General features: G+C 66.7%; 53 protein-coding genes and 1 tRNA gene (1 of these 54 running past the window's edge). 40 read left to right on the forward strand and 14 right to left on the reverse strand.

Going from position 1 to position 56,786, the window contains the following annotated elements; genetic code table 11:
• Nucleotides 1-177: 177 nt before the first annotated feature.
• From kdpF to H0X95_RS29615, 13 genes are all read left to right on the forward strand, one after another.
• Nucleotides 178-270, forward strand: coding sequence for a K(+)-transporting ATPase subunit F (gene kdpF / locus H0X95_RS29555; protein ID WP_006752209.1), 93 nt, complete (start codon nt 178-180; stop codon nt 268-270).
• Nucleotides 267-2,072 (forward strand): potassium-transporting ATPase subunit KdpA, encoded by a 1,806-nt coding sequence (gene kdpA, locus H0X95_RS29560; protein WP_059721345.1) that lies wholly within the window; start codon nt 267-269, stop codon nt 2,070-2,072. The genes kdpF and kdpA overlap by 4 nt, the downstream gene beginning before the upstream one ends.
• A 54-nt stretch (nt 2,073-2,126) precedes the next feature.
• Entirely contained in the window at nt 2,127-4,211 is a 2,085-nt protein-coding gene (gene kdpB, locus H0X95_RS29565; protein ID WP_059721344.1) for a potassium-transporting ATPase subunit KdpB, read from the forward strand.
• A gap of 25 nt (nt 4,212-4,236) precedes the next feature.
• Entirely contained in the window at nt 4,237-4,818 is a 582-nt protein-coding gene (gene kdpC / locus H0X95_RS29570) for a potassium-transporting ATPase subunit KdpC (protein ID WP_006497028.1), read from the forward strand.
• Nucleotides 4,819-4,970: 152 nt separating this feature from the next.
• A complete protein-coding gene (locus H0X95_RS29575; RefSeq protein WP_059721343.1) occupies nt 4,971-7,814 on the forward strand; it encodes a DUF4118 domain-containing protein in 2,844 nt (947 codons plus the stop codon).
• Entirely contained in the window at nt 7,807-8,505 is a 699-nt protein-coding gene (kdpE, locus tag H0X95_RS29580; protein WP_006483513.1) for a two-component system response regulator KdpE, read from the forward strand. The genes H0X95_RS29575 and kdpE overlap by 8 nt, the downstream gene beginning before the upstream one ends.
• Nucleotides 8,506-8,657: 152 nt before the next feature.
• The gene (locus H0X95_RS29585; RefSeq protein WP_006483516.1) at nt 8,658-8,939 is read left to right on the forward strand and encodes a DUF333 domain-containing protein; all 282 of its coding nucleotides are present in this window, start codon (nt 8,658-8,660) and stop codon (nt 8,937-8,939) included.
• Nucleotides 8,940-9,092: 153 nt separating this feature from the next.
• Complete coding sequence (gene sugE / locus H0X95_RS29590; protein WP_006497024.1) at nt 9,093-9,413, forward strand: quaternary ammonium compound efflux SMR transporter SugE; 321 nt, start codon at nt 9,093-9,095, stop codon at nt 9,411-9,413.
• A 217-nt stretch (nt 9,414-9,630) separates the two neighbouring features.
• On the forward strand, nt 9,631-10,248 hold the full coding sequence (locus tag H0X95_RS29595) for a DUF4126 domain-containing protein (protein WP_006483514.1): 618 nt from the start codon (nt 9,631-9,633) through the stop codon (nt 10,246-10,248).
• Complete coding sequence (locus H0X95_RS29600) at nt 10,245-12,860, forward strand: ABC transporter permease (protein ID WP_059721342.1); 2,616 nt, start codon at nt 10,245-10,247, stop codon at nt 12,858-12,860. The genes H0X95_RS29595 and H0X95_RS29600 overlap by 4 nt, the downstream gene beginning before the upstream one ends.
• Before the next feature lie 43 nt (nt 12,861-12,903).
• A complete protein-coding gene (locus tag H0X95_RS29605; RefSeq protein ID WP_006488211.1) occupies nt 12,904-13,314 on the forward strand; it encodes a group II truncated hemoglobin in 411 nt (136 codons plus the stop codon).
• 109 nt (nt 13,315-13,423) lie between these two features.
• Entirely contained in the window at nt 13,424-14,155 is a 732-nt protein-coding gene (locus H0X95_RS29610; RefSeq protein WP_006488196.1) for an alanyl-tRNA editing protein, read from the forward strand.
• A complete protein-coding gene (locus tag H0X95_RS29615; protein WP_006488213.1) occupies nt 14,152-14,769 on the forward strand; it encodes a DUF924 family protein in 618 nt (205 codons plus the stop codon). Before H0X95_RS29610 ends, H0X95_RS29615 begins: the two co-directional genes overlap by 4 nt.
• A 171-nt stretch (nt 14,770-14,940) precedes the next feature.
• Here the strand turns inward: H0X95_RS29615 and H0X95_RS29620 are convergent, their stop codons facing one another.
• The 11 genes from H0X95_RS29620 to H0X95_RS29670 all read right to left on the reverse strand — a co-directional run bounded on the left by H0X95_RS29620 (nt 14,941) and on the right by H0X95_RS29670 (nt 24,440).
• A complete protein-coding gene (locus H0X95_RS29620; protein WP_058901660.1) occupies nt 14,941-16,833 on the reverse strand; it encodes an ArnT family glycosyltransferase in 1,893 nt (630 codons plus the stop codon).
• Between the two features lie 228 nt (nt 16,834-17,061).
• A complete protein-coding gene (locus tag H0X95_RS29625; protein WP_006488202.1) occupies nt 17,062-17,823 on the reverse strand; it encodes an SDR family oxidoreductase in 762 nt (253 codons plus the stop codon).
• A gap of 22 nt (nt 17,824-17,845) precedes the next feature.
• Complete coding sequence (locus tag H0X95_RS29630) at nt 17,846-18,439, reverse strand: TIGR00730 family Rossman fold protein (protein WP_196446311.1); 594 nt, start codon at nt 18,437-18,439, stop codon at nt 17,846-17,848.
• On the reverse strand, nt 18,436-19,194 hold the full coding sequence (locus H0X95_RS29635; RefSeq protein WP_006488215.1) for a TetR/AcrR family transcriptional regulator: 759 nt from the start codon (nt 19,192-19,194) through the stop codon (nt 18,436-18,438). Before H0X95_RS29635 ends, H0X95_RS29630 begins: the two co-directional genes overlap by 4 nt.
• 201 nt (nt 19,195-19,395) lie before the next feature.
• A complete protein-coding gene (locus tag H0X95_RS29640) occupies nt 19,396-19,929 on the reverse strand; it encodes a diacylglycerol kinase (RefSeq protein WP_006488206.1) in 534 nt (177 codons plus the stop codon).
• Nucleotides 19,926-20,960, reverse strand: a complete 1,035-nt coding sequence (locus tag H0X95_RS29645; RefSeq protein ID WP_006488194.1) for a glycosyltransferase family 4 protein — start codon at nt 20,958-20,960, stop codon at nt 19,926-19,928. The genes H0X95_RS29640 and H0X95_RS29645 overlap by 4 nt, the downstream gene beginning before the upstream one ends.
• A 28-nt stretch (nt 20,961-20,988) precedes the next feature.
• Entirely contained in the window at nt 20,989-21,927 is a 939-nt protein-coding gene (locus H0X95_RS29650) for a UDP-2,3-diacylglucosamine diphosphatase (protein ID WP_006478246.1), read from the reverse strand.
• Between the two features lie 226 nt (nt 21,928-22,153).
• Nucleotides 22,154-22,660 (reverse strand): RDD family protein, encoded by a 507-nt coding sequence (locus tag H0X95_RS29655; protein WP_006488204.1) that lies wholly within the window; start codon nt 22,658-22,660, stop codon nt 22,154-22,156.
• Between the two features lie 6 nt (nt 22,661-22,666).
• A complete protein-coding gene (locus H0X95_RS29660; protein WP_020979871.1) occupies nt 22,667-23,434 on the reverse strand; it encodes a DUF3106 domain-containing protein in 768 nt (255 codons plus the stop codon).
• A 26-nt stretch (nt 23,435-23,460) separates the two neighbouring features.
• Nucleotides 23,461-23,880 carry a DUF3619 family protein gene (locus H0X95_RS29665; RefSeq protein ID WP_006497015.1) on the reverse strand — a complete coding sequence of 140 codons (420 nt, stop codon included), beginning with the start codon at nt 23,878-23,880 and terminating at the stop codon, nt 23,461-23,463.
• The gene (locus H0X95_RS29670; RefSeq protein WP_006491033.1) at nt 23,877-24,440 is read right to left on the reverse strand and encodes an RNA polymerase sigma factor; all 564 of its coding nucleotides are present in this window, start codon (nt 24,438-24,440) and stop codon (nt 23,877-23,879) included. Before H0X95_RS29670 ends, H0X95_RS29665 begins: the two co-directional genes overlap by 4 nt.
• Before the next feature lie 354 nt (nt 24,441-24,794).
• Here H0X95_RS29670 and H0X95_RS29675 point away from each other — a divergent pair, with 354 nt between their 5' ends.
• The 6 genes from H0X95_RS29675 to H0X95_RS29700 all read left to right on the forward strand — a co-directional run bounded on the left by H0X95_RS29675 (nt 24,795) and on the right by H0X95_RS29700 (nt 31,811).
• A complete protein-coding gene (locus tag H0X95_RS29675; protein ID WP_012492736.1) occupies nt 24,795-26,558 on the forward strand; it encodes an acetolactate synthase 3 catalytic subunit in 1,764 nt (587 codons plus the stop codon).
• Nucleotides 26,559-26,669: 111 nt separating this feature from the next.
• A complete protein-coding gene (gene ilvN, locus H0X95_RS29680) occupies nt 26,670-27,161 on the forward strand; it encodes an acetolactate synthase small subunit (RefSeq protein WP_006398781.1) in 492 nt (163 codons plus the stop codon).
• Between the two features lie 105 nt (nt 27,162-27,266).
• Entirely contained in the window at nt 27,267-28,283 is a 1,017-nt protein-coding gene (gene ilvC / locus H0X95_RS29685) for a ketol-acid reductoisomerase (RefSeq protein ID WP_006491032.1), read from the forward strand.
• Nucleotides 28,284-28,410: 127 nt separating this feature from the next.
• The gene (locus H0X95_RS29690; RefSeq protein WP_006497014.1) at nt 28,411-29,055 is read left to right on the forward strand and encodes a phosphatidylserine decarboxylase; all 645 of its coding nucleotides are present in this window, start codon (nt 28,411-28,413) and stop codon (nt 29,053-29,055) included.
• Between the two features lie 15 nt (nt 29,056-29,070).
• A complete protein-coding gene (gene pssA, locus H0X95_RS29695; protein WP_006491034.1) occupies nt 29,071-29,943 on the forward strand; it encodes a CDP-diacylglycerol--serine O-phosphatidyltransferase in 873 nt (290 codons plus the stop codon).
• 323 nt (nt 29,944-30,266) lie between these two features.
• Nucleotides 30,267-31,811, forward strand: a complete 1,545-nt coding sequence (locus H0X95_RS29700) for a 2-isopropylmalate synthase (RefSeq protein ID WP_006491031.1) — start codon at nt 30,267-30,269, stop codon at nt 31,809-31,811.
• A 71-nt stretch (nt 31,812-31,882) separates the two neighbouring features.
• On the opposite strand, the gene H0X95_RS29705 is transcribed toward H0X95_RS29700, so the two are convergent.
• From H0X95_RS29705 to H0X95_RS29715, 3 genes are all read right to left on the reverse strand, one after another.
• Nucleotides 31,883-33,433, reverse strand: a complete 1,551-nt coding sequence (locus H0X95_RS29705) for a SulP family inorganic anion transporter (RefSeq protein WP_059721341.1) — start codon at nt 33,431-33,433, stop codon at nt 31,883-31,885.
• A 40-nt stretch (nt 33,434-33,473) separates the two neighbouring features.
• The gene (locus H0X95_RS29710) at nt 33,474-34,115 is read right to left on the reverse strand and encodes a carbonic anhydrase (protein WP_034201505.1); all 642 of its coding nucleotides are present in this window, start codon (nt 34,113-34,115) and stop codon (nt 33,474-33,476) included.
• A gap of 383 nt (nt 34,116-34,498) precedes the next feature.
• Entirely contained in the window at nt 34,499-35,011 is a 513-nt protein-coding gene (locus H0X95_RS29715) for a hypothetical protein (RefSeq protein WP_006484895.1), read from the reverse strand.
• 165 nt (nt 35,012-35,176) lie between these two features.
• On the opposite strand from H0X95_RS29715, the gene H0X95_RS29720 reads away from it, so the two are divergent.
• The 21 genes from H0X95_RS29720 to nuoN form a co-directional block, all read left to right on the forward strand.
• Nucleotides 35,177-36,436, forward strand: coding sequence for a branched-chain amino acid ABC transporter substrate-binding protein (locus tag H0X95_RS29720; protein WP_059721340.1), 1,260 nt, complete (start codon nt 35,177-35,179; stop codon nt 36,434-36,436).
• A gap of 107 nt (nt 36,437-36,543) precedes the next feature.
• On the forward strand, nt 36,544-36,813 hold the full coding sequence (gene rpsO, locus H0X95_RS29725) for a 30S ribosomal protein S15 (RefSeq protein ID WP_006398792.1): 270 nt from the start codon (nt 36,544-36,546) through the stop codon (nt 36,811-36,813).
• Between the two features lie 290 nt (nt 36,814-37,103).
• Nucleotides 37,104-39,251: a polyribonucleotide nucleotidyltransferase gene (gene pnp / locus H0X95_RS29730; protein WP_034178497.1), complete on the forward strand. Its 2,148-nt coding sequence runs from the start codon at nt 37,104-37,106 to the stop codon at nt 39,249-39,251.
• 148 nt (nt 39,252-39,399) lie between these two features.
• The gene (locus tag H0X95_RS29735) at nt 39,400-40,419 is read left to right on the forward strand and encodes an NAD(P)H-quinone oxidoreductase (RefSeq protein ID WP_059721339.1); all 1,020 of its coding nucleotides are present in this window, start codon (nt 39,400-39,402) and stop codon (nt 40,417-40,419) included.
• A 140-nt stretch (nt 40,420-40,559) separates the two neighbouring features.
• On the forward strand, nt 40,560-41,315 hold the full coding sequence (gene tpiA / locus H0X95_RS29740) for a triose-phosphate isomerase (RefSeq protein ID WP_006484882.1): 756 nt from the start codon (nt 40,560-40,562) through the stop codon (nt 41,313-41,315).
• 72 nt (nt 41,316-41,387) lie between these two features.
• Entirely contained in the window at nt 41,388-41,765 is a 378-nt protein-coding gene (secG, locus tag H0X95_RS29745; RefSeq protein WP_012492733.1) for a preprotein translocase subunit SecG, read from the forward strand.
• A gap of 111 nt (nt 41,766-41,876) precedes the next feature.
• Nucleotides 41,877-41,961, forward strand: a tRNA-Leu gene (locus H0X95_RS29750).
• 153 nt (nt 41,962-42,114) lie between these two features.
• Nucleotides 42,115-42,474, forward strand: coding sequence for an NADH-quinone oxidoreductase subunit A (locus H0X95_RS29755; RefSeq protein WP_006398798.1), 360 nt, complete (start codon nt 42,115-42,117; stop codon nt 42,472-42,474).
• Nucleotides 42,475-42,536: 62 nt separating this feature from the next.
• Entirely contained in the window at nt 42,537-43,016 is a 480-nt protein-coding gene (locus H0X95_RS29760) for a NuoB/complex I 20 kDa subunit family protein (protein ID WP_006398799.1), read from the forward strand.
• A 21-nt stretch (nt 43,017-43,037) separates the two neighbouring features.
• Nucleotides 43,038-43,640 (forward strand): NADH-quinone oxidoreductase subunit C, encoded by a 603-nt coding sequence (locus tag H0X95_RS29765; RefSeq protein ID WP_006478264.1) that lies wholly within the window; start codon nt 43,038-43,040, stop codon nt 43,638-43,640.
• Nucleotides 43,641-43,649: 9 nt separating this feature from the next.
• Nucleotides 43,650-44,903, forward strand: coding sequence for an NADH-quinone oxidoreductase subunit D (locus H0X95_RS29770; RefSeq protein ID WP_006478265.1), 1,254 nt, complete (start codon nt 43,650-43,652; stop codon nt 44,901-44,903).
• A 172-nt stretch (nt 44,904-45,075) separates the two neighbouring features.
• Entirely contained in the window at nt 45,076-45,561 is a 486-nt protein-coding gene (gene nuoE, locus H0X95_RS29775) for an NADH-quinone oxidoreductase subunit NuoE (RefSeq protein ID WP_006478266.1), read from the forward strand.
• Entirely contained in the window at nt 45,558-46,868 is a 1,311-nt protein-coding gene (gene nuoF / locus H0X95_RS29780; RefSeq protein ID WP_006478267.1) for an NADH-quinone oxidoreductase subunit NuoF, read from the forward strand. The genes nuoE and nuoF overlap by 4 nt, the downstream gene beginning before the upstream one ends.
• 82 nt (nt 46,869-46,950) lie before the next feature.
• A complete protein-coding gene (nuoG, locus tag H0X95_RS29785; RefSeq protein WP_059721338.1) occupies nt 46,951-49,281 on the forward strand; it encodes an NADH-quinone oxidoreductase subunit NuoG in 2,331 nt (776 codons plus the stop codon).
• On the forward strand, nt 49,282-50,349 hold the full coding sequence (nuoH, locus tag H0X95_RS29790) for an NADH-quinone oxidoreductase subunit NuoH (protein ID WP_006484885.1): 1,068 nt from the start codon (nt 49,282-49,284) through the stop codon (nt 50,347-50,349).
• 10 nt (nt 50,350-50,359) lie between these two features.
• Nucleotides 50,360-50,848 carry an NADH-quinone oxidoreductase subunit NuoI gene (gene nuoI / locus H0X95_RS29795; RefSeq protein ID WP_006484869.1) on the forward strand — a complete coding sequence of 163 codons (489 nt, stop codon included), beginning with the start codon at nt 50,360-50,362 and terminating at the stop codon, nt 50,846-50,848.
• 105 nt (nt 50,849-50,953) lie between these two features.
• On the forward strand, nt 50,954-51,604 hold the full coding sequence (locus H0X95_RS29800) for an NADH-quinone oxidoreductase subunit J (RefSeq protein WP_006484877.1): 651 nt from the start codon (nt 50,954-50,956) through the stop codon (nt 51,602-51,604).
• Between the two features lie 18 nt (nt 51,605-51,622).
• Nucleotides 51,623-51,928 (forward strand): NADH-quinone oxidoreductase subunit NuoK, encoded by a 306-nt coding sequence (gene nuoK, locus H0X95_RS29805; protein ID WP_006478272.1) that lies wholly within the window; start codon nt 51,623-51,625, stop codon nt 51,926-51,928.
• Between the two features lie 17 nt (nt 51,929-51,945).
• Nucleotides 51,946-54,000: an NADH-quinone oxidoreductase subunit L gene (gene nuoL / locus H0X95_RS29810; RefSeq protein WP_006484887.1), complete on the forward strand. Its 2,055-nt coding sequence runs from the start codon at nt 51,946-51,948 to the stop codon at nt 53,998-54,000.
• Between the two features lie 16 nt (nt 54,001-54,016).
• On the forward strand, nt 54,017-55,507 hold the full coding sequence (locus H0X95_RS29815; RefSeq protein WP_006484881.1) for an NADH-quinone oxidoreductase subunit M: 1,491 nt from the start codon (nt 54,017-54,019) through the stop codon (nt 55,505-55,507).
• 36 nt (nt 55,508-55,543) lie between these two features.
• Nucleotides 55,544-56,786, forward strand: the 5' portion of a protein-coding gene (nuoN, locus tag H0X95_RS29820; RefSeq protein WP_171983970.1) for an NADH-quinone oxidoreductase subunit NuoN. The gene runs 212 nt beyond the window's last position; the window shows 1,243 of its 1,455 coding nt (coding positions 1-1,243); the start codon lies at nt 55,544-55,546; its stop codon lies off the right edge, out of view.

The raw sequence follows: 56,786 nt of genomic DNA on the forward strand, positions 1-56,786 counted from the left end.
ACCTTTGACCCGCCCTTTACGCGCGTTCCCATAAGGTTCTAGTCGTCCGATTTCGACGACGGAGAACATAAAAATGGATGGGGTTTTCATCGGCGCACTGGTGCTCTTCACCGCGCTGACCCTCGGTTTGCTTGCCGGTTGCGACACGCTCGCGCAATACGGTCGCGGGGGGCGGGCATGACCTGGATGCTTTGGCTGGCTGGTGCGTCCACCGCGCTGCTGTTCGCGTATCTCGTCTTTGCGCTGCTGCGCGCGGAGGACATCGAATGAACGCGAACAACCTGTTGCAGACGCTGCTGTTCATCGTCGTGCTGCTGGCGGCGGCCGTGCCGGTCGCGCGCTACCTGAGCGCGGTGATGGACGGCAGTTCGCGCGTCGTGCGCGTGTTCGGGCCGCTCGAACGCGCGCTGTACCGCGTGGCCGGCGTCGACGCCGGCACCGAGATGAACTGGAAGCAGTATGCGGTCGCGACGATCGCGTTCAACGCGCTCGGCGTGCTGTTCCTTTACGGGCTGCTGCGCCTGCAGGGCTTCCTGCCGGGCAACCCGCAGCAGTTCGGCGCGATGACGCCCGACGGCGCGTTCAACACGGCCGTCAGTTTCGTCGCCAACACGAACTGGCAGGACTACGCGCCCGAGCAGACCGTCAGCTATCTGTCGCAGATGCTCGGCCTGACGGTGCAGAACTTCCTGTCGGCGGCGACCGGCATCGTCGTCGTGATCGCGCTGATCCGCGGCTTCGCGCGCCACACCGCGCAGACGATCGGCAACTTCTGGGTCGACCTCACGCGCGTGACGCTGTACGTGCTCGTGCCGATGGCGGCGCTCGTCGCCGCGCTGCTGATGAGCCAGGGCGTGCTGCAGAACATGAAGGCGTACCAGGACGTGCCGGTGTTGCAGGCGAGCACCTACGCGGCGCCGAAGCTCGATACGCAGGGCAACCCGGTGAAGGACGACAAGGGCAACGCGGTCACGGTGCCGACCCCGCTCACGAAGCAGACGCTCGCGATGGGCCCGGTTGCATCGCAGGAAGCGATCAAGATGCTCGGCACCAACGGCGGCGGTTTCTTCAATGCGAACTCCGCGCACCCGTACGAGAACCCGACGCCGTTCGCGAACTTCATCGAGATCTTCGCGATCCTGATCATCCCGGCCGCGCTGTGCCTGGTGTTCGGCCGCATGATCGGCGACCGCCGGCAGGGCGTCGCGGTGCTCGCGGCGATGACGGTCGCGTTCACGATCGCGATCGGCGTCGAGGTGAGTGCCGAGCAGGCCGGCAACCCGACGCTCGCCGCGCTGCACGTCGACCAGTCGGCGGGCGCGCTGCAGTCGGGCGGCAACATGGAAGGCAAGGAAACGCGCTTCGGGATCGCGCAGACCGGCATCTTCACGGTCGCGACCACGGCCGCGTCGTGCGGCGCGGTCGACGCGATGCACGATTCGCTGACGCCGGTCGGCGGTCTCGTGCCAATGCTGCTGATGCAACTCGGCGAAGTGGTCTACGGCGGCGTTGGCTCGGGTCTCTACGGGATGCTCGTGTTCGCGCTGCTCGCGGTGTTCGTCGCCGGCCTGATGATCGGCCGCACGCCGGAATATGTCGGCAAGAAGATCGAGTCGTACGAGATGAAGATGGTGTCGATCGTCGTGCTGCTCACGCCGCTGCTCGTGCTGGTCGGCACGTCGATCGCCGTGCTCGCCGATGCGGGCAAGGCCGGCATTGCGAACCCCGGCCCGCACGGCTTCTCGGAAATCCTCTATGCGTTCAGCTCGGCCGCGAACAACAACGGCAGCGCGTTCGCGGGCCTGACGGTCAGCACGCCGTTCTACAACTGGATGACCGCGATCGCGATGTGGTTCGGCCGCTTCGGCACGATCGTGCCGGTGCTGGCGATCGCCGGTTCCCTCGCCGCGAAGAAGCGCATCGCGGTGACGAGCGGCACGCTGCCGACCCACGGGCCGCTGTTCGTCGTGCTGCTGCTCGGCACCGTGCTGCTGGTGGGCGCGCTGACCTACGTGCCGGCGCTCGCGCTCGGGCCGGGCGTCGAGCACCTGATGATGTGGCTGGGCGCGTGATGCGCGCCCGCATGGCGACACGTTGAAAAGACTGAAGAGCTTGAAGAGATCGCAATGACTCAACATTCCGCAACACGGTCCATGTTCGACCCGGCGCTGCTGCGCCCGGCGATCGTGGACTCGTTCAAGAAACTCACGCTGCGCACGCAGTTCCGCAACCCGGTGATGTTCTGCGTGTACGTCGGCAGCATCCTGACCACGATCCTGTGGATCGCGGCGCTCGCCGGCCAGGCCGAGGCGCCCGCGGGCTTCATCCTCGCGGTCACGCTGTGGCTGTGGTTCACGGTGCTGTTCGCGAACTTCGCCGAAGCGCTCGCCGAAGGACGTTCGAAGGCGCAGGCCGCATCGCTGCGCAGCGCGAAGAAGGACGTGATGGCGAAGAAGCTCAACGAGCCGCATCCGAAGTCGCCGATCCGCATCACGACCGCGTCCGACCTGCGCAAAGGCGACGTCGTGCTCGTCGAGACCGGCGACGTGATCCCGGCCGACGGCGAGGTCGTCGACGGCGTCGCGTCGGTCGACGAATCGGCGATCACCGGCGAATCCGCACCGGTGATCCGCGAATCGGGCGGCGACTTCTCGTCGGTGACGGGCGGCACGCGCGTGCTGTCCGACTGGATCGTCGTCAAGGTCACCGCGAACCCCGGCGAGGCGTTCCTCGACCGGATGATCGCGATGGTCGAAGGCGCGAAGCGCAAGAAAACGCCGAACGAGATCGCGCTGACGATCCTGCTCGTCGCGCTGACGATCGTGATGCTGCTCGCGACCGCGACGCTGCTGCCGTTCTCGATGTTCTCGGTCGACGCGATGAAGGCCGGCCACGTGGTGACGATCACCGCGCTGGTCGCGCTGCTCGTGTGCCTGATCCCGACGACGATCGGCGGGCTGCTGTCCGCGATCGGCGTGGCTGGGATGAGCCGGATGATGCAGGCGAACGTGATCGCGACGTCGGGCCGCGCGGTGGAAGCGGCCGGCGACGTCGACGTGCTGCTGCTCGACAAGACCGGCACGATCACGCTCGGCAACCGTCAGGCGTCGACGTTCGTGCCGGCACCGGGCGTGACCGAGGAAGCGCTGGCCGATGCCGCGCAACTGTCGTCGCTCGCCGACGAAACGCCGGAAGGGCGCAGCATCGTCGTGCTCGCGAAGGAGCGCTTCAACATCCGCCAGCGCGACATGGCGCAACTGCACGCGACGTTCCTCGGCTTTTCCGCGCAGACGCGGATGAGCGGCGTCGACCTGCCCGGTCGCGAGATCCGCAAGGGCGCGGCCGACGCGATCCGCCGCTACGTCGAAACCCACGGCAGCCGCTTCCCCGAGGAAGTGCGCCGCGCGGTGGACGACGTCGCGCGCCGCGGCAGCACGCCGCTCGTCGTCGCCGACCTGCAGGACGGGGCGGCGCGCGTGCTCGGCGTGATCGAGCTGAAGGACATCGTGAAGGGCGGCATCAAGGAGCGCTTCGCGGAACTGCGCAAGATGGGCATCAAGACCGTGATGGTGACGGGTGACAACCGGCTGACGGCCGCGGCGATCGCGGCGGAAGCGGGCGTCGACGATTTCCTCGCGGAAGCGACGCCGGAAACCAAGCTCGCGACGATTCGCGAGCATCAGGCGGCCGGGCGCCTCGTCGCGATGACGGGCGACGGCACCAACGACGCGCCGGCGCTCGCGCAGGCCGACGTCGCGGTGGCGATGAACACTGGCACGCAGGCGGCGAAGGAAGCCGGCAACATGGTCGACCTCGATTCGAACCCGACCAAGCTGATCGAGATCGTCGAGATCGGCAAGCAGATGCTGATGACGCGCGGATCGCTGACGACGTTCTCGATCGCGAACGACATCGCGAAATATTTCGCGATCATCCCGGCCGCGTTCGTGACGACCTACCCGCAACTGCGCGTGCTCGACATCATGCACCTGACGTCGCCGGCGTCCGCGATCCTGTCTGCCGTGATCTTCAATGCGCTGATCATCGTCGCGCTGATTCCGCTCGCGCTGAAGGGCGTGACCTATCGGCCGCTCGGCGCCGCGTCGCTGCTGCGCCGCAACCTGCTGGTCTACGGCCTCGGCGGCGTGCTGCTGCCGTTCCCGTTCATCAAGCTGATCGACATGACGCTCGCCGCGCTCGGCTGGGCCTGAGCCGGCCGCACTGGAAGGAACCATCATGAAATCGTTGATTCGCCCGCTCGTCGTGCTGTTCGTCATCCTGACCGCCGTGACGGGGCTCGCTTACCCGGCCGTGATGACCGTGTTCGGTCAGGCCGTGTTTCCGTCGCAGGCCAACGGCAGCCTGATCGAGCAGGACGGCAAGGTCGTCGGCTCCGCGTTGATCGGCCAGCCGTTCGATGCGCCGAAGTATTTCTGGGGCCGGCTGTCGGCCACCGCGCCGATGCCGTACAACGCGGCCGGCTCGGGCGGCTCGAACTTCGGCCCGCTGAACCCGTCGCTTCCCGACCAGGTGAAGGCGCGCATCGCCGCGTTGCGCGACGCCGGGACCGACCTGTCGAAACCGGTGCCGATCGACCTCGTGACCGCGTCGGCGAGCGGCCTCGATCCGGAAATCACGCCGGCCGCCGCCGCGTACCAGGTCGAGCGCGTCGCGAAGGCGCGCCATCTGGCGCCGGACGCGGTCGCGCAACTCGTCGCCGCGAACACGACGGGCCGCCAGTTCGGCGTGCTCGGCGAGCCGCGCGTGAACGTGCTGAAGCTGAATCTCGCGCTCGACGCCGCGCAGGCCGCGCACTGACCGATCGCGCGTGCCGACCGGCATCCGGCGCGGCCTGAGCCGCGCTGGACGCGCTTTTCCCGACGGCGCTTGCGCCGTCTTTGCCTTTTGCGGCGATTTGGAACCACAATGCTCGTACTCGCGCGCATCCGGGCGCTCCGCTTTCCTCACGCATGAACCGTCCCGATCCAGACCAACTTCTCGACAAGCTGCAGCGAGACGAAGAAAAGCAGCGGCGCGGCCAGCTCAAGATTTTCTTCGGCGCGTCCGCCGGCGTCGGCAAGACCTACGCGATGCTGCAGGCCGCGCGCCAGCGCCGGCAGGATGGCGTCGACGTCGTCGTCGGCATCGTCGAGACCCACGGCCGCAGCGAGACCGCCGCGCTGCTCGACGGCCTCGACGTGCTGCCGCCCGCCCGCATCGACTATCGCGGCCGCACGCTCGCCGAATTCGATCTGGACGGCGCGCTCGCGCGGGCGCCGCAACTGATCCTCGTCGACGAGCTCGCGCATTCGAACGTGCAGGGCGCACGCCACCTGAAGCGCTGGCAGGACGTCTACGAGCTGCTCGACGCGGGCATCGACGTCTATACGACCGTCAACGTCCAGCACCTCGAAAGCCTGAACGACGTGGTCGGCGCGATCACCGGCATCCGCGTGTGGGAGACCGTGCCCGATCGCGTGTTCGACGCGGCCGACGAAGTCACGCTCGTCGACCTGCCGGCCGAGGAACTGCTCGAGCGGATGCGCGACGGCAAGGTCTATCTCGCGCAGCAGGCCGAGCGCGCGGTGCGCAACTTCTTCCGCAAGGGCAACCTGATCGCGCTGCGCGAACTCGCGCTGCGGCGCACGGCCGATCGCGTCGACGCGCAGATGCGCGAGTACCGCGCCGACCGTTCGATCCAGCGCATCTGGCAGGCGCGCGAGCGGTTGCTGGTGTGCGTCGGGCCCGGCCCCGAAGCGCCGACGCTCGTGCGCGCGGCCGCGCGGCTCGCGGCGAGCCTGAAGGCCGACTGGATCGCCGTGTACGTCGAGACGCCGCGCCTGCAGCGGCTGCCCGACGCGCGGCGGCAGCGCACCCTCGACGCGCTGAAGCTCGCGGCCGAGCTCGGCGCGGAGACGGCCACGCTCGCCGGCGCCGACGCGGTCGCCGCGCTGATCGGCTATGCGAAGGTGCGCAACGTGTCGAAGCTGGTCGCGGGCGGCTCGCCGAAGGTGGGGCTCGCGCGCCGCTTCGCGCGGCCGTTCGGCGAGCAGCTGGCGGAACGCGCGGGCGACGTCGACCTGATGCTGATTCGCGCATCCGCGAGCGACGAGGCGCGCGCCGCGCCGCTCGACGCGCGGGCGCGCGACTGGCGCGATGCGTTCGCGCAGTTCGGCACGCACCGCTCGCCGCCGCGCCATTACGCGTATGCGGCCGCGATCTGCGCGGCGATCACCGTCGTCGCGAGCGTCGTGTCCGGGCGACTCGACCTCACGAATCTCGTGATGCTGTACCTGCTCGGCGTGGTGTTCTCGGCCGTGCGGCTCGGGCGCGGCCCGGGCGTGCTGCAGTCGTTCCTGTCGGTGGCCGCGTTCGATTTCTTCTTCGTGCCGCCGCGCATGTCGTTCTCGGTCAGCGACACGCAATACCTGCTGACCTTCTTCGGGATGCTGCTGACGTCGCTCGTGATCAGCCATCTGACATCGACGCTGACGCGCCAGGCGAGCGTCGCGCAGCGCCGCGAGCGCCGCACCGGCGCGATCTACGCGATGGCGCGCGAACTCGGCGCGGCGCTGACGACCGAGCAGATCGTCGAGATCGGCAGCCGCCACGTCGGCGAGGTGTTCCGCGCGCGCGTCGCGTTCCTGCTGCCCGACAGCGCGGACCAGGTGCGGCAGAAGATCGAGGAACCCGACGCGGCCGTCACGCTGACGGGCGCGGAGCTCGACAGCGACGTCGGCCAGTGGGTGTACGACCAGCAGAAGCCGGCCGGCCGCGGCACCGATACGCTGCCGGCGACGGCCGCGCTGTACCTGCCGCTGAAGGCGCCGATGCGCACGCGCGGCGTGCTCGCGGTCGCGTCGCGCGAGCCGCGCGAACTCGAGGTGCCCGAGCAGCAGCGGATGCTCGACGCATTCGCCGCGCAGATCGCGCTCGCGCTGGAGCGCGTGCACTACGTCGAGATCGCGCGCGACGCGCTCGTCAGCATGGAATCCGAACGGCTGCGCAACTCGCTGCTGTCGGCGATCTCGCACGACCTGCGCACGCCGCTCACGACGATCGTCGGCTTCTCGTCGATGCTCGCGAACGGGCGCGCGGCCGCACAGGCGGGCGACGCCGCGGCGGCCGCGCGGCTCGCGCAGCGCGAGGGCGAACTCGTCGACGCGATCCACGACGAGGCGCTGCGCATGACGGGCATCGTCACGAACCTGCTCGACATGGCGCGGCTGCAGGCCGGCAGCCTGCAGCTCAAGCGCCAGTGGTCGCTGCTCGAGGAAACCGTCGGCGCCGCGCTCGCCGCCTGCCGGCGGGTGCTCGCCCGCCATCCGGCGCGCGTCGCGCTGCCGGCCGACCTGCCGCTGCTGCAGATGGACGCGGTGCTGATGGAGCGGCTGTTCACCAACCTGTTCGAGAACGCGGCGAAGTACACGCCGCCCGATACGTCGCTCGACATCGGCGCCGAGCGCGTGACCGACGACGGGCAGCCATTCGTGCGCGTGCACGTCGACGATCACGGCCCGGGCCTGCCGGCCGGCATGGAAACGCGGATCTTCGACAAGTTCACGCGCGGCGAGAAGGAATCGGCGACGCCGGGCATCGGGCTCGGCCTCGCGATCTGCCGCGCGATCGTCGAGGCGCACGGCGGTAAAATCGGCGCGCTGAACCGCACCGCGCCCGACGGCCACGTGACGGGCGCGCGCTTCTGGTTCACGCTGCCGGTCGACACGCCGCCGGCCGCGCCGGCCGTGTCCGACGACGAACCCGACCTGCCGGGCGCATCGCCCCCATCCGAGTCATTGCCAGACCATGAGTGAACCCAGCCTGACCGTCGTCCTGATCGAGGACGAAAAGCAGATCCGCCGCTTCGTGCGCGCCGCGCTCGAAGAGGAGGACATCGCGGTGTTCGAGGCCGAGACGGGCAAGCAGGGGCTGATCGACGCGGCGACGCGCAAGCCCGACCTCGTGATCGTTGACCTCGGGCTGCCCGATACCGACGGCCTCGACGTGATCCGCGAACTGCGCGGCTGGTCCGAGGTGCCGGTGATCGTGCTGTCCGCCCGCACGCAGGAAGAGGAGAAGGTCGCGGCGCTCGATGCGGGCGCCGACGACTACCTGACCAAGCCGTTCGGCGTGTCCGAACTGCGCGCGCGGATGCGCGCGCAACTGCGCCGGCGCAACCAGGGCGGCGCGAACGAGTCGCCGAAGGTGACCTTCGGCAGCGTGACCGTCGATCTCGCGCTGCGCCAGGTATGGCGCGACGATGCGATCGTGCACCTGACGCCGCTCGAATACCGGCTGCTCGCGACGCTCGTGCGTCACGCGGGGCGCGTGCTCACGCACCGCCAGCTGCTGCGTGACGTGTGGGGGCCGTCGCACGTCGAGAGCCATCACTACCTGCGCATCTACATGGCGCACCTGCGCCAGAAGCTCGAGGCCGATCCCGCGCAGCCCGAGCACATCGTCACCGAGACGGGCGTCGGCTACCGGCTCGTCGGCGCCGTGTGACGGGCGATGCGCGGCGGCGCATGCGGCCGTGACGCCGCGCATCGGCGGGGTTGCGCCGGCGCGACAGCCTCGCGATGAGCGCCGGCCTTGCACACCGGCTGCGCAATCCCCGCTATCCTGACCATTCCGCGAACGAAAACGAGGAGCGTGCAATGTCCGTCCGTCTGGTCGTCCTCTGTGCGCTGGCGCTGGTCGCGCCCGGCGCGTTCGCCCAACCGTTGCCGCCCGGGCAGCAGCCGCCCGCGCAGGTGGCGCTGGCCAATCCCGCGTCGGTCAACTGCGAGAAGCTCGGCGGTCGCCACGTGATCCGCAACCTGTCGAGCGGGCAGGTCGGGATGTGCGTGTTCAAGGATGGCCGCGTGTGCGAGGAGTGGGCGCTATACCGCGACGATCGCTGCGTCGGCGGCGGTGCGCCGAAGCGCGTGGCGAACTGAGCGCGGCCGGCCGATCGCGCCCCGCATCGGCCACCGACGTGGCAGGCAGCCGGCAGGTCCGTAAGCCTCTTGTTATACTCGGCGCCGCCCGGGGACGACCCCGGGTCATTCGCTTCAACGGGGACGGCCCCATCCGATACGGAGTACGTCGAGATGGCGTGGGTATGGTTGTTGATCGCCGGTTTGCTGGAAGTGGCCTGGGCGGCCGGCTTGAAATCGTCGGACGGCTTCACGAAGCTCGGTCCGTCGGTGTTTACGATCGTGACGGCGCTGGCCAGCTTCGGGCTGCTCGCGGTCGCGATGCGCCAGTTGCCGCTCGGTACCGCGTACGCGGTGTGGACGGGCATCGGCGCGGTCGGCGCGTTCGTGTTCGGCATCGTGATGATGGGCGAGGCGCTGACCGTCGCGCGCGTCGCGAGCGCGGCGCTGATCGTCGCGGGGCTGGTCGGCCTGAAGCTGTCGTCGGCCGCCTGACGACGGTATCCCGGGTGCGCAGGCGCCCGGGCGCCGCCTTGCCCCGCGGAATTGCGCCGGTCGCCCGCCCAGCCTGTCTATAATGGAACGTATTCGGGCCTGAATCCCGTCGTGCTTCTCGCGGCACGCGGTGCCGGTCGCCACGCGCCGCGCGGCCAATCTGTCCGACCCGATCCGATCAATCGGCAAAACGCACGGAAAGTGCAAGGAGAGGGCCATGATCGAAGCCATTTCGCTCGGCGCGGGGCTCGCGTGGGCGAGCGGCCTGCGCCTGTACCTGACGGTCCTGATCGCCGGCGTGCTGGCGCGGTTCGGCTGGCTCCATCTACCCGACACGCTGGCTGTGCTGATGTCGCCGTGGGTGATCGGCGCCGCGGCCGTGCTCACCGTGACCGAGTTCCTTGCCGACAAGATCCCCGCGTTCGACTCGCTGTGGGATGCCGTGCATACCTTCATCCGCATCCCGGCCGGGGCCGTGCTCGCGGCCGGCGCGCTCGGCCATGCCGACCCGACCATGCTGGCGGTCGCGGGTCTCGCCGGCGGCTCGCTCGCCGGCGCCGCGCACGTGGCGAAGGCCGGCACGCGCGCGCTGATCAACCTGTCTCCCGAACCGATTTCGAACTGGGTCGCGTCGTCGACCGAGGACGGTCTCGTGGTCGGCGGGCTCGTCCTCGCGTTCTTCGTTCCGCTCGCGTTCCTCGTGCTGCTCGCCGCGTTCATCGCGGCGTCGGCGTGGGCGCTGCCGCGTCTGTGGCGCGGCGTGTCGGGCGGTTTTCGCGGGATGGCGAACCACATGGTGTCGCGGCTCAACTCGATCGGAGGGAAACGCGATTGAAGGGGCCGCAACACGCGGCGCAGCCGCCGGCCGGGCCATCCGGCCATGACGGGCGCGCGCATGCGGGCCGCTTCGGTCTGCGCGACCTGATCCACCAGGCTGCCCGGATGACCGCGCGCGACTGGCGCGCGGGCGAACTGACGCTGCTCGTCTTCGCGCTGGTGCTCGCGGTCGCGGCGCTGACGAGCGTCGGCTTTCTCGCCGATCGCCTGCGCCAGGGGCTCGAGCGCGACGCGCGCCAGATGCTCGGCGCCGATTTCGTCGTGCGCGCCGATCATCCGGTCGATCCGTCGTTCGACCGGCAGGCCCGCGCGCTCGGCCTGCGTACCGCGACGACCGCCATTTTTCCGAGCATGATCGCGGCCGCCGCGGGCGGGCAGGCGGCCGACGCGGCGCCGTCGCGCCTCGCGGCCGTGAAGGCCGTGTCGCCCGGGTATCCGCTGCGCGGCGCGGTCGAGATTCTGCCGGCCGGTGCCGCCACTGCGCAGAAGGCGGCCGCGATTCCCGCGCCCGGCACCGTATGGGCCGACCCGGTGCTGCTCGACGCGCTGCACCTGAAGGCCGGCGATACGGTGCGGGTCGGGCTGCGTACATTTACGGTCGCCGCCGCGATCACCCGCGAACTCGATCGCGGCTTTTCGTTCGTCAATTTTTCGCCACGGCTGATGATGCGCGCGGACGAGCTCGCCGCGACGGGGCTCACCGGCTACGGCAGCCGCGTCACGTACCGGCTGCTGGTCGCCGGCGATGCACCGGCCATCGCGCGCTTCGAGACGTATGCGCACACGCGCGTCGACGGCGGGAAGCTGCGCGGCGTCGGGCTCGAGTCGTTGCAGGAAGGGCAGCCGCAGGTGCGGCAGACGCTGGATCGCGCGCGCCATTTCCTGACGCTCGTCGCGCTGCTGACCGCGCTGCTCGCGGCGGTCGCGATCGCGATGGCCGCGCAGCGCTACATGCGGCGTCATCTCGACGGCTGCGCGACGATGCGCTGTCTTGGCGTGAGCCGCCGCACGCTCGGCGCGCTGTTCGCGCTGGAATTCGCCGGCGTCGGCATCGTGTCGGGCGCCGCGGGCGCGGTGCTCGGCTATGCCGGCCACTGGGCGTTGCTGGCCGCGCTCGGCAGCCTGATCGACGTCGTGCTGCCGCCGCCGACGTTGTGGCCGGCGCTGATCGGCATGGGCGCCGCGCTCGTGCTGCTGCTCGGTTTCGCGCTGCCGCCGCTCGTGCCGCTCACGCGCGTGCCGCCGGTGCGCGTGCTGCGGCGCGAGTGGGGCGACGCGTCGCGCACCGCGTGGGCCGCGTACGCGATCGGCGTCGTGCTGTTCGCGGGGCTGCTGATCGTGGCCGCCGGCAACCTGAAGCTCGGCCTGATCGTCGCGGGCGGCTTTGCCGGTGCGCTGGTCGGGTTCGCGCTGATCGCCCGGCTCGTGCTGTTTGCCGCCGCGCGCGCGGTGCGCAATGCGCGCGTGGCCGCGGGCGTCGGCTGGCGTTACGCGCTGGCGTCGCTGCACCGACGCGGCACGGCCAGCGCGCTGCAGATCACCGCGCTCGCGCTCGGCCTGATGTGCCTGCTGCTGATCGCGATCACGCGCAACGACCTCGTGGCGGGCTGGCGGCAGTCGACACCGCCCGATGCGCCGAACCAGTTCCTGATCGACATCCAGCCCGACCAGCGCGCCGATGTCGCGGCCTATCTGGCCGCGCACGGCGTGCGCGACGCCGAGCCCGCGCCGATGGTGCGCGGCCGCCTCGTCGCGATCAACGGCAAGCCGGTGAATCCGGACGCGTACCCGTCCGAAGAGGCGCGCCGGCTCGTCGATCGCGAGTTCAACCTGTCGTATACGACCGAGCTGCCGTCCGACAACCGGATCGTCGAAGGCGACTGGTTCGGCACCGCGGCCACGCCGCAGATCTCGATCGAAGCCGGCCTCGCGAAGACGCTGAACGTGAAACCGGGCGACACGCTGCGCTTCGACGTGACGGGACTGACGGTCGACGCGCCCGTCACCAGCGTGCGCAAGCTCGACTGGGGCTCGTTCCGCGTCAACTTCTTCGTGCTGATGCCGCCGCCCGTGCTGAAGGATTTCCCGGCCGTCTACCTGACCAGCTTCCATCTGCCGGCCTCGGACGCCGCGCTGCTCGATCCGCTGATCGCGCGCTACCCGAACCTGACCGCGATCGATGTCGCGCCAATCCTCGCGCAATTGCAGCGGATGATGCTGCAGGTGGTCGGGGCGGTGCAGTTCCTGTTCGCGTTCACGCTCGCGGCCGGGGTGCTCGTGCTGTACACGGCGCTCGCCGGCTCGCGCGACGAGCGCGTGCGCGAGGCCGCGCTGCTGCGCGCGCTCGGCGCGTCGCGCGCGCAGGTGAACGCGGTGCAGCGCGCGGAATTCGTCGTGGTCGGCGCGCTGGCCGGCGTGCTGGCATCGGCGGGCGCGATCGCGGTCGGCTGGGTGCTCGCCGCGCGCGTGTTCGACTTCCAGCTCGCCGTCGATCCTTGGCTCGTGCCGGCCGGCATCGCGGCCGGTGTCGTCTGCGCCGGTGCGGCCGGCTGGCTGAGCCTGCATAATGTGTTGCGGCGCCCCGCGCTGCAGTCGCTGCGCGACGCCTGAGCGTCGCCCGCGGCCCCGAAGATCCCGTTTCCCGACTATCCGTATGACCGATGTGAATGACGATGCGCCGTCGCAGCCGACGGCGTTCGAGCTCGTGGGCGGCGAAGCCCGCGTGCGCGAAATGGTGGACCGCTTCTACGACCTGATGGACCTCGAGCCGGAGTTCGCGCAGATTCGCGCGCTGCATCCGCCGTCGCTCGACGGTTCGCGCGACAAGCTGTTCTGGTTCCTGTGCGGCTGGCTCGGCGGCCCCGACCACTACATCAGCCGGTTCGGCCATCCGCGGCTGCGCGCGCGGCACCTGCCGTTCCCGATCGCGTCGGTCGAGCGCGACCAGTGGCTGCGCTGCATGGCGTGGGCGATGGAGGATGTCGGGTTGCCGGAGCCGCTGCGCGAGCGGCTCATGCATTCGTTCTACGACACGGCCGACTGGATGCGCAACCGGCCCGGTTGATCGACCGGTACGCCGCTGCCCGCGCGCGGGACGATCTGCGTCTGGGCGCCCGTGCCGCCCGGCGCGACACTGGCCGTTTCCATTCCCCCATCGATACGAGGCTCGCCCGATGACGACACAAGCGCTGTTTCGCGAAGACGCGTACCTCACGCAATGCGAGGCGATCGTCCAGGCCGTCGGCGACGACGGCATCCGGCTCGACCGCACGGTGTTCTATCCGCTCGGCGGCGGCCAGGCCGGCGACACCGGCACGCTGACGCTGCCCGACGGCAGCACGATCGCGATCGCCGACACGCGCAAGGCGAAGTTCGACGGTGCGACGCCCGACGACGCCGTGCACGTGCCCGCGCCGGACCAGGAGGCGAGCGTCGCGACGCTCGCCCCCGGCACGCGCGTGGTCGCGGCGATCGACTGGCTGCGCCGCTACCGGCACATGCGCCTGCATACGGCCGCGCACCTGATGTGCGCGGTGCTGCCGTATGCGGTCGACGGCTGCAGCGTGACGGCCGACTACGTGCGGCTCGATTTCGCGACGTCCGACGCGATCGACCGCGACGACGTCGAGCGGCGCCTCGCGGGCTTCGTCGTCGGCGCGCATCCGGTCACGACCGAATGGATCACCGACGACGAGATGGCCGAGCGGCCCGAACTCGTGCGCACGATGAGCGTGAAGCCGCCGATGGGCCTCGGCCGCGTGCGGCTGCTGCGCATCGAAAACGTCGACCTGCAGCCGTGCGGCGGCACGCATGTGCGCAACACGTCCGAAATCGGTGGGCTGCGGGTCGCGAAACTGGAAAAGAAGAGTGCGCGCACACGGCGCCTCGTACTGGAGTTTGCATGACGATCGATACCGGGAAAGCAGGCGCGGCGGCGCTCGATCCGCAGGCACGGGAGATTCTCGATTTCTGGTTCGGCGCGCCGGGCTCGGCCGAATTCGGGCAGAACCGCACGGTCTGGTTCAATGGCGGCGCGGCATTCGACGACGTGCTGCGTACGCGCTATGGCGCGCTGCTCGACGCTGCATGCGACGGCGCTTGCGATCACTGGGCCGATTCGCCGTCGGGCGCGCTCGCGTTGATCGTCGTGCTCGACCAGTTCTCGCGCAACATCCATCGCGGCACGCCGCGCGCGTTTGCCGCCGATTCGAAGGCGCTCGCGCTCGCGCGCCGCGTCGTCGCGGCCGGCTGGGACGCGCGGTTGCCGAGCGGCCATCACCGTGCGTTCGCGTATCTGCCGTTCGAGCACGACGAGTCGGTCGAGAGCCAGCGCGAGGCCGTGCGTCTGTGCGCGGGCATCCGCGACGAGGCCGGGTGCGAGAGCTATCACCGCTTCGCATTGCTGCATGCGGCGGTCGTCGAGCGCTTCGGGCGCTTTCCGCACCGGAACGCGATTCTCGGCCGCGCGTCGACCGACGAGGAAACGGCGTTTTTGCGAGAGCCCGGCTCGTCGTTCTGACGATCCGAATGTCGACGTGATGACGGAAGGGGCGGCGACCGTTGGGGCGCTGGCGGGCTCGGACCGGCGCCGGCATCGCGCAAGGGCTGCGCACCGGCCGGGCGGATGAGCGCGGCCATTGCCGAAGAAGAAAACGAAGGCGGGCAGGACGGCGCATCGCGCCGCCCGGCGTCACTGCAGGTGCTGTTCGGGCGTGCGCACGTAAACGCGCAGCAACTCGTCGTTGTCGCCCGGGCGGGCGCCCGTCCAGAACAGCTTCCACTCGCTGCCGGGCGCCGGCTCGACGGCCCGCACGCCCTGCACGATCATCCACGTGCAGCGCGTCGTCTTCGCGTCGTCGATCGGCGTGTGCTGGATGCCGGAGAAGTAGTACATCATCGGCGCCTCCGATTCGCCGAAGCCGGGCAGGCTCGCCATGCAGTCGCCGTCGTTCCATTCGAGCGCCAGATGCGCGTTCAGGTCGTCGAACACCGAGCGGTAGCTCTTCGCGGCATCGAGCCACGGCAGCAGCAGCGTGTAGACGAGCCCCCACGCGACGAGCGCGCCGACGCCCCACGACAGCGCGCCGCGCCACCGGCCCGTCGTGCGCAACTTCGGCAGCAGCGTCAGCCAGCCGACCGTCAGTGCGAGCGCGCCGGTCACGAGCGCGGGCTGGATCGGCATCGTCCAGTCGAGCGGCAGCCAGCGGCCGAGCAGCGCGAGATCGGCGCGCGACGCGGCCGGATCGGCCATCACCGCCCAGATCGCCCACGCGAGCACGACGACCGTGCCGAACAGGAGGCGGCTCAGGTAATCCCACGCGAGATGCAGCCGGCGCGGCAGGCGCTCGATCGCCTGCGCGGCGACCAGTGCGAGCGGTGCGAAGAACGGCAGGATGTAGAGCTGGCGCGACGTCGCGGATATTTGCAGCACCACGAGCCCGATACCGGCGAACAGCACGGGCAGCGCGACAGACGGCACGCGCCAGTCACGCCATGCGCCGCGTGCGAGCGCGACGATCGCGAGCGGTGCAATCGGGAAACCGACGGTCAGGAACGCGCGGAGAATGAAGAGCGGCTTGTCGTTTTCTGCCCCGAGCTCGGGGACGGAGAAACCGAAGAAGCGGCCGACGTTGTTGTCCCAGAACCACTTCATGAACAGCGTCTCCGAGCGCAGGAACAGCGCGGTCGGCCAGATCAGCGCGAACGGCGCGAACACGAGCGCGGCAATGCCGAGCGCGCGTGCGAACGAGCGGGTGCGGCAGGCCGGGTAGAGCACCAGTGTGCAGACGAGCGTGGCCGCGAACACGAGCGGCACGAACAGCCCCTTCGCCATCAGCGCGATGCCGACGCCCGCGCCGAAGAGCGGCGCGGCCCAGCGGCTCGCCGGGTGCACCGGCAGCCCGTGCCGCATCTGCTGCGCGCGCGCGACGTGCTGCATCACGAGTTCGAGCAGTCCGCAGAACCCCATTGCCGTACCGGCAAACAATGCGACGTCCGTCATCATGTCGTGCACGTGCTTGATGACGACGAGCGTGCCCGCGCTCAGCACGACCGGGCCGAGCACGCCCAGGTCGAACCAGTTCTCCGTCCGGCTGGCCACGCGGGCCGCACGTGCGATGAAGCCGAATGCGAGCGCGGCGAACAGGGCGCTCGCCAGGCGCGCCGCGTCGTGCAGCGGCATCACGCGCTGCAGCAGCCACGCGAGGCTGGTCGCGACCCACGCGTAAAGCGGCGGCTTTTCCATGAAGGGTAGGCCGGCATTGGTCGGCACGACGAAGTCGCCGGTCTCGAGCATGTGCTGGATGATGCCGAACGTGTAGGTTTCGTCCTGTTTCCACGGATCGTGGCCGAGCACGCCGGGCAGCGTGTACGCGCACACCAGGGCGGCAACGAACAACCAGGCGCGCCAGCCGAGCAGCAGCGCGCGGTCGCGCGCGGGGCTGGCGGCCGCGGTCGATGCGGCAACGGGCGTGCCGGCAACGTCGAGCGTCGCGATGACGTCGGTATCGGCGGTCGAGCGGGTGTGCGCGGCCGAGGCGGGCACGGACGTGCGTCGCCGGCTGGGCGCTGCGGTTCCAGGCATGGAAAAGATCTCGGGTCGAGTCGAGCCGGTCCGGCGACATGGGCTGGACCGATAAGGGGATTACATCCGGCTAACGGACAGGATGTTTAAGACACCTGTCTGAATGACCGCTAGTAGAGCACGGAATTGTTACGGATGTTTACTGAAACTGTCACGGAATTGTGGAGATTTGTGGCGGCGTGACCACGCGGCGTTGTCGACCGCCGTATTGTTGCGCGGCGCGTCAGCTCAGCGGCCGCCGCCGACGTCGAGCAGGGCGCCCGTCGTGTAGGAGGCCGTATCGCCGAGCAGCCAGACGATCGCCTCGGCGACTTCCTGCGCTTCGCCCGCGCGGCCGAGCGGCGTTTGCGCGCCGAGGCGGGCCGCACGGCCCGGCTGGCCGCCGCTTGCATGAATGTCGGTCTCGATCAGGCCGGGGCGTACCGCGTTGACGCGCACGCCGTGCGGGCCGAGTTCCTTGGCGAGGCCGATCGTCAGCGAATCGACCGCGCCTTTCGAGCCCGCGTAGTCGACGTACTCGTTCGGCGAGCCGAGCCGCGATGCGATCGACGACACGTTGACGATCGCGCCGCCGCGGCCGCCGCGGTCGGTCGACAGCCGGCGCGCGGCTTCGCGCGCGCACAGGTAGGCGCCGAGCACGTTGGTATCGAACATCCGCCGCAACCGGTCGACCGGCATGTCGGCGAGCGGCATCGACGGCGCGACGATGCCCGCGTTGTTGACGAGCGCGTCGAGGCGTCCGAACGCGGCCGCAACGGTATCGAACATCGCGACGACGTCCGCCTCGTTCGCGACATCGCCCGCGACGATGCACGCGCGGCCGCCCGCGTCGCGCACGGCCTGCGCGGTCAGTTCGGCCGCCGCCGCGTCGCGCGCGTAGTTGATGCCGACGTCCCAGCCGCGTTCGGCCGCGAGCACGGCGGTCGCGCGGCCGATGCCGCGGCTCGCGCCGGTGATGAGGACGGCCTTGCGGTCGGACGATGCGGTCATCGCGTGCGGGTTCCGGTGAGGGTCACTTCGCTGCGTCGGGCGCCCACTTGTCGCGTGCGGGCGGCTGGTAGCGGCGCAGCCGCTCGATCAGCGCGACGGGTTCGGATTCGACGCACAGCGCGTCGAAATAGGCCGGCCGCATGAAGCCTTCGTCGACCGTATGGCGCAGCAGCGCGATCAGCGGATCGTAGAACGCATCGATGTTGTAGAGCGCGACGGGCTTGCGGTGATAGCCGAGCTGCGCCCACGTGTAGACCTCGAAGAGCTCCTCGAGCGTGCCGGCGCCGCCGGGCATCGCGACGAACGCGTCGGAGAGGTCGGCCATCATTTTCTTGCGATGGTGCATGTCGGGCACGACGTGCAGTTCCGACAGCCCCGTATGGCCGACTTCCTTGTCGACGAGCAACTCGGGGATCACGCCGACCGCACGGCCGCCGGCCGCCATCACTTCGTCGGCGATCACGCCCATCAGGCCGACGCGGCCGCCGCCGTACACGAGCGTGAGGCCCGCGTCGACGAGCGCGCGGCCGAACGCGCGGCCGAACGCGCGCGCGGCATCGGCATAGACCGGCCGCACGCCGGACGACGAACCGCAGTAAACGCAGACTGCCTTCATTGCTTCGCGTCCTTGGCGGGGGCCTGCCCACCGGAGACGGGGCTGCCGGCCGGGCGCGGCGAACCGTCGCGCGGCGGCAGGTAGTCGGTGAACTGGCGCTTGGGCAGCTTGCCGGAGACGAGGTCGTCGAACAGCTGGCGCGAACGGCCGCGCAGGTACGGGGCCATGATCGAGATCACGTGCATGCTCACCTGGTGCAGCTCTTCGCGGATCGCGTCCTGGTCGTTGTATTTGCGCGGATGCATCACGTACTGATACGACAGCCAGTACGTCGAGATCACGGCCATGTTGGTGGCGATGACTTCGATCTCGGCGGGCGTCGCGACCATTTCGGCATCGGAGACGAGCAGCTCGCACATGTCGTGTGCGAAGCGCACCTTGTGGCTGATGATCTGCTTGAAGTGTGTCTCGAGCGTGCGGTTGCGTGCGAGCAGGTCGTTGAGGTCGCGATACAGGAACCGGTAGGTCCACATGAAATCGGCCATGTACTGCAGGTACGACCAGGTTTCGTCGATCGTCGGACGGTGATCTTCGGGGAAGCGCAGCCGCCGTTCGATCTGCTGCTCGAACTGCGCGAAGATGCTGTTGATGATGTCGTCCTTGTTGCGGAAATGGTAGTACAGGTTGCCTGGACTGATTTCCATTTCCTCGGCGATCGTCGTGGTGGTGACGTTCGGCTCGCCGATCTCGTTGAAGAGTTTCAACGACAACTCGAGAATCCGTTCGCGGGTGCGGCGGGGAGGTTTCGCTTCCATGTCGTCCGGCCCTGTGTGTGCCGGACTGGCGGGCGCTGCAATCGATGCTGCGTGATTCGTCCGGCGCGGGTTGCTGTTCTATGTCTAGCGGACGATTATAAACCGGGGTTTCGCCACATCGGGGCATTTCGTGATCGCGGCCCCGCGCGGCGCATGGTGCAGCGCCGCACGCGGGCAGCGGGAATGGCGCCGGGCGGTTGCCTAGAAGCCGAGCCAGCGTGCGACGACCGGCCCGAGCACGAAGCCCCAGGTCGTCACGCACGCGAACAGCGCGACCGTCACGGCCGCGCTGCCGAGGTCCTTCGCGCGTTTCGACAGTTCGTGACGTTCGAGCGAGATGCGGTCGATCGCGGCTTCGACGCTCGAGTTCAGCAGCTCGACGATCAGCACCAGCAGCACCGAGCCGATCAGCAGCGCGCGCGACGCGGCCGGCACCGGCGCGAATGCGCCGATCGGCAGCATCAGCGCGGCGAGCGTGAGCTCCTGGCGAAACGCGCTTTCCTCGCGGATCGCGACGCGAAACCCGTTCAGCGAATGCTTGAGGGCGAACCACGCGCGCGTGATGCCGCGGTGGCGCTTGTACGGGTTCGGCGGCAGCGGCGCGAGCCGGTCGTCGGGGCCGAGCGGTTCGTGCGCGTGCACGTCCGCGTCGGCGTGCGGCTCTTCCTCGTCGAACGGGCGGTGCCGCGGCGTCGCGGCGGGGGGCGGGATCTTGTCGTTCAGGTCTCGTTTCAAACGGCGGCACCTTCGGCTGGCGAGTACGCGGTCTTCGGCAGCGGCTTCAGATGCGACGCGAACTGCTCGGATGCCGCGCGCCACGAGAAGCGTTCGGCCCACGCGCGCGCAGTCGTGCGTTCGATCTTCAGCGCCTCGAGGCAGGCTTCCTGCAGATCCTCGTGCATCGCGCCGGCATTGCCTTCGCCGAGCACGTCGATCGGACCCGTGACGGGATACGCGGCCACCGGCGTGCCGCAGGCGAGGGCTTCGAGCAGCACGAGGCCGAACGTGTCGGTGCGACTCGGGAATACGAACACGTCGGCCGCAGCATACACCTTCGCGAGCTCCGCCTGTGACAGCACGCCGAGATAGTTCGCCTCCGGGTAGCGCGACTTCAGTTCCGCGAGCGCGGGGCCTTCGCCCGCGACCCACTTCGAGCCGGGCAGGTCGAGGCGCAGGAACGCCTCGACGTTCTTCTCGATCGCGACGCGGCCCACGTACAGGAAGATCGGCCGCGCGGTGTTGAGCACCTTCGACTCCATCGGCCGGAAGATGTCGAGGTCGACGCCGCGGGTCCACAGCACGACGTTCGTGAAGCCGAATTTCTCGAGGTCCTGCTTGACGACCGGGGTCGGCGCCATCACCGCGAGCGACGGGCCGTGGAACCAGTGCAGGAAGCGGTAGGTCGCCGCGAGCGGGATGCCGAAGCGCGCCTGCACGTATTCCGGAAAGCGCGTGTGATACGCGGTCGTGTACGGCAGCTTGCGGGCGCGCGCATAGCGCCGTGCGGCGAGGCCGAGCGGGCCTTCGGTCGCGATGTGCAGCGCGTCGGGTGCGAACGCATCGATCCTTGCGCGCAGCTTGCGGTACGGCAGGATCGACAGGCGGATCTCGGGGTAGGTCGGGCAGGGCACCGTGCGGAATTCCAGCGGCGTCAGCAGCTCGACGCGATGGCCGAGCGCCGTGAGTTCGCGCGATGTGCTCTTCAGCGTGCGCACGACGCCGTTGACCTGCGGTTCCCACGCGTCGGTGACGATCATGATCTTCATCGCGGCATGTCCTGTAAGTAGGGTTGTGTCAGGCAGCGGCCTTGGCCTTGCGCGACGTGGTCTCCGACGGTGCGGTGCGCATCACCGTCCAGTAGACGATCTTCAGTTCGCCTTCCATCGTTTCGACGAGCGCGGACAGGCTTTCGACCCAGTCGCCGTCGTTGCAGTACAGCACGCCGTCGATGTCGCGGATCTCGGCCTTGTGGATGTGGCCGCACACGACGCCGTCGCAGCCGCGGCGGCGCGCCTCGTCGGTCATCACGGTCTCGAACTGCGAGATGAAATTGACCGCGTTCTTGACCTGGTGCTTCAGGTACTGCGACAGCGACCAGTACTGGAAGCCGAGCCGGCTGCGGATCCGGTTGAACCAGCGGTTCAGCACGAGGATCAGCGTGTAGAGCGTGTCACCGAGGTACGCGAGCCATTTCGCGTGCTGGATCACGCCGTCGAACAGGTCGCCGTGCACGATCCACAAACGTTTGCCTGCGAGCGTCGTGTGAAATGCCTCGCCGCGCACCTGGATGTCGCCGAACGCGAGATCGCAGAACTGCCGCGCGCCTTCGTCGTGGTTGCCGGGGATGTAGACGACCTGCGTGCCCTTGCGCGCCTTGCGCAGGATCTTCTGCACGACGTCGTTGTGCGCCTGCGGCCAGTACCAGCCTTTCTTCAGCTGCCAGCCGTCGATGATGTCGCCGACGAGGTACAGGTATTCCGAATCGTTGTGACGCAGGAAATCCAGCAGGTAGGGCGCCTGACAGCCGCTCGAGCCGAGGTGGATGTCGGACAGCCAGATGGTGCGGTAGCGGTGGGCGGACGGCTCCGGGTCCTCGTGCTGGGTGGTGTGCGCAACGGGCGGCTTGTGCGACACCACGCCGTCGGTTGCCCCCGAGCCGGACAGGAACGCAGTGGCGGCGCGGGCGCCGATGGGGTGACGAAACAGTGAGGTCGCGGACGTTTTCTGGCCCATGCATGACTCGCGCCGGTTGACATTACCGGCATTCCGCCATGCGGGCGTGACTGTGCCGTGACAGTCACGAGACGTTCTTATTACGACCGTCGAAGGGTGTTTAGCAGTGAATGAACGGGCGTTGCGTAACCTGTCGCACTGAACGCTCGGGGCGTGTCAGGCCAGGCTCCGCGGCTCGATGAGGGCGCCGGGCGAGGGGCTTTCGTCTGGTGAATGCGGCGACGCGTCAGCGTGGTATCGCGACGACGCGCGTGCGGGCGATCCGGTCGTGCGGGAACTGGCGTCCGGCGTGCAACCGGGCGGCGCCGGCCCACGCGACGACCCATGCGGCGGCGAGCGCAAGCGTGACGGGTACCGACAGGCCCAGGAGCGGATGCAGCGCGAGCGGCGGCAGGAACCACAGCCAGCCGAGCACGTAGCGGACGAGCGCGTGGCCGGCGCTCAACGGCCGGCCGTTCGCCGATTCGAGCCGCAGCCGCCAGGTTTTCATCGGCAGCGTCTGGCCGCCGTGTGTCCAGAACCAGACGAAATACGCGCCGACGACGAGCGCGATCCACGCGGCAAGCAGGTTGTGATGAACGAGGCCGTTGCGTTGCTGCGTCGCGAGGCTGAACGCGAGCCCCGCGAAGAACACGACGCCGAACAGCAGCACGCCTTCGTAGAGCAGCGCGGCGAGGCGCCGCCGCACGGACGGCGCGGCGGCCGGGGTCTCGGAAGCGCGGGCGTTCGCCACGGCCGCTCAGGAGCCCTTGAACAGCGAAGGCGCGTCGGCGGGCGACACCGGCGCCACGGCGGCCGGGGCCGATGCGGTGCCGGACGTCGACGACGCGGGCACCGGCTGCGCGGCGGCGCCGGTCGACGCGGGCGCCGGAGCGGCGGCCGCGCCGCTCGCCGGGTGTTCGTGCGAGTTGACGAGGCGGCGGACGTCGCGGTCCGCGACGGTCGGCGGCGCGCTGACGACGCTCGGCTTGCGGCGGCGCTCGGCGGCGGCAAGCCGTTCCTTCTGCTCCTCGGGGAGTTGCTGGTAGGCCTTCCATGCGCGCTCGCGCGCCTGCGCGGACAGCTCCTTCGCGCTCTGGTAGTTCTCGCGCGCGACGCGGCGCTGCTCGGGCGTCATCTTCGCCCACTCGGCCATGCGCTCCTGCAGGCGCTTCTGGTCATCCGGCGACAACTTCGCGAAACGCGATGCGATCTTCAGCCATTTTCGCTTGCGAGCATCGCTGAAGCCGTCCCACTGGTCGGCGAACGGCGCGAGGGCCGCGTGCTGCGCCGGCGTGAGGCGCGCCCACGCCAGCGGGCCGGCGGCGGCCGGCAGCGGCAAGGGCAGGGGCAGCGGGGGCAGTTCGGTGGTGAGTCCGGCCGCGGCCGATGCCGGCGCGGCAGGGTTGGCGGTCGCGACGGGCGTCGTCGCGGGGGCCGGGTGGAATCGGGGATACGTGGCGACGTAGGAAACGGCGATCGCGATCACGCATCCGAAAAATACGGCCAGGCCGCGCTTCTGACTCACCCGTACGATCCCCTCGTTATTGTCTGTTAGTGAGCGCGTGAAAGATACGCGTTGAACCCGTGGTCGAGATACGCGTTGAGCGGCAGGTCGTCGCTGAGCATCGCCGCGTCGATGTCGGCGAGTTCGGCGGTGCGCTGCATGTCTTCCCAGTACGCGATGCCGACGAGCCCCGCGAGCAGCAATGCGAGCGGCCACGCGCGCAGCAGGCGGCGCGCGAACGACGTCGGCCGGCGATTCGCGGGCGTCGGGCCGTAGGCACCGGCCGCGCCGGCGAAGGCCGGCACGAACACCGGCGCGGTCGCGGCTTCGGGCTTCTTGCGCGCGAGCGCGGCCCGGCGGGCGACGGCCAGCCGATCGGTGGTCGCGGCAGGCAGGGCGGCCGCGCGCTCGTCCAGCGCGCGGCGCACCTTCAGCGCGAATTCGTGTTCTCGGTTTGCGGAGCTCATAGCGTGATTCCTTTGGCCTTGAGCGCTTGCGCCAGGGTGTGAGTGGCTCGCGAGCAGTGCGTCTTCACGCTGCCCTCGGAGCACCCCATTGCGGCGGCAGTCTCGGCGACATCCATATCTTCCCAATAACGCATCAGGAACGCTTCCCGTTGACGCGTCGGAAGCTTCTGGATTTCTTCGTCGATCAGGGCCAGAACCTGCTCTCTTTCGAGGCGGTGTTCGCTGCTTTCGACGCCCGCGTTGTCATCCGCGGATTCGAGCGTTTCGAGCGGGTCGAAGTCGTCGTCGTCGGTGTTGTTCAGCGACGAGAAGAGCGTCACCCACGTATTGCGGACTTTCTGCCGGCGGAACCAGTCGTGGATCGCGTTCTGCAGGATCCGCTGAAACAGCAGCGGCAGCTCGGCCGACGGCCGGTCGCCGTACTTCTCCGCGAGCTTGATCATCGCGTCCTGCACGATGTCGAGCGATGCATCGTCGTCACGCACGGCGTACGCAGCCTGCTTGAACGCGCGCCTTTCGACGCCCGCCAGAAAGTCGGCGAGTTCCTTGTCTGATGCCATTCCGTGAAGGTATGCGCTGCGGCCCGCTGCGTGGTGTAAAAGGTCGAAAAATTTCGTAAAACCCGCGGATGCTATCAAATTTTCGCGCGGCTTGGCACCGGGTCGGGCGCCGCAGTTGCGCGCGAGCCGCGCCGGCGGGGCGCCGGGCGGCGCGCATGATGCGCTGCGGGATATTTTGCTTGACGGCCCCATCACGACCCGCTATCGTCAGCGATTCGCAACATGAAGTGATGGTCTCATTTGAGGCTGGCCCAAGAAGCCCGCCCTTCAAACTGGACGCGCCGCTTGAACCCGAGCCACAAGCCCGGCAGAGAGCACCCGATCAATTTTTTGCCGAAAATTCGAAAGGTCAAAATGAACATGCCCAGCGCGGAATTCTCCACGTCGGAACCCCTTTCCCCTCCCGATAGCGACTCCATCGGCGGCACCGTGCTCATGAAGGCACTGGCCGACGAAAACGTCGAATTCATCTGGGGCTACCCCGGCGGCTCGGTTCTCTACATCTACGACGAGCTGTACAAGCAGGACAAGATTCAGCACGTGCTGGTGCGCCATGAACAGGCGGCCGTGCACGCAGCCGATGCGTATGCGCGCTCCACCGGCAACGTCGGCGTCTGCCTCGTGACGTCGGGCCCCGGTGTCACCAATGCGGTGACCGGCATCGCAACGGCCTACATGGATTCGATCCCGATGGTCGTGATCAGCGGCCAGGTGCCGACGGCCGCGATCGGTCAGGATGCGTTCCAGGAATGCGACACCGTCGGCATCACGCGTCCGTGCGTGAAGCACAACTTCCTCGTGAAGGACGTGCGCGACCTCGCGGAAACCGTCAAGAAGGCGTTCTATATCGCCCGCACCGGCCGTCCGGGCCCGGTGCTGATCGACATCCCGAAGGACATCTCGAAGACGCCGTGCCAGTACGAGCCGATCAAGAGCGTGTCGCTGCGTTCGTACAACCCCGTCACGAAGGGCCATTCGGGTCAGATCCGCAAGGCCGTGTCGCTGCTGCTGACGGCGAAGCGTCCGTACATCTACACGGGGGGCGGCATCATCCTCGCCGACGCGTCGCGTGAACTGAACCAGTTCGCGGACCTGCTCGGCTACCCGGTCACGAACACGCTGATGGGCCTCGGCGGCTATCGCGCGTCGGACAAGAAATTCCTCGGCATGCTCGGCATGCACGGCACCTACGAAGCGAACATGGCGATGCAGCACTGCGACGTGCTGATCGCGATCGGCGCCCGCTTCGACGACCGCGTGATCGGCGACCCGGCGCACTTCGCGTCGCGCCCGCGCAAGATCATTCACATCGACATCGACCCGTCGTCGATCTCGAAGCGCGTGAAGGTCGACATCCCGATCGTCGGCGACGTGAAGGAAGTGCTGAAGGAGCTGATCGAGCAGCTGCAGACGGCCGAGCATGGCCCCGACACCGAAGCGCTCGCGCAATGGTGGAAGGACATCGAAGGCTGGCGCGCGAAGGACTGCCTGAAGTACGACCGCGAAAGCGAGATCATCAAGCCGCAGTACGTGGTCGAGAAGGCGTGGGAGCTGACGGACGGCAATGCGTTCGTGTGCTCGGACGTCGGCCAGCACCAGATGTGGGCCGCGCAGTTCTACCGTTTCAACAAGCCGCGTCGCTGGATCAACTCCGGCGGCCTCGGCACGATGGGCTTCGGCCTGCCGGCGGCGATGGGCGTCAAGATGGCCCATCCGGACGACGACGTGCTGTGCATCACGGGCGAAGGCTCGATCCAGATGTGCATCCAGGAACTGTCGACCTGCCTGCAGTACGACACGCCCGTGAAGATCATTTCGCTGAACAACCGCTACCTCGGCATGGTCCGCCAGTGGCAGCAGATCGAATACAGCAAGCGCTATTCGCATTCGTACATGGATGCGCTGCCGGATTTCGTGAAGCTCGCCGAAGCGTACGGCCATGTCGGCATGCGGATCGAAAAGACTTCGGATGTGGAGCCGGCGCTGAAGGAAGCGCTGCGCCTGAAGGACCGCACCGTGTTTCTCGACTTCCAGACCGATCCGACCGAAAACGTCTGGCCGATGGTACAGGCCGGCAAGGGCATCACCGAGATGCTGCTCGGATCGGAAGATCTGTAACGGCGCGACGCGCGCCCGGCCCGATGCGGCCGCCTTCACGAAGGGCGGTGCGGCACGCGGCGGCGCGCGGCGCGAGTGAATCGACACGGACACATTCTGGAAGAAGCGAACATGAGACACATCATTTCCGTCCTGCTGGAGAACGAACCGGGCGCGCTGTCGCGCGTGGTCGGCCTGTTTTCCGCACGCGGCTACAACATCGAAACCTTGACGGTGGCGCCGACCGAAGATCAATCGCTGTCGCGGCTCACCATCGTTTCCATTGGCTCCGACGACGTGATCGAACAGATCACGAAGCATCTGAACCGCCTTATCGAGGTGGTGAAAGTGGTGGACCTGACCGACGGTGCACACATCGAACGCGAGCTGATGCTGATCAAGGTACGTGCAGTGGGCAAGGAGCGCGAAGAAATGAAGCGGATGTCGGACATTTTCCGCGGCCGCATCATCGACGTGACCGAGAAGACCTACACGATCGAATTGACGGGCGCGAGCGACAAGCTCGACGCATTCATCCAGGGGCTGGACGCGGGCGCGATCCTCGAGACCGTGCGCACCGGCAGCTCCGGCATCGGACGCGGCGAGCGCATCCTGAAGGTGTGATGCCGACATAGCCAAAGAGGCACGCCGGGTGCGCCGTCATGTCCCGGCCCGCAGTACTCCATCCGAACGAATTATTGAATTTTTTGAATTAGCGAAGGAACCATCATGAACGTTTTCTACGACAAAGACGCTGACCTCTCCCTCATCAAGGGCAAGCAAGTCACGATCATCGGCTACGGCTCGCAAGGCCATGCACACGCGCTGAACCTGAAGGACAGCGGCGTGAACGTGACGGTCGGCCTGCGCAAGGGCGGCGCGTCGTGGAGCAAGGCCGAGAACGCCGGCCTGTCGGTCAAGGAAGTCGCGGAAGCGGTGAAGGGCGCGGACGTCGTCATGATGCTGCTGCCGGACGAGCAGATCGCCGACGTGTACGCGAAGGAAGTCCACGCGAACATCAAGCAGGGCGCGGCGCTCGCGTTCGCGCACGGCTTCAACGTCCACTACGGCGCGGTGATCCCGCGCGCCGACCTCGACGTGATCATGATCGCGCCGAAGGCACCGGGCCACACCGTGCGCGGCACGTACTCGCAAGGTGGCGGCGTGCCGCACCTGATCGCGGTTGCGCAGAACAAGTCGGGCGCGGCGCGCGACATCGCGCTGTCGTACGCGGCAGCGAACGGCGGCGGCCGTGCCGGCATCATCGAGACGAACTTCCGTGAAGAAACCGAAACCGACCTGTTCGGCGAGCAGGCCGTGCTGTGCGGCGGCACGGTCGAGCTGATCAAGGCAGGTTTCGAGACGCTGGTCGAAGCCGGCTACGCGCCGGAAATGGCGTACTTCGAGTGCCTGCACGAACTGAAGCTGATCGTCGACCTGATCTACGAAGGCGGCATCGCGAACATGAACTACTCGATCTCGAACAACGCCGAGTACGGCGAGTACGTGACGGGCCCGCGCATCGTCACGGAAGAGACGAAGAAGGCGATGAAGCAGTGCCTGACCGACATCCAGACGGGCGAGTACGCGAAGAGCTTCATTCTCGAGAACAAGGCAGGCGCCCCGACGCTGCAGTCGCGCCGCCGCCTGACGGCCGAGCACCAGATCGAGCAGGTCGGTGCGAAGCTGCGTGCGATGATGCCGTGGATCGCGAAGAACAAGCTCGTCGACCAGACGAAGAACTGAGCATCCCGTGCTGTTCCGGCCCTTCGAGCGAAGGGCCGGCATCAAAAAGCCGTCCGAAGGCAGCAGTGCCCCGGGCGGCTTTTGTTATGCTACGGGCTTTGCAATTCACCGAACACAGAACGAATCCATGAACTATCCTCATCCGATCATCGCGCGCGAAGGCTGGCCGTTCATCGCGATTGCAGCCGTCATCGCGCTGTTGATCCATGCCGTCGGGGGCTTCGGCTTCGCGTGGCCGTTCTGGCTGCTGCTCGTCTTCGTCGTCCAGTTCTTCCGTGACCCGCAGCGCCCGATCCCGGCGCAGCCGAACGCGGTGCTGTGCCCGGCGGACGGCCGCATCGTCGCGGTCGAGATCGCGCAGGATCCGTACGCGAACCGCGAAGCGCTGAAGATCAGCGTGTTCATGAATGTCTTCAATGTCCATTCGCAGCGCTCGCCGGTCGATGGCGCGATCAGCAAGGTCGAGTACTTCCCGGGCGCGTTCCTGAATGCGGCGATCGACAAGGCGTCGACCGAGAACGAGCGCAATGCGGTCGTGATCCAGACGGCGAGCGGCAAGACCGTCACCTCGGTGCAGATCGCCGGCCTGATCGCGCGCCGGATCCTCTGCTACGTGCGCGCCGGCGAGCCGCTGTCGCGCGGCCAGCGCTACGGTTTCATCCGCTTCGGTTCGCGCGTCGACGTGTACCTGCCGCTCGGCAGCCGCGCGAAGGTGTCGATCGGCGAGAAGGTCTACGCGTCGTCGACGATCCTCGCCGAGCTCGAGCAGTAAGCGGCGGGGCGCACGATGGCCGCATTCAAACCGCGTCGGCCGCGCAACGGCTCCGGCCAGACGCCACGCCCGTTCCGCCGCAACAAGGTGATGGCGCCCGATCCGGCGCCGCTCGAAAGCCGCCGCGCCGCGCGCCAGCGGTTCCTGAAGACGCGCGGCATCTATCTGCTGCCGAACGCATTCACGACCGCCGCGCTGTTCTGCGGCTTCTTCGCGGTCGTGCAGGCGATGAACGTGCGCTTCGAGATCGCCGCAATCGCGATTTTCGTCGCGATGGTGCTCGACGGGATGGACGGGCGCGTCGCGCGCATGACCCATACGCAGAGCGCGTTCGGCGAGCAGTTCGACAGCCTGTCGGACATGGTGTCGTTCGGCGTCGCGCCCGCGCTCGTGATGTACGAGTGGGTACTGAAGGATCTGGGCCGCTGGGGCTGGCTCGCCGCGTTCGTCTATTGCTCGGGCGCCGCGCTGCGCCTCGCGCGCTTCAACACGAACATCGGCGTGGTCGACAAGCGCTTCTTCCAGGGGCTGCCGAGCCCGGCCGCCGCCGCGCTGATCGCGGGCTTCGTGTGGCTCGCGACCGACAACCGCGTGCCGATGAAGCTCGGCTGGCTGCCGTGGGTCGCGTTCGCGCTGACGATCTACGCGGGCGTGACGATGGTGTCGAACGCGCCGTTCTACAGCGGCAAGGCGCTCGACGTGCGGCACCGTGTGCCGTTCGCGGCCATCCTGCTCGTCGTGGTCGCGTTCGTGCTCGTGTCGTCCGATCCGCCGCTGATGCTGTTCTGCCTGTTCGTGTTGTACGGGCTGTCCGGCTACGTGTTCTGGGCCTACCAGGCCATCCGCGGGCGCGCCAATCCGGCGCGCTCGTCGCAGCGCGATCACTGACCCCGGCGCGCGATTTGCCCGAAAACGGCGGCCTCGGGGCCGCCGTTTTCATGTGCCCCTTTTTCGAGCCGGGGGCGCGTCGATCCCCGGGTGCCGTCCGATTGCGCGGCCAACCGAATGTCGCTATAGTCTTTGGCATGACTGCATTTCCCCGCCTCTCCCTCCTTCTAGCCGGTGCGCCGCTACGCGCGCCAGCTGTGGCGCGCCTGCCGCGCTGACCGTTCTCGCCCTCCGTCTCAAGCCTCGTCTGTTGTTGAGCGTCGCCAGCGGTGGCGCGATCTCGTTACGTTTGACTTCCGTATAAAAGAGCCCTGGAGCCCCCCATGACAGACAAGCTGATCATTTTCGATACGACGTTGCGTGACGGCGAGCAATCGCCCGGTGCATCGATGACGAAGGAAGAGAAAATCCGTATCGCGAAGAATCTCGAGCGGATGAAGGTCGACGTGATCGAGGCCGGCTTCGCCGCCAGCTCGAACGGCGATTTCGACGCGATCCACACGATCGCCGGTCTCGTGAAGGACAGCACGATCTGCTCGCTGGCGCGGGCCAACGACAAGGACATCCAGCGCGCGGCCGACGCGCTGAAGCCGGCCAACAGCTTCCGGATCCACACGTTCATCGCGACGTCGCCGCTGCACATGGAGAAGAAGCTGCGGATGACGCCCGACCAGGTGTTCGAGCAGGCGCGCCTCGCGGTGCGTTTCGCACGCAAGTTCACCGACAACGTCGAGTTCTCGCCGGAAGACGGCAGCCGCTCGGACATGGATTTCCTGTGCCGCGTGCTGGAAGCCGTGATCGCGGAAGGCGCGACGACGATCAACATCGCCGATACGGTCGGCTACGGCGTGCCGGAACTCTACGGCAACCTCGTGAAGACGCTGCGCGAGCGCATTCCGAACTCGGACAAGGCGATCTTTTCGGTGCACTGCCACAACGACCTCGGGATGGCGGTCGCGAACTCGCTCGCCGGCGTGAAGATCGGCGGCGCGCGTCAGGTCGAGTGCACGATCAACGGTCTCGGCGAGCGCGCGGGCAATACGTCGCTCGAGGAAATCGTGATGGCCGTGAAGACCCGCAAGGACTATTTCGGCCTCGACGTCGGCATCGACACGTCGCAGATCGTGCCGACGTCAAAGCTCGTGTCGCAGATCACCGGCTTCGTCGTGCAGCCGAACAAGGCGGTGGTCGGCGCGAACGCATTCGCGCACGCGTCGGGCATTCACCAGGACGGCGTGCTGAAGGCGCGCGACACCTACGAGATCATGCGCGCGGAAGATGTGGGCTGGACCGCGAACAAGATCGTGCTCGGCAAGTTGTCGGGCCGCAACGCGTTCAAGCAGCGCCTGCAGGAGCTCGGCGTGTCGCTCGACAGCGAAGCGGAATTGAATGCCGCGTTCATGCGCTTCAAGGATCTGGCCGACCGCAAGGCGGAGATCTTCGACGAGGACATCATCGCGATCGTGTCCGAGGAGTCGGCGCTCGCGCAGGAGCAGGAGCACTTCAAGTTCGTGTCGCTGTCGCAGCGTTCGGAAACGGGCGAGCAGCCGCAGGCGAAGGTCGTGTTCGCGGTCGAAGGCAAGGAAGTGACCGGCGAGGCGCGCGGCAACGGCCCGGTCGATGCGACGTTCAATGCGATCGAGGGTGAGGTCGGCAGCGGGTCCGAGCTGCTGCTGTACTCGGTGAACGCGATCACGACCGGCACGCAGGCGCAGGGCGAAGTGACCGTCCGGCTGTCGAAGAGCGGGCGGATCGTCAACGGCGTCGGCACCGATCCGGATATCGTCGCCGCGTCCGCGAAGGCGTACATTTCCGCGCTGAACAAGCTGCACTCGAAGGACGACAAGGTCAACCCGCAGCGCTCGTAAGCGCCGCGCGTCACGTTGCCCGAAACGCCCCGTGCGGCCCTGCGCCGCCGGGGTGTTTTTTCATCGGCCGCTCATTCGGCGGCCGGCGCGCGGAACAGCCAGCGGCGCGCCGCCGTGCGTGGCGCCGGCTGGCGCCGGCGGAACTCGACCGCGATCCCGCGCCGCGGCGCATCGGTGACGAACGCATCGAGCAGTTCGAGCACGTCGTGATCGATGTAGTCGGCGCGCGTCGCGTCGATGATCACCGCAGCACGGTCCGGAATGTGCCGCAGATGGTGCTTGACCTGTACCTTGCCCAGAAACGACACGTCCTTGCGGAACGACAGCAGGAAGTGGTCGTCATGCTGCGCGAGCGTGACGGGGCTCTTCAGGTTCGCGACGGCGACGGCGAGCACGCTGCACGCGAGGCCGAGCGCGATGCCGAACAGCAGGTCGACCGCCAGCACGCCGACGATCGTCGCGGCGAACGGCACGAACGCGGCCGGCCCCTGTTTCATCACCGAGCGGAACAGCGCCGGCTTCGCCAGCTTGAAGCCCGTGTGGATCAGGATCGCGGCGAGGCTCGCGAGCGGGATCAGGTTGATCAGCCCGGTGAGCGCGAACACGCTGGCGAGCAGCAGCACCCCGTGGACGATCGCCGACATCCGGCTTTGCGCGCCCGCGTTGACGTTCACCGAGCTGCGCACGATCACCGACGTGATCGGCAGGCCGCCGACCGCGCCCGCGACGAGATTGCCGACGCCCTGGGCCTTCAGTTCGCGGTCGGGTTGCACCGGCCGGCGCTTCGGGTCGATCTGTTCGACCGCTTCGAGGCTCAGCAGGGTTTCGAGACTGGCGACGACCGCGAGCGTGATCGCGACGCGCCACACGTCCGGATTGACGAGCTGCGCGAAGTTGGGGCCGAGCTCCGCGTGCTTGAGCGATGCCGCGAAGGCGGTGAACGATCCGAGTTCGGGCAAGGTGACGCGGTGGGCGGCGCCCGGCGCGACCGCGGGCGCGACGACACCCAGCACCAGCGTCGCGCCGATGCCGAGCACGACCACCGCGAGCGGCGCGGGCACCGAGCGCACCAGCGCGAAGCGGCGCAGCGCGGGGGTGTCCCATGCCACCAGCAGCGCGAGCGACGCGAGCGCGATGGCCGTGGCGGCCCATGCGACCGGCAGCCCCGGCCAGTTCGCAAACGATTGCGCGGCCGAGCCGCCAATGCCGAAGGCGAACGGAATCTGCTTCACGATCAGTAGCAGGCCGATCGCGGCGAGCATGCCCTTGATGACGGGCGACGGCACGTACGCGGCGAAGCGGCCGGCGCGCAGCATGCCGAAGCCGAACTGCAGCACGCCGGACAGCAGCACCGCGAGCAGGAACGCGGAGAAGCTGCCGAGTTGCGCGATCCCTTCGACGACGATCACGACGAGGCCGGCGGCCGGTCCGCTGACGGACAGCGACGAGCCGCTCAGCAGCGCGACGACGATGCCGCCGACGATGCCCGACACGAGCCCGGCGAACGGCTCGACGCCGGAGGCGTTGGCGATACCGAGACAGAGCGGTAGCGCAACGAGGAAAACGACGATGCCGGCGACGATGTCGCGCGGCAGGGTGGACAGGCGCTCGTTCAGTTTCATGGTTGGGGTGGTTTCGTTGGCAGGGAGGGCAGGGCGCGGGTCAACCGAGCGCGGCGGCGGCCGCGACAGGTTCGGGCTCGGCTTCGGTCGGCAATGCCGCATAGCCGGAATCGAGCTCCTTCAGGCGGCCGTCGGCGAGCGAAAAGATCCAGCCGTGCACGAGCGGCGGCCGTTCGCGACCGCGCACGATCGGCGACGCGCGCAGCAGCCGCACCTGTTCGAGCACGTTCAGCTCGGCGAGGCGGTCGGCGGCGGCCATGTCGTCGAGCCCGTCGAGCGTGTCGCGATGGCGCCGCGCGAGCGCGCAGAGCGGTGCGATGCGGCGCGCGACGTGCGGCAGGTCGGCGGGCGGCGGCAGCAGCGATGCGCGCACGCCGCCGCATCCGTAGTGGCCGCACACGATCACGTGATCGACCTTCAGCACCCGCACCGCGTACTCGAGCACGCTGGCGGAATTGTCGTCGTCGGGATGGAACAGGTTCGCGATGTTGCGATGGACGAACAGCTCGCCGGGCGCGCAGTGCGTGATGGTTTCCGCCGGCACGCGGCTGTCGGCGCAGCCGATCCACAGGACGCGCGGGTTCTGGCCGCGCGCGAGCGCGTCGAAGAAGCCGGGCGTGTGTTCGCGCGTCTCGCGGGCCCAGGCAATGTTGGCAACCAGCATGCTCTTGGGGCGATTCATGAGGACTCCTTTGTGATAAAGGCAAATAAATATCGGCCGAAATGGCGCAAGCGCATTCTTTCTAAATTGAAAGGTTGAATTTCGACTGATATTAGGGGTATGCCCTAGCACTCCGGGTGAACTGAAACAAATTGTTTCAAATTGATTGGGCATAGTGCATTGCATGCACCAGCGCGACGCATGACATGCACGGCCCATGCCTGTATGCGCGCAGTGGCCCGCATGACGGGGCGTTCAGCGGCTTGCCATCGGAATGTCAGGAATCGGAAAAGATTTCCGTCTTGTTCTTCGAATTAAATAAGACGACGGAAAAAATGAAATGGCCATTCACGCAATAATTCGTAAATGGCCATTGCGACAATTGCGCTTGAATGCGCAATCGGTCAGAACAGGGTGCGGCGATCGGGATCGTGCAGCGGGTCCGGCGTTTTCTGCGTGGTGCGCAGGATGCCCTGCGGATCGAAGTAGAAGCTGTACATCATGTACCAGACGTTGTCCTCGAGATACCGGTACGTCCACACCTCGCGTTTCATCAGCGGGAAGTAGGACGTCTCGACCGGGCGTCCGAAATTGACGAGGACGTCGGTCTTCGTCCACTTGCCGATCTCCGCGCGATAGAACTCGCTCGGCTGCAGCACCTGACGCACGTTGACGATCCGGTGGGCCGCATCGACGTCGGCCGCGACCGTGATTTCGCCCATTGGCTGGGTCGGCCACATCAGGCGCTTGCCGCCGCCGGGCAGGTCGTAGATCTCGCGCGGCGGGCCCATGCGTGCGACGATCGCCGACTCGTCCTGGCCGGCCTGGTATTGCTGCCACGGTTGCGCGCAACCGGCCAGCAGCGCGGTAGCGCAGACGGCCAGCACCGGCAGGCGCGCGGGAATGCGAATGCGCATCGGATTCTCCAGAACACGGAAACAAGTCCCGTTTTATCACGGACGGCGCGCGACGGCGCATCGCATGCGAAAAATCGGTGCGGATCGCAGCTGTCGCGCTTGCGGGCGGCGGTCGCGGCGGCCTATGATCCGCGCTTCTCGGGCAGATTGAAGGGCAGGTGGCCGATGCAGGGTTGGAAGCGGTGCGCGCTCGCGTGGAGCGCGGGGTGGATGCTGGCGTCGTCCGCGTTTGCCGGTGGCGAGCCGGTGCGGATCGCGCTGATCGAAGGGATGTCGGGCCCGTTCGCGAACGCGGGGGCGGCGGTCGAGCGCAATCTGCGTTTCGGTGTCGAGCAGGTCAACGCGGCGGGCGGCGTGAAGCTGCGCGATGGCGCGCATCCGCTCGAACTCGTCGTGCTCGACAGCAAGGGCAGCCCGGAGGAGGCGCTCGTGCAGTTGCGCGCGGCGGCCGACCGCCATATCGGCTTCGTCGCGCAGGGCAACAGCTCGGCCGTCGCGGCCGCGCTCGTCGCGGCGCTCGACAAGCTGAACGCGCGCAATCCGGACAGCCGGATGCTGTTCCTGAACTATTCGGCCGACGATCCGGCGCTGACCGGCGCGCGTTGCAGTTTCTGGCATTTCCGCTTCGATGCGCATGCCGGCATGCGGATGGCCGCGCTCGCGGACGTGATGGCGCGTGATCGCGCGCTGCGCAAGGTCTATCTGCTGAACCAGGACTACAGCTTCGGCCACGACGTCAGCACCCTCGCACGGCAGGCGCTGGCCGCGCGGCGCCCGGACGTGACGATCGCGGGCAACGAATTCCACCCGATCGGCCGGATCAAGGATTTCTCGCCGTATATCGCGAAGATCCGCGCCAGCGGCGCGGACGCCGTCGTGACCGGCAACTGGGGCAACGACCTCACGCTGCTCGTGAAGGCGGCGCGCGAACAGGGGCTCGACGCGAAGTTCTATACGTTCTACGGCAACAGCCTCGGCGCGCCGGCGGCCCTGGGCGACGCGGGCGTCGGCCGCGTGGTGGCCGTGGCCGACTGGCATCCGAACGCGGGCGGGGCCAAATCCGACGCGTTCTACCGCGCGTTCCGGACCCGTTTCCCGGCCGCGCAGGACGACTATCCGGTGCGGCGGATGAGCCAGATGATCGAGATGCTGGCCGCCGCGATGACCCGCGCGGGGTCCGCCGACCCGGTCGCGGTCGCACGCGCGCTCGAAGGCCTGTCGTTCGACGACGGCTTCCACGCGTCGCGGATGCGCGCGCAGGATCACCAGCTGATCCAGCCCCTTTACGTGATGGACATGGACAAGGTCGGCGCGCCGGGCGTGCGCTTCGACAACGAAGGGTCGGGCTACGGCTTCCGGACGGTGCTCGCGGTGCCGGCGCAGCGCACGGAGATGCCGTCGACGTGTTCGATGACGCGTCCGTGACGGGAGGCGGTAAGAACGGCATCGAGTTGTGCTACAATGCGCGCCGGTTGTAAGTCACGGCACGGCCATTCTTCCGTGTCCGCCTGTTCAGTTAGAAAGGAAATCACATGTCTGTTGCAGATATCAAGAAGTCGGAAGTCGTTGCTCAGTTCGCCCGCGGTACCAACGACACGGGGTCGCCCGAAGTCCAGGTCGCACTGCTGACCGCACGTATCGTCGAACTGACGGGTCACTTCAAGACCCACGCGAAGGATCACCACAGCCGCCGCGGCCTGCTGCGCATGGTGAGCCGCCGCCGCAAGCTGCTCGACTACCTCAAGGGCAAGGATGCCGACCGTTACCGCGCACTGATCGAGAAGCTGGGTCTGCGTAAGTAATCGAGGCGATTGCCGCCAGCAAGATGCCTGTGTCAGTCCGCTGATACAGGCATTTTGTTTTTGCGCGGTGCGTAGCGTCACACGCATCGCAGGCTGTCCGGCACGTTCGTGCCGGCCTGCCGCAACGATCGATACCGGGGCGGGATTTGTGTCATTCCAGCGCGTCGCTGCATGAGCGCCGCGCTGGAATGGCATAAAAAACACACCTTGCTCCGGGTGATTCGGTCGGGACGCCGCCGCGCGGGATCGCCGGCGCGGCGAATGAAATGCATGAATACAAAGGAGCAACCATGTCCATGTTCAACAAGGTCGTGAAGGAATTCCAGTGGGGCCAGCACAAGGTGCGCCTCGAAACCGGTGAAGTCGCTCGCCAGGCGAGCGGCGCCGTGATCGTCGACGTCGAAGACACCGTCGTGCTCGCGACCGTCGTGGGCGCGAAGTCGGCGAAGCCGGGTCAGGACTTCTTCCCGCTGACCGTCGACTACCTCGAGAAGACCTATTCGGCCGGCAAGATCCCGGGCGGCTTCTTCCGCCGCGAAGGCCGTCCGTCGGAGCACGAGACGCTGACGTCGCGCCTGATCGACCGTCCGCTGCGCCCGCTGTTCCCGGAAGGCTTCTACAACGAAGTCCAGGTCGTGATCCACGTGCTGTCCGTGAACCCGGAAATCCCGGCGGACATCCCCGCGCTGATCGGCGCATCGGCTGCGCTCGCCGTGTCGGGCCTGCCGTTCAACGGCCCGGTCGGCGCCGCACGCGTCGCGTACATCGACAACGCGTACGTGCTGAACCCGACGCGTGACCAGATCAAGGCATCGAGCCTCGACCTCGTCGTCGCGGGTACCGAGCGCGCCGTGCTGATGGTCGAATCGGAAGCCGACCAACTGTCGGAAGACGTGATGCTGGGCGCGGTGGTGTTCGGCCACGAGCAGATGCAGATCGCGATCGACGCGATCCACGAACTGGTGCGCGACGGCGGCAAGCCCGAGTGGGACTGGCAGCCGGCGCCGAAGAACGAGGCGCTGATCGCACGCGTGACCGAGCTGGCGCAGAACGATCTGCTCGCCGCTTACCAGCTGCGCGACAAGCAGGCACGTTCGGCGAAGCTGAAGGAAGTCTACGCGGCGACCTCGGCGAAGCTCGAGGAAGACGCGCTGGCGGCCGGCACGGTCGCGGCCGACAAGGCCACCGTCGGCAATATCCTGTTCGACATCGAAGCGAAGATCGTCCGCTCGCAGATCCTGAACGGCGAGCCGCGCATCGACGGCCGCGACACGCGCACCGTGCGCCCGATCGAAATCCGCACCGGCGTGCTGCCGCGTACCCACGGCTCGGCGCTGTTCACGCGCGGCGAGACGCAGGCGCTGGTCGTCGCGACGCTCGGCACGAAGGGTGACGAGCAGATCATCGACGCGCTCGAAGGCGAATACCGCGAGCGCTTCATGCTTCACTACAACATGCCCCCGTTCGCGACCGGCGAAACGGGCCGCGTCGGTTCGCCGAAGCGCCGCGAAATCGGCCACGGCCGGCTGGCCAAGCGCGCGCTGGTCAAGTGCCTGCCGAGCGCCGACGAATTCGGCTACTCGATCCGCGTCGTGTCGGAAATCACCGAATCGAACGGTTCGTCGTCGATGGCATCGGTGTGCGGCGGCTGCCTCGCGCTGATGGACGCCGGCGTGCCGATGAAGGCGCACGTCGCGGGTATCGCGATGGGCCTGATTCTCGAAGGCAACAAGTTCGCGGTGCTGACCGACATCCTCGGCGACGAAGACCACCTCGGCGACATGGACTTCAAGGTGGCCGGCACCGAGCAAGGCGTGACGGCGCTGCAGATGGACATCAAGATCCAGGGCATCACGAAGGAAATCATGCAGGTCGCGCTCGCGCAGGCGAAGGAAGGCCGCATGCACATCCTCGGCAAGATGACCTCGGCGGTGTCGGGTGCGAACACGCAACTGTCGGAATTCGCGCCGCGCATGATCACCATCAAGATCAATCCGGAAAAGATCCGCGACGTGATCGGCAAGGGCGGTTCGGTGATCCGCGCGCTGACGGAAGAAACGGGCACGACCATCGACATCTCGGACGACGGCGTCGTGACGATCGCGAGCACGAGCAGCGACGGCATGGCCGAAGCGAAGAAGCGCATCGAGCAGATCACGGCCGAGATCGAAGTCGGCCAGGTGTACGAAGGCACGGTGCTCAAGCTGCTCGATTTCGGCGCGATCGTGAACCTGCTGCCGGGCAAGGACGGCCTGCTGCACATCTCGGAAATCGTCAACGAGCGCGTGAAGGACATCAACGACTACCTGAAGGAAGGTCAGCAGGTGAAGGTCAAGGTGATCCAGACGGACGAGAAGGGTCGCGTGCGTCTGTCGGCCAAGGCGCTGCTGAATGAAGCAGCGGCTGCAGCGCAGTCGGATACGCCGCCGCAGCAGTAAGCGGACAGGCGGATCAACGGCCGGCAGTGCGAAAGCGTGCCGGCCGTTTTTTCTGTAGCATCGTTGTGCGGCGCAGCAGCGCCGGCGAGGCGTCCACGCCGTGCGCGCGGCCGTGCCATCCGATTCCGATCCTGGAGCGATTTTCACCATGAAAGCCATCGAAATCACCGAATTCGGCGCCCCCGACGTGCTGAAGCTCGCGGAGCGTCCGCGCCCCGAACCGAAGCGCGGCGAGGTGCTGATCAAGGTGGCGGCTTCCGGCGTGAACCGGCCCGACGTGTTCCAGCGCAAGGGCGCCTATGCGCCGCCGCCGGGTGCGTCGGATCTGCCGGGCCTCGAGGTCGCGGGCGAGATCGTCGGCGGCGATCTGTCCGATGCGGTGCTGAACCCGTTCGGCCTGAAGCTCGGCGACCGCGTGTGCGCGTTGCTCGCGGGCGGCGGCTATGCCGAATATGCGGTCGCGCCGCTGCCGCAGTGCCTGCCGGTGCCGGGCGGCCTCACCGATATCGAGGCCGCGTCGCTGCCCGAAACGTTTTTCACCGTGTGGAGCAACGTGTTCGACCGTGCGCAGCTCGGCGCGGGCGAGGGCGGCGAGCACGAGACGCTGCTCGTGCAGGGCGGCTCCAGCGGCATCGGCGTGACGGCGATCCAGATCGCGCATGCGCTCGGTTTTCGCGTGTTCGCGACGGCCGGCACCGCCGACAAGTGCCGTGCGTGCGAGGCGCTCGGCGCCGAGCGCGCGATCAACTACAAGACCGAAGACTTCGTCGAAGTCGTGAAGTCGCTGACGCACGATCGCGGCGTCGACGTGATCCTCGACATGGTGGCGGGCTCGTACGTGCCGCGCGAGCTGTCCGCGCTCGCGGACGGCGGCCGTCTCGTGCTGATCGCGCTGCTTGGCGGCGCGAAGGCCGACGTCAACCTCGGCGAGATCCTGCGCCGCCGGCTGACGATCACCGGTTCGACGCTGCGCCCGCGCCCGGTCGAATTCAAGGCCCGTATCGCCGCGCAGCTGAAGGCGCGCGTATGGCCGCTGCTCGCCGACGGCCGCATCAAGCCGGTGATCTATCGCGTGCTGCCCGCCGCGGACGCCGCGCAGGCGCATGCGCTGATGGAAAGCAGCGAGCATACCGGCAAGATTGTGCTCGATTGGGGGTCGAACGCCTGACGCCCCGTGCGGCGGGCTTGACATGCGCGGTTTGACCGGTTCAAGCCCCGCGCAGTAAAATCGCGGGTTTGCTTCGCCAGATCCAACCTGACGGCCGGGTTCCGGCACGTTAATGACAAGATAGTGACGAGACGGACACGATGTCGAAACAACGAACAAAGCGAGTGATCGGCAACTGGAAGATGCACGGCCGGCTGGCCGGCAACCAGGCGCTGCTGAACGAAGTGGTGCAGGGTGCGGGCGCGGTGGCGGCTGAAACGTCGATTGGCGTGTGCGTGCCGTTCCCGTATCTCGCGCAGGTTCAGGCGCAACTCGGCGGTGGCCGTGTCGCGTTCGGTGCGCAGGACGTGTCCGCGCACGAGCAAGGCGCGTTCACCGGCGAAGTGGCGGCCGCGATGGTGGCGGAGTTCGGCGCGCGGTACGCGATCGTCGGCCATTCGGAGCGTCGCGCGTATCACGGCGAAAGCAGCGAGACGGTCGCGGCGAAGACGCAGCGCGCGCTCGCGGCGGGCCTCACGCCGGTCGTGTGCGTCGGCGAGACGCTCGACGAGCGCGAGTCGGGTGCGACCGAGCAGGTCGTCGGTGCGCAGCTCGACGCGGTGCTGGCCGTGCTGACGGCTGACGAGGCCGCGCGCATCGTCGTCGCGTACGAGCCGGTCTGGGCGATCGGCACGGGCAAGAGCGCGACGTCGGCGCAGGCGCAGGACGTGCACGCGTTCCTGCGTACGCGTCTTGCGGCAAAGGGTGCGGCGGACGTGTCCGTGCTGTACGGCGGCAGCGTGAAGCCGGACAACGCGGAAGAGCTGTTCGCGCAGCCGGACATCGACGGCGGCCTGATCGGCGGCGCGTCGCTGAAGGCGGAAGATTTCCTGGCGATCTGCCGGGCCGCGCGTTGAGCGGTCCGAGATCGAATTGAACCATGACGGCGGCCGGTCGGTCCGGTCGCCCGATCCAATCGGGTGGGTGTGATGCTGTTATTCAAGACGCTGATTATTGTGGTGCAGGTGCTGTCTGCACTTGGTGTGATTGGACTCGTGCTGCTGCAGCACGGCAAGGGGGCCGACATGGGCGCCGCATTCGGCAGCGGCGCGTCGGGCAGCCTGTTCGGTGCGACGGGCTCGGCGAACTTCCTGTCGCGTACGACGGGCATTCTCGCGACGATCTTCTTCGTCGCGACGCTCGCGCTGACGTATCTCGGTTCGTACAAGTCGACGCCGTCGGCGGGCGTGCTCGGCACGGCCGTGACCGCGCCGGCATCGGCACCTGCAGCGTCGGCACCGGCCGTCGCGGCGTCCGCTGCCGCCGGTTCGGCCGCAAGCGTGCCGGGCCAGGATGTCCCGAAATAAAAAGTTAAATTTTTTGCGTTTGTGCGTTGAACAAATCTGGAACTCGGGTTAGAATTTAATTCTTGAAGCGATTCGCGGGAAACGAGCAGCACAACCCGAGTTGCATGCAGTGCCGACGTGGTGAAATTGGTAGACACGCTATCTTGAGGGGGTAGTGGCGAAAGCTGTGCGAGTTCGAGTCTCGCCGTCGGCACCAAAGTTACTCAATGCCAGCCGCTTCTAGTGGCTGGCATTTTTCATTTCTGGGGTGTGCTTGCGGTTGTCTTGCGATCGCCTGTACTCCGAAATGATTCCTTCCGCCGGAAGTGGTATTCTCCGGACGCTCAGAACCAACCGATAGAGGATTGCCTTGAACCTCGCAGCCTATTACCCCGTCTTGTTGTTCCTCCTCGTGGGCACTGGTTTAGGTATAGCGCTGGTCAGCATCGGCAAGCTCCTTGGTCCCAACAAGCCGGACGTCGAGAAGAACGCACCGTACGAGTGCGGCTTCGAAGCCTTTGAAGACGCCCGGATGAAATTCGACGTTCGGTATTACCTCGTCGCCATCCTGTTCATCATCTTCGATCTCGAAACCGCATTCCTGTTTCCGTGGGGCGTCGCGCTCCGGGACATCGGCTGGCCGGGTTTCATCGCAATGATGATTTTTCTGCTCGAATTCCTGCTGGGCTTTGCCTATATCTGGAAGAAAGGCGGCCTCGACTGGGAGTGATGGGTTAATCGCCGGTTTGCATGGGCGGCCACGCTCGGTCGCTCGTCTGGAGTGGAAAGCAAATGAGTATCGAAGGGGTCTTGAAGGAAGGGTTTGTCACCACGACGGCTGACAAGCTGATCAACTGGACGCGTACCGGCTCGCTGTGGCCGATGACGTTCGGGCTCGCGTGTTGCGCCGTCGAGATGATGCATGCGGGCGCGGCCCGTTACGATCTGGACCGGTTCGGCGTCGTGTTCCGTCCGAGCCCGCGTCAGTCGGACGTGATGATCGTGGCCGGCACGCTGTGCAACAAGATGGCGCCCGCGCTGCGCCGCGTGTACGACCAGATGGCCGAGCCGCGCTGGGTGATCTCGATGGGGTCGTGCGCAAACGGCGGTGGTTACTACCACTACTCGTACTCGGTGGTCCGCGGCTGCGACCGGATCGTGCCGGTCGACGTCTACGTGCCGGGCTGTCCGCCCACGGCCGAGGCGCTGGTCTACGGCGTGATCCAGCTTCAGGCGAAGATCCGCCGCACCAATACCATCGCCCGTCAATAAAGCCCCGAGCGTCCCCTCAATATGGCAAGCAAAATCGAGACCCTCAAGGCAAACCTCGAAGCCGCGCTCGGCGCGCGCGTGGTGAGCCTCACCGAAGCGATCGGTGAACTGACGCTCGTCGTGAAGGCGAGCGATTACCTCGAAGTCGCAAAGACGCTGCGCGACGATCCGAAGCTCCGTTTCGAGCAACTGATCGACCTGTGCGGCGTCGACTACCAGACCTTCGGCGACGGCGCCTACGACGGCCCGCGCTTCGCGGCCGTGTCGCACCTGCTGTCGGTCACGAACAACTGGCGCCTGCGCCTGCGCGCATTCGCGCCGGACGACGATCTGCCGATCGTGGCGTCGCTGGTCGACATCTGGACCTCGGCGAACTGGTACGAGCGCGAAGCGTTCGACCTGTACGGCATCGTGTTCGAAGGCCACCCCGACCTGCGCCGCATCCTCACCGACTACGGCTTCATCGGTCACCCGTTCCGCAAGGACTTCCCGGTGTCGGGCTACGTCGAAATGCGTTACGACCCGGAAGAGAAGCGGGTCGTGTACCAGCCGGTGACGATCGAGCCGCGCGAAATCACGCCGCGCGTGATCCGCGAGGATCGCTATGGCGGTCTGAAACATTAAGGGGGCGTCATGGCAGAAATCAAGAACTACACGCTCAACTTCGGCCCGCAGCACCCGGCAGCGCACGGCGTGCTGCGCCTCGTGCTCGAGCTCGACGGCGAAGTCATCCAGCGTGCCGATCCGCACATCGGCCTGCTGCACCGAGCGACGGAAAAGCTCGCGGAATCCAAGACCTTCATCCAGTCCGTGCCGTACATGGACCGTCTCGACTACGTGTCGATGATGGTCAACGAGCACGGCTACGTGCTCGCGATCGAAAAGCTGCTCGGCATCGAAGTGCCGGAGCGCGCGCAGTACATCCGCGTGCTGTTCGACGAAATCACGCGCGTGCTGAACCACCTGATGTGGATCGGCGCGCACGCACTCGACGTCGGCGCGATGGCCGTGTTCCTGTACGCGTTCCGCGAGCGCGAAGACCTGATGGACGTGTACGAAGCGGTGTCCGGCGCCCGGATGCACGCGGCCTACTATCGTCCGGGCGGCGTCTATCGCGATCTGCCTGACGCAATGCCGCAATACAAGGCGTCGAAGATTCGCAACGAGAAGGCGCTCGCGAAGATGAACGAAGCGCGCAGTGGTTCGGTGCTCGACTTCATCGACGATTTCTTCACGCGCTTCCCGAAGTGCGTCGACGAATACGAAACGCTGCTGACCGACAACCGGATCTGGAAACAGCGTCTGGTCGGGATCGGCGTGGTGAGCCCGGAACGTGCGCTGCAGATGGGCCTGACGGGCCCGATGCTGCGCGGCTCGGGCATCGCGTGGGACCTGCGCAAGAAGCAGCCCTACGAAGTGTACGATCGGATGGATTTCGACGTGCCGGTCGGCGTGAACGGCGATTGCTACGACCGCTATCTGGTGCGCGTCGAAGAAATGCGCCAGTCGATCCGCATCGCGAAACAGTGTATTGAGTGGCTCCGCAAGAATCCGGGCCCGGTGATGACGGACAATCACAAGGTTGCCCCGCCGTCGCGCGTCGGCATGAAGACCAACATGGAAGACTTGATTCACCACTTCAAGCTCTTCACCGAAGGTTTCCATGTGCCGGAAGGCGAAGCGTACGCGGCGGTCGAGCATCCGAAGGGTGAATTCGGCATCTACCTCGTGTCGGACGGCGCCAACAAGCCGTATCGCCTCAAGATTCGCGCACCGGGTTTCGCGCACCTGGCGTCGCTCGACGAAATGGCGCGCGGTCACATGATCGCCGACGCCGTCACGATCATCGGTACGCAGGACATCGTGTTCGGCGAAATCGATCGCTAATGGTTGCGCCGCCCGCGAGCGCGGGCGGCGAGCAGTAAGTCACACGCGATGCGCGCTGAACCGGCGCGGCTTCGCAAGCTGTCAACAGAGTGAGCGCCAGGTCTGCCGTCCATGCACCCCAGTGTGCGGCAGGTTGTTCGTTCGGTAGGAATTGAAAGAGTCGTGTCTGAAAATGATCTCAGCTGAAGGCCTGAAGGAAATCGATCGAGCGTTGACGAAGTATCCCGCCGATCAGAAACAGTCCGCCGTGATGTCGGCGTTGGCCGTGGCTCAAGAAGAGCACGGCTGGCTGTCGCCCGAACTGATGCAGTTCGTTGCGGACTATCTCGGCATGCCGGCCGTTGCCGTGCAGGAAGTCGCGACGTTCTACACGATGTACGAGCTCAAACCGGTCGGCAAGCACAAGATCACGCTCTGCACGAACCTGCCGTGCCAGCTCGGCCCGCACGGCGGCGCGGAAGCGACTGCCGACTACCTGAAACAGAAGCTGGGCATCGGCTTCGGCGAGACCACGCCCGACGGCAAGTTCACGCTGAAGGAAGGCGAATGCATGGGCTCGTGCGGCGATGCGCCGGTGCTGCTGGTGAACAATCACAGAATGTGCAGCTTCATGAGCCGCGAGAAGATCGACCAGCTGCTTGAGGAGCTCTCGAAATGACGTCCCTCCACGACCGTCACATCAAACCGCTGATCCTCGCTGGTCTGAACGGCGAGAACTGGCACCTCGAAGACTACGTTGCGCGCGGCGGCTACAAGCAGCTGCGCCGCATTCTCGAAGAAAAGATTCCGCCCGAGCAGGTGATCGCCGACGTGAAGGCGTCGGGCCTGCGCGGTCGCGGCGGTGCGGGCTTCCCGACCGGCCTGAAGTGGAGCTTCATGCCGCGCCAGTTCCCGGGGCAGAAGTACCTCGTCTGCAACTCGGACGAAGGCGAGCCGGGCACGTTCAAGGATCGCGACATCCTGCGCTGGAACCCGCATGCGCTGATCGAAGGCATGGCCATCGGCGCGTACGCGATGGGCATCACCGTCGGCTACAACTACATCCACGGCGAAATCTTCGAAGTGTATCGACGCTTCGAAGCCGCGCTCGATGAGGCACGCGCCGCCGGGTTCCTCGGCGACAACATCATGGGCTCGGAATTCTCGTTCCAGCTGCACGCGCACCACGGTTACGGTGCGTACATCTGCGGCGAGGAAACGGCGCTGCTCGAGTCGCTCGAAGGCAAGAAGGGCCAGCCGCGCTTCAAGCCGCCGTTCCCGGCGAGCTTCGGCGTGTACGGCAAGCCGACCACGATCAACAACACCGAGACGTTCGCCGCGGTGCCGTTCCTGCTGTCCATCGGGCCGCAGAATTACCTCGAGATCGGCAAGCCGAACAACGGCGGCACGAAGATTTTCTCGGTGTCGGGCGACGTCGAGCGCCCGGGCAACTACGAGGTGCCGCTCGGCACGCCGTTCGCGACGCTGATGGAGCTCGCCGGCGGGATGCGCGGCGGCAAGAAGATCAAGGCCGTGATTCCGGGCGGTTCGTCGGCGCCGGTGATCCCGGGCGACATCATGATGCAGACCGATCTCGACTACGACTCGATCGCGAAGGCGGGCTCGATGCTCGGTTCCGGCGCGGTGATCGTGATGGACGAGACGCGCTGCATGGTGCGCTCGCTGCTGCGCCTGTCGTACTTCTACTACGAGGAATCGTGCGGCCAGTGCACGCCGTGCCGTGAAGGCACCGGCTGGCTGTATCGCGTCGTGAACCGTATCGAGCACGGCGAAGGCCGCCAGGAAGATCTGGACCTGCTGAACTCGGTGGCCGAGAACATCATGGGCCGCACGATCTGTGCGCTCGGCGATGCGGCGGCGATGCCGGTACGCGGGATGCTGAAGCACTACTGGGACGAATTCGCGTACCACGTCGAGCACAAGCACTGCATGGTCGGCGGCCACGCGCACGCGGCGGCAGCCTGAAGCGCACCCGGTTGCGGAATTTGAGCGCACGGTCGGGCGAAGGCGCGAACGGGCGGAAATAGGTTAAGGACCATTCACCATCATGGTTGAACTTGAAATAGACGGCAAGAAGGTCGAGGTGCCCGAAGGCAGCATGGTGATCCAGGCTGCGCACAAGGCGGATACGTACATTCCTCACTTCTGCTATCACAAGAAACTGTCGGTTGCGGCCAACTGCCGGATGTGTCTCGTCGAAGTCGAGAAGATGCCGAAGGCCGTGCCTGCCTGCGCGACCCCCGTGTCGGCCGGCATGATCGTCCGCACGCAGTCCGACAAGGCTGTGAAGGCGCAGCAGTCGGTGATGGAATTCCTCCTCATCAATCACCCGCTCGATTGCCCGATCTGCGATCAGGGCGGCGAATGCCAGCTGCAGGATCTGGCGGTCGGCTACGGCAAGTCGTCGTCGCGCTACTCGGAAGAAAAGCGCGTGGTGTTCCACAAGAACGTGGGCCCGCTGATCTCGATGGAAGAAATGTCGCGCTGCATCCACTGCACGCGCTGCGTCCGCTTCGGCCAGGAAATCGCCGGCGTGATGGAGTTCGGCATGCTGGGCCGCGGCGAGCATTCGGAAATCACGACGTTCGTCGGCAAGACGGTCGACTCCGAAATGTCGGGCAACATGATCGACCTGTGCCCGGTCGGCGCGCTGACCAGCAAGCCGTTCCGCTACAGCGCCCGTACCTGGGAACTGTCGCGTCGCAAGTCGGTGAGCCCGCACGATTCCGTCGGCGCGAACCTCGTCGTGCAGGTGAAGAACAACCGCGTGATGCGCGTGCTGCCGTTCGAGAACGAAGCGATCAACGAATGCTGGATCTCGGACAAGGACCGCTTCTCGTATGAAGGCCTCAACAGTGAAGAGCGCCTGACGAAGCCGATGCTGAAGCAGGGCGGCCAGTGGATCGAGACCGACTGGCAGACCGCGCTCGAATACGTCGCGAAGGGCCTGAAGGGCATCGCCGCGGATCACGGCGCGAACGCGCTGGCGATGCTCGCGAGCGCGCACAGCACGGCCGAAGAGCTGTTCCTCGTGAAGCAGCTCGCCAACGAACTGAAAACGCCGAACGTCGACTTCCGTCTGCGTCAGCAGGATTTCTCGGCACCGGTCCAGGGCGCGCCGTGGCTCGGCATGCCGATCGCCGATCTGTCGAACGTGGACGCCGCGTTCGTCGTCGGGTCGTTCCTGCGCCGCGACCACCCGCTGTTCGCATCGCGCCTGCGTCAGGCTGCGAAGAACGGTGCGAAGCTGCACTTCCTGCACGCGACCGGCGACGATTCGCTGATCCCGACCGCGCAACGCATCGTCGCCGCGCCGTCCGCATGGCTCGACGAGCTGGCCGGCATCGCCGCGGCCGTCGCGCAACTGCGCGGCATCGCGCTGCCCGACGCGCTCGCGGGCGTCACGGCATCGCCGGCCGCCCAGGCTGTCGCGCAGTCGCTCGCGAACGGCGAACGCCGCGCGGTGCTGCTCGGCAACGTCGCGGTCCGTCATCCGCAATTCGCGAAGCTGCACGCCGTCGCCCAGTGGATCGCTGACAACACCGGCGCCACGTTCGGCTTCCTGACGGAAGCGGCGAACACGGTCGGCGCGCACGTGGTCGGCGCACTGCCGGGCGAAGGTGGCCTGAACGCACGCGAAGCGTTCGCGCAGCCGCGCAAGGGCTACGTGCTGCTGAACGTCGAACCGGAATTCGATACGGCCGACCCGGCGCAGGCACTGGCCGCGCTGAACCAGGCGGAGATGGTCGTCGTGATGTCGCCGTTCAAGCACGGCCTCGACTACGCCGACGTGCTGCTGCCGGTTGCGCCGTTCACCGAAACGGCCGGTACGTTCGTCAACGCGGAAGGCACCGTGCAGAGCTTCAACGGCGTCGTGCGCCCGCTCGGCGACACGCGTCCGGCGTGGAAGGTGCTGCGCGTGCTCGGCAGCCTGCTCGGTCTGCCGAACTTCGAATACGAGACCGCGGAAGAAGTGCGTGTCGCCGCGCTCGGCGACGCCGGCGTCGCGGGTCGCCTGTCGAACCAGACGTCGGTCGCGCCGGCCCGTGCCACGGCGAACGCCGCGAACGGTGGTTTCGAGCGCCTGGCCGATGTGCCGATCTATCACGCCGACGCACTCGTGCGCCGAGCAGGTGCGCTGCACCTGACGGCCGCCGCGAAGGCGGCGAACGTCGCAGCCCTGCCGGCCGCGCTGTTCGACAAGCTGGGCTTGAAGGAAGGCGACGCGGTGCGCGTGCGCCAGGGCGAGCGTGCGGTGCAGTTGCCGGCCGTGCGCGACGCGAATCTTGCGGAGACGGTCGTTCGCGTGTCGGCGGCGACGCCTGCCGGCGCAGCGCTCGGCAGCCTGTCCGGTGAACTGGTGGTGGAGAAGGCGTAAATGAGCTTGTTCGATACGATCAACGCGGGCGGGGCCCAGCTTCTCGGCTTCGCGTGGCCGACGGTGTGGGCAGTCGTGCGCATCCTCGTCGTCTCCGTCGTCATCCTGCTGTGCGTCGCGTACCTGATTCTGTGGGAACGCAAGCTGATCGGCTGGATGCACGTACGTCTCGGCCCGAACCGCGTCGGCCCCGGCGGCCTGCTGCAGCCGATCGCCGACGTGCTGAAGCTGCTGCTGAAGGAAGTCATCCAGCCGACCGCCGCCAGCCGCTGGCTGTACCTGATCGCGCCGATCATGACCGTCGTGCCGGCGTTCGCCGTGTGGGCGGTGATCCCGTTCCAGGCCGAAGCCGTGCTCGCGAACGTGAACGCGGGCCTGCTGTACGCGATGGCGATCTCGTCGATCGGCGTGTACGCGGTGATTCTCGCCGGCTGGGCGTCGAACTCGAAGTACGCGTTCCTCGGTGCGATGCGCGCCGCGGCACAGATGGTGTCGTACGAAATCTCGATGGGCTTCGCGCTGGTGCTGGTGCTGATGACGGCCGGCAGCCTGAACCTGTCGGAAATCGTCGGCTCGCAACAGCACGGCTTCTTCGCCGGCCACGGCGTGAACTTCCTGTCGTGGAACTGGCTGCCGCTGCTGCCGGCGTTCGTCGTCTACTTCATCTCGGGCATCGCCGAAACGAACCGTCACCCGTTCGACGTGGTGGAAGGGGAGTCGGAGATCGTCGCGGGTCACATGATCGATTACTCGGGTATGGCGTTCGCGCTGTTCTTCCTCGCCGAGTACATCAACATGATCGTGATCTCGGCGCTGGCTGCGACGCTGTTCCTCGGCGGCTGGGACGCCCCGTTCGAATTCCTGTCGTTCATCCCGGGCATCTTCTGGCTGGTGCTGAAGGTCTTCGCACTGCTGTCGGTGTTCATCTGGGTGCGTGCGACGTTCCCGCGCTTCCGTTACGACCAGATCATGCGTCTGGGCTGGAAGGTGTTCCTGCCGGTCACGGTGATCTGGGTGGTCGTGGTCGGCTGCTGGATGATGTCGCCGCTGAACATCTGGGTGAAGTAAGGACGAAATCATGACGGCTATCCAACACTTCTTTAAGACTTTCTTCCTGACCGAGCTGCTGAAGGGGCTCGCGCTGACCGGTCGTTACACGTTCAAGCGCAAGTTCACCGTGCAGTTCCCGGAAGAGAAGACCCCGATTTCGCCGCGTTTCCGCGGGCTGCACGCGCTGCGCCGCTATGAGAACGGCGAAGAGCGCTGCATCGCGTGCAAGCTGTGCGAGGCCGTGTGCCCCGCGCTGGCGATCACGATCGAATCGGAAACGCGCGCGGACAACACGCGCCGCACGACGCGCTACGACATCGACCTGACGAAGTGCATCTTCTGCGGTTTCTGCGAAGAGAGCTGCCCGGTCGATTCGATCGTCGAGACGCAGATTCTCGAGTACCACGGCGAAAAGCGCGGCGACCTGTATTTCACGAAGGATATGCTGCTCGCGGTGGGCGACCGCTACGAGAAGGACATCGCCGCGGCGAAGGCTGCCGACGCGCCGTATCGTTGATTGTGTTTGCAGTGCCGGCCCGGCATGAACGGGCCGAGCCGCCGCGACGGGTGCGGGCGTCCCGCAAGCCGCGCCTGACTATGGCCTAACGATGAACCGGTAATCATGGAATTCACGACCGTACTGTTCTACATCTTCGCGCTGCTCCTGGTGGTATCAGGGCTGAAGGTGATCACTTCGCGCAACCCGGTGGCGTCTGCGCTTTTCCTTGTGCTGGCGTTCTTCAACGCCGCCGCGATCTGGATGCTGCTGGAGGCGGAGTTCCTCGCGATCCTGCTGGTGCTGGTCTACGTGGGCGCGGTGATGGTGCTGTTCCTGTTCGTCGTGATGATGCTGGACATCAACATCGACTACCTGCGCCGCGATTTCAAGCGCTTCGTACCGATGGCCACCGTGGTCGGCGCGATCATCGTGATCGAAACCGCGCTGATCCTGTGGCGCGGTTACGGCGACACGCACACCGTGCATGCGATGGCGACGGGCGAGATGGCCAACTGGTCGAACACGCGCCTGATCGGCAAGGTGATCTACACCGACTACATCTTCGCGTTCGAAATCGCCGGCCTCGTGCTGCTGGTCGCGATCATCGCCGCGATCGGGCTGACCGAGCGCAAGGGCAAGGACAGCAAGCGCCAGCGTGTGTCGGATCAGGTCAAGGTGCGCCGCAACGACCGCGTGCGCCTCGTGAAGATGGAAGCGGACAAGCCGCAGCCGGAAGCGGCGCAAAGCGAAGCCGGTTCGGGCACCAACGGCTAAGCGGAGGAAAAGAAAACCATGCTGACTCTTGCTCACTACCTTGTGCTCGGCGCGATCCTGTTCGCGATCGCGATCGTCGGGATTTTCCTGAACCGCCGCAACGTCATCATCATCCTGATGTCGATCGAACTGATGCTGCTGGCGGTGAACACCAACTTCGTCGCGTTCTCGCACTACCTGGGTGACGTGCACGGCCAGATCTTCGTGTTCTTCGTGCTGACCGTCGCCGCAGCGGAAGCCGCGATCGGTCTCGCGATTCTGGTGACCCTGTTCCGTAAGCTCGACACGATCAATGTCGAGGATCTCGATCAGCTCAAAGGTTAATTTCAGGCAACGCTGTTATGTCAACGACACTCAATGAAAACCTGCTGCTGGCGATTCCGCTCGCTCCGCTGGCCGGCTCGCTGATTGCGGGGCTGTTCGGGAACGCAGTCGGGCGCAAGGGCGCACACCGGATCACGATCCTCGGCGTATTGATCGCGTTCCTCCTGTCGGCGAAAGTCTTCTTCGACGTGATGGGCGGTGCGAGCTTCAACGCGACCGTCTACGAATGGATGAACGTCGGCTCGCTGAAGCTCGAAGTCGGCTTCCTCGTCGATTCGCTGACCGCGATGATGATGGTCGTCGTGACCTTCGTCTCGCTGATGGTGCACGTGTACACGATCGGCTACATGGCGGAAGAGGACGGCTACCAGCGCTTCTTCTCGTACATCTCGCTGTTCACGTTCTCGATGCTGATGCTCGTGATGAGCAACAACTTCCTGCAGCTGTTCTTCGGCTGGGAAGCGGTGGGTCTGGTGTCGTACCTGCTGATCGGTTTCTACTTCACGCGTGAGAGCGCGATCTACGCGAACATGAAGGCGTTCCTCGTGAACCGCGTGGGCGACTTCGGCTTCCTGCTCGGCATCGGCCTGCTGCTCGCGTTCGCCGGCTCGATGAACTACGGCGAAGTGTTCGCGAAGCGCGCGGAACTCGCGAGCCTGCACTTCCCGGGCACCGACTGGGGCCTGCTGACCGTTGCCTGTATCTGCCTGTTCATCGGCGCGATGGGCAAGTCGGCGCAGTTCCCGCTGCACGTGTGGCTGCCGGACTCGATGGAAGGCCCGACCCCGATCTCGGCGCTGATTCACGCGGCGACGATGGTCACGGCCGGCATCTTCATGGTGTCGCGCATGTCGCCGCTGTTCGAGCTGTCGGATACCGCGCTGTCCTTCATCACGGTGATCGGCGCGATCACGGCGCTCTTCATGGGCTTCCTCGGCATCGTCCAGAACGACATCAAGCGGGTGGTCGCGTACTCGACGCTGTCGCAGCTCGGCTACATGACCGTCGCGCTCGGCGTGTCCGCTTACCCGGTCGCCGTGTTCCACCTGATGACGCACGCGTTCTTCAAGGCGCTGCTGTTCCTCGGCGCCGGCTCGGTGATCATGGGCATGCACCACGACCAGGACATGCGCAACATGGGCGGCCTGCGCAAGTACATGCCGATCACGTGGATCACGTCGCTCGTCGGCTCGCTCGCGCTGATCGGTACGCCGTTTTTCTCGGGCTTCTACTCGAAGGACTCGATCATCGACGCGGTGAAGCTGTCGCACCTGCCGGGTTCGGGCTTCGCGTACTTCGCGGTCGTCGCGAGCGTGTTCGTCACGGCGCTGTACTCGTTCCGCATGTACTTCCTGGTGTTCCACGGCGAAGAGCGCTTCCGCCAGCCGAAGCATCCGGAATCGCCGATGGGCATGGCGGCCGCGCACGGCCACGACGATCACGGCCATGGCCACGGTCATGACGACCACGCGCACGAGCCGCACGAGACCCCGTGGGTCGTGTGGGTGCCGCTGGTCCTGCTGGCGATCCCGTCGGTGATCATCGGCGCGATCGCGATCAGCCCGATGCTGTTCGGCGATTTCTTCCAGCACGGCGTTGCATTCGACAAGGTGATCTTCATCGGCGAAAACCATCCGGCGCTGGCCGAGATGGCCGAAGAGTTCCACGGCTGGGTCGGCATGGGCCTGCATTCGGTGTCGGGCCTGCCGGTGTGGCTGGCGCTCGCCGGTGTCGTCGTCGCGTGGTTCCTGTACTTGAAGCGTCCGGAGCTGCCGGCGTCGATCCGCCGCGCGTTCGGCCCGATCTACACGCTGCTGGACAACAAGTACTACATGGACAAGATCAACGAAGTGGTGTTCGCCCGCGGTTCGGTGGCGATCGGCCGCGGCCTGTGGAAGGAGGGCGACGTCGTCGTGATCGACGGCCTCGTCAACGGCAGCGCCCGGTTCATCGGCTGGTTCGCCGGCGTGATCCGCTTCCTCCAATCCGGTTACATCTATCACTACGCGTTCGCCATGATCATCGGCATGCTGGGGCTCCTGACCCTGTTTGTAACGCTCGGCGGCAAATAAGGCGGGGGGACAACTAATGCACGCTTTTCCGATTCTCAGTACCGCGATCTGGCTGCCGATCGTTTTCGGCCTCCTCGTGCTTGCGGTAGGTAACGACAAAAATCCGGGGACGGCCCGCTGGGTTGCGCTGATCGGTGCGCTGCTCGGCCTCGCGGTCACGATCCCGCTGATCACGGGCTTCGACTCGAGCACGGCTGCGCTGCAGTTCGTCGAGAAGTCGACCTGGATCGAACGCTTCGACATTGCGTATCACCTCGGCGTCGACGGCATCTCGATGTGGTTCGTCGTGCTGACCGCGCTGATCACCGTGATCGTCGTGATCGCCGCGTGGGAAGTGATCACCGAGAACGTCGCGCAGTACCTCGCGGCGTTCCTGATCCTGTCCGGGATCATGATCGGCGTGTTCTCGGCGGCCGACGGCCTGCTGTTCTACGTATTCTTCGAGGCGACCCTGATCCCGATGTACATCATCATCGGCGTGTGGGGCGGCCCGAACCGCGTGTATGCGGCGTTCAAGTTCTTCCTGTACACGCTGGCCGGCTCGCTGCTGATGCTGGTCGCGCTGATCTACCTGTACACGGAAACGCACTCGTTCGACCTCGCGACGTGGCAGAACGCGAAGATCGCGATGACGCCACAGATCCTGCTGTTCATTGCGTTCTTCCTCGCGTTCGCGGTGAAGGTGCCGATGTGGCCGGTGCACACGTGGCTGCCGGACGCGCACGTGGAAGCGCCGACGGGCGGCTCGGTCGTGCTGGCCGCGATCATGCTGAAGCTCGGCGCGTACGGTTTCCTGCGCTTCTCGCTGCCGATCACGCCTGACGCGAGCCACTTCCTGGCACCCGTCGTGATCACGCTGTCGCTGATCGCGGTGATCTACATCGGCCTCGTCGCGATGGTGCAGGCCGACATGAAGAAGCTGGTCGCGTATTCGTCGATCGCGCACATGGGCTTCGTCACGCTCGGCTTCTTCATCTTCAACCAGCTCGGCGTCGAAGGCGCGATCATCCAGATGATCTCGCACGGCTTCGTGTCGGGCGCGATGTTCCTCTGCATCGGTGTGCTGTACGACCGCGTGCACTCGCGCCAGATCGCCGATTACGGTGGCGTCGTCAACGTGATGCCGAAGTTCGCGGCATTCGCGATGCTGTTCTCGATGGCCAACTGCGGCCTGCCGGGTACGTCGGGTTTCGTCGGCGAGTTCATGGTGATTCTCGCGGCCGTCCAGTACAACTTCTGGATCGCATTCGGCGCGGCATTCACGCTGATCCTCGGCGCGGCCTACACGCTGTGGATGTACAAGCGTGTGTATTTCGGCGCGGTCGCGAACGATCACGTTGCCAAGCTGAAGGACATCGGCCGTCGCGAATTCCTGATGCTGGCCGTGCTCGCCGCGTTCACGCTGCTGATGGGCCTGTATCCGAAGCCTTTCACCGACGTGATGCACGTTTCCGTCGAAAACCTCCTCTCCCACGTCGCGCAGTCGAAGCTGCCGCTGGCCCAGTAATCGCGAGCGGAGGAAATCAAGATCATGAACGCTCCTATGAATGTCCTGTTGCCTGACGCGCTGGTGATGGCCGCCATCGTCGTCGCATGGCTGAACGACACCTTTACCGGTGCTTCCGGCCGCCGCCTGACCTATCTGATCGCGGTCGTCTCGTCGGTCGTCGCCGGCGTGTGGTTCGCGGTCCAGGCGCTCGACCCGCACCAGTACTACTTCTTCTCGAAGATGGTCGTCGTCGACTCGTTCGCGAGCATGATGAAGGCGGTCGTGTCGTTCGGTTTCGCGGTCTCGCTCGTCTATTCGCGCAAGTACCTCGAAGACCGCGACATGTTCCGCGGCGACGTGTTCCTGCTCGGCATGTTCTCGCTGCTCGGTCAGCTGGTCATGGTGTCGGGCAACAACTTCCTGACGCTGTACCTCGGTCTCGAACTGATGTCGCTGTCGCTGTATGCGGTCATCGCGCTGCGTCGCGATGCCGCGCAGTCGAGCGAAGCCGCGATGAAGTACTACGTGCTGGGCGCGCTCGCGTCGGGCTTCGTGCTGTACGGCATCTCGATGCTCTACGGCGCGACCGGCTCGCTCGAACTCGGCGAAGTGTACAAGGCGGTCGGCGGCAACACCGACGCGGCCGTGCTGATGTTCGGCGTGATCTTCATCGTCGCCGGTATCGCGTTCAAGCTCGGCGCCGTGCCGTTCCACATGTGGGTGCCGGACGTCTACCAGGGCGCACCGACCGCGATGACGCTGTTCGTCGGCGGCGGCCCGAAGGTTGCCGCGTTCGCGTGGGGCCTGCGCTTCCTGGTGATGGGCCTGCTGCCGCTCGCGCAGAACTGGCAGACCGCGCTCGTGATCCTGGCCGCGCTGTCGCTGATCGTCGGTAACATCACCGGTATCGTCCAGCGCAACATCAAGCGGATGCTCGCGTACTCGGCGATCTCGAACATGGGCTTCGTGCTGCTCGGCCTGCTCGCGGGCATCGTGAAGGGCGACGCGGCGGCACCGGCGAACGCCTACAGCTCGGCGATGTTCTACGCGATCGTCTACCTGATCACGACGCTCGGCTCGTTCGGCGTGGTGATGCTGCTCGCGCGCCGCGATTTCGAAGCGGAAACGATCGACGACTTCAAGGGCCTCAACAAGCGCAGCCCGGTGTTCGCGTTCGTGATGATGGTCATGATGTTCTCGCTGGCCGGCATCCCGCCGACCGTCGGCTTCTACGCGAAGCTGGCCGTGCTCGAGGCGACCGTCAACGCGGGCCTCACGTGGCTGGCCGTGCTGGCCG

The sequence above is a fragment of the Burkholderia sp. 9779_493 genome (assembly GCF_015712215.1).
GTDB classification, from domain to species: domain Bacteria; phylum Pseudomonadota; class Gammaproteobacteria; order Burkholderiales; family Burkholderiaceae; genus Burkholderia; species Burkholderia cenocepacia.

What these genes read in the sequence shown, in the direction of transcription:
- pssA (WP_006491034.1), top strand. Translation starts at nt 29,071, where the DNA reads ATGGCCGCATTCAAACCGCGTCGGCCGCGCAACGGCTCCGGCCAGACG.
- kdpE (WP_006483513.1), top strand. Translation starts at nt 7,807, where the DNA reads ATGAGTGAACCCAGCCTGACCGTCGTCCTGATCGAGGACGAAAAGCAG.
- H0X95_RS29800 (WP_006484877.1), top strand. Translation starts at nt 50,954, where the DNA reads ATGGAATTCACGACCGTACTGTTCTACATCTTCGCGCTGCTCCTGGTG.
- H0X95_RS29675 (WP_012492736.1), top strand. Translation starts at nt 24,795, where the DNA reads ATGAACATGCCCAGCGCGGAATTCTCCACGTCGGAACCCCTTTCCCCT.
- H0X95_RS29715 (WP_006484895.1), bottom strand. Translation starts at nt 35,011, where the DNA reads ATGCGCATTCGCATTCCCGCGCGCCTGCCGGTGCTGGCCGTCTGCGCT.
- H0X95_RS29575 (WP_059721343.1), top strand. Translation starts at nt 4,971, where the DNA reads ATGAACCGTCCCGATCCAGACCAACTTCTCGACAAGCTGCAGCGAGAC.
- nuoI (WP_006484869.1), top strand. Translation starts at nt 50,360, where the DNA reads ATGACGGCTATCCAACACTTCTTTAAGACTTTCTTCCTGACCGAGCTG.
- H0X95_RS29710 (WP_034201505.1), bottom strand. Translation starts at nt 34,115, where the DNA reads ATGAATCGCCCCAAGAGCATGCTGGTTGCCAACATTGCCTGGGCCCGC.
- nuoK (WP_006478272.1), top strand. Translation starts at nt 51,623, where the DNA reads ATGCTGACTCTTGCTCACTACCTTGTGCTCGGCGCGATCCTGTTCGCG.
- H0X95_RS29625 (WP_006488202.1), bottom strand. Translation starts at nt 17,823, where the DNA reads ATGACCGCATCGTCCGACCGCAAGGCCGTCCTCATCACCGGCGCGAGC.
- H0X95_RS29645 (WP_006488194.1), bottom strand. Translation starts at nt 20,960, where the DNA reads ATGAAGATCATGATCGTCACCGACGCGTGGGAACCGCAGGTCAACGGC.
- H0X95_RS29650 (WP_006478246.1), bottom strand. Translation starts at nt 21,927, where the DNA reads ATGGGCCAGAAAACGTCCGCGACCTCACTGTTTCGTCACCCCATCGGC.
- H0X95_RS29760 (WP_006398799.1), top strand. Translation starts at nt 42,537, where the DNA reads ATGAGTATCGAAGGGGTCTTGAAGGAAGGGTTTGTCACCACGACGGCT.
- H0X95_RS29700 (WP_006491031.1), top strand. Translation starts at nt 30,267, where the DNA reads ATGACAGACAAGCTGATCATTTTCGATACGACGTTGCGTGACGGCGAG.
- nuoE (WP_006478266.1), top strand. Translation starts at nt 45,076, where the DNA reads ATGATCTCAGCTGAAGGCCTGAAGGAAATCGATCGAGCGTTGACGAAG.
- H0X95_RS29770 (WP_006478265.1), top strand. Translation starts at nt 43,650, where the DNA reads ATGGCAGAAATCAAGAACTACACGCTCAACTTCGGCCCGCAGCACCCG.
- H0X95_RS29630 (WP_196446311.1), bottom strand. Translation starts at nt 18,439, where the DNA reads ATGAAGGCAGTCTGCGTTTACTGCGGTTCGTCGTCCGGCGTGCGGCCG.
- rpsO (WP_006398792.1), top strand. Translation starts at nt 36,544, where the DNA reads ATGTCTGTTGCAGATATCAAGAAGTCGGAAGTCGTTGCTCAGTTCGCC.
- H0X95_RS29765 (WP_006478264.1), top strand. Translation starts at nt 43,038, where the DNA reads ATGGCAAGCAAAATCGAGACCCTCAAGGCAAACCTCGAAGCCGCGCTC.
- pnp (WP_034178497.1), top strand. Translation starts at nt 37,104, where the DNA reads ATGTCCATGTTCAACAAGGTCGTGAAGGAATTCCAGTGGGGCCAGCAC.
- sugE (WP_006497024.1), top strand. Translation starts at nt 9,093, where the DNA reads ATGGCGTGGGTATGGTTGTTGATCGCCGGTTTGCTGGAAGTGGCCTGG.
- H0X95_RS29720 (WP_059721340.1), top strand. Translation starts at nt 35,177, where the DNA reads ATGCAGGGTTGGAAGCGGTGCGCGCTCGCGTGGAGCGCGGGGTGGATG.
- H0X95_RS29670 (WP_006491033.1), bottom strand. Translation starts at nt 24,440, where the DNA reads ATGGCATCAGACAAGGAACTCGCCGACTTTCTGGCGGGCGTCGAAAGG.
- kdpF (WP_006752209.1), top strand. Translation starts at nt 178, where the DNA reads ATGACCTGGATGCTTTGGCTGGCTGGTGCGTCCACCGCGCTGCTGTTC.
- kdpA (WP_059721345.1), top strand. Translation starts at nt 267, where the DNA reads ATGAACGCGAACAACCTGTTGCAGACGCTGCTGTTCATCGTCGTGCTG.
- tpiA (WP_006484882.1), top strand. Translation starts at nt 40,560, where the DNA reads ATGTCGAAACAACGAACAAAGCGAGTGATCGGCAACTGGAAGATGCAC.
- H0X95_RS29735 (WP_059721339.1), top strand. Translation starts at nt 39,400, where the DNA reads ATGAAAGCCATCGAAATCACCGAATTCGGCGCCCCCGACGTGCTGAAG.
- nuoG (WP_059721338.1), top strand. Translation starts at nt 46,951, where the DNA reads ATGGTTGAACTTGAAATAGACGGCAAGAAGGTCGAGGTGCCCGAAGGC.
- H0X95_RS29665 (WP_006497015.1), bottom strand. Translation starts at nt 23,880, where the DNA reads ATGAGCTCCGCAAACCGAGAACACGAATTCGCGCTGAAGGTGCGCCGC.
- secG (WP_012492733.1), top strand. Translation starts at nt 41,388, where the DNA reads ATGCTGTTATTCAAGACGCTGATTATTGTGGTGCAGGTGCTGTCTGCA.
- H0X95_RS29815 (WP_006484881.1), top strand. Translation starts at nt 54,017, where the DNA reads ATGCACGCTTTTCCGATTCTCAGTACCGCGATCTGGCTGCCGATCGTT.
- H0X95_RS29620 (WP_058901660.1), bottom strand. Translation starts at nt 16,833, where the DNA reads ATGCCTGGAACCGCAGCGCCCAGCCGGCGACGCACGTCCGTGCCCGCC.
- H0X95_RS29705 (WP_059721341.1), bottom strand. Translation starts at nt 33,433, where the DNA reads ATGAAACTGAACGAGCGCCTGTCCACCCTGCCGCGCGACATCGTCGCC.
- H0X95_RS29635 (WP_006488215.1), bottom strand. Translation starts at nt 19,194, where the DNA reads ATGGAAGCGAAACCTCCCCGCCGCACCCGCGAACGGATTCTCGAGTTG.
- kdpB (WP_059721344.1), top strand. Translation starts at nt 2,127, where the DNA reads ATGACTCAACATTCCGCAACACGGTCCATGTTCGACCCGGCGCTGCTG.
- nuoF (WP_006478267.1), top strand. Translation starts at nt 45,558, where the DNA reads ATGACGTCCCTCCACGACCGTCACATCAAACCGCTGATCCTCGCTGGT.
- H0X95_RS29595 (WP_006483514.1), top strand. Translation starts at nt 9,631, where the DNA reads ATGATCGAAGCCATTTCGCTCGGCGCGGGGCTCGCGTGGGCGAGCGGC.
- H0X95_RS29585 (WP_006483516.1), top strand. Translation starts at nt 8,658, where the DNA reads ATGTCCGTCCGTCTGGTCGTCCTCTGTGCGCTGGCGCTGGTCGCGCCC.
- H0X95_RS29615 (WP_006488213.1), top strand. Translation starts at nt 14,152, where the DNA reads ATGACGATCGATACCGGGAAAGCAGGCGCGGCGGCGCTCGATCCGCAG.
- ilvN (WP_006398781.1), top strand. Translation starts at nt 26,670, where the DNA reads ATGAGACACATCATTTCCGTCCTGCTGGAGAACGAACCGGGCGCGCTG.
- H0X95_RS29690 (WP_006497014.1), top strand. Translation starts at nt 28,411, where the DNA reads ATGAACTATCCTCATCCGATCATCGCGCGCGAAGGCTGGCCGTTCATC.
- nuoH (WP_006484885.1), top strand. Translation starts at nt 49,282, where the DNA reads ATGAGCTTGTTCGATACGATCAACGCGGGCGGGGCCCAGCTTCTCGGC.
- ilvC (WP_006491032.1), top strand. Translation starts at nt 27,267, where the DNA reads ATGAACGTTTTCTACGACAAAGACGCTGACCTCTCCCTCATCAAGGGC.
- nuoL (WP_006484887.1), top strand. Translation starts at nt 51,946, where the DNA reads ATGTCAACGACACTCAATGAAAACCTGCTGCTGGCGATTCCGCTCGCT.
- H0X95_RS29605 (WP_006488211.1), top strand. Translation starts at nt 12,904, where the DNA reads ATGACCGATGTGAATGACGATGCGCCGTCGCAGCCGACGGCGTTCGAG.
- H0X95_RS29610 (WP_006488196.1), top strand. Translation starts at nt 13,424, where the DNA reads ATGACGACACAAGCGCTGTTTCGCGAAGACGCGTACCTCACGCAATGC.
- kdpC (WP_006497028.1), top strand. Translation starts at nt 4,237, where the DNA reads ATGAAATCGTTGATTCGCCCGCTCGTCGTGCTGTTCGTCATCCTGACC.